This is a genomic window from Achromobacter sp. K91 (assembly GCF_003576205.1).
GTDB lineage: Bacteria > Pseudomonadota > Gammaproteobacteria > Burkholderiales > Burkholderiaceae_B > Achromobacter > Achromobacter aegrifaciens.
In genome coordinates this window covers 1-56,734 of sequence record NZ_QWFB01000022.1, presented here as the reverse complement: position 1 = coordinate 56,734, position 56,734 = coordinate 1, and the positions used below count along the sequence as shown (strand labels likewise).

Below are 56,734 nucleotides of genomic sequence, written 5' to 3'. Positions count from 1 at the left end.
GCGCAGTGGCATTGAATTTCATGGAAAACTCCAAAAACAATAAATGGCGAAGAGACTTCGCCGATTAGTGCACGGCACGCGAAATGCGCGCCGTGTTTGTTGCGCCTTGCCGCGACCAGCAAGGCGCAAAACTCTGTATCCGGACTACCCGTCCGAGGGCCGCTACGTCTTAATCGACGAACAGCGAGCTGACCGATTCCGCGTTCGAGATACGCAGGATGGTCTCGCCCAGCAGCGCGGCGCACGACAGCTGGCGGATCTTGCCGCTGGCCTGGCCTTGCTCGGAGAGCGGAATGGTGTCGGTGACGACCAGTTCGTCCAGTTCCGACGCTTCGATGCGGTCGATGGCGCCGCCCGACAGCACGGGGTGCGTGCAATAGGCGTAAACGGCGCCGGCGCCGCGGTCCTTCAGGGCCTGGGCCGCCTTGCACAGCGTGCCGGCGGTGTCGACCATGTCGTCCATGATGATGCAGGTGCGGCCGTCGACTTCACCGATGATGTTCATCACTTCCGACACGTTGGCGCGCGGACGGCGCTTGTCGATGATGGCCAGATCGGCTTCCAGCTGTTTGGCCAGCGCGCGGGCCCGCACCACGCCGCCGATGTCCGGGGACACGACGACCAGGTTCGAGAAATTGCGGCGCCAGATGTCGCCCAGCAGGATCGGACCCGCGTAGATGTTGTCCACGGGGATATCGAAGAAACCCTGGATCTGGTCGGCGTGCAGGTCCATCGTCAGGACGCGGTCGACGCCAGCCACTTGCAGCATGTTGGCCACGACCTTCGCCGAGATGGCCACGCGCGCCGAGCGCGGGCGGCGGTCCTGGCGGGCATAGCCGAAATAGGGAATGGCGGCGGTGATGCGGCCAGCGGAAGCGCGGCGCAAGGCATCGACCATCACCATGATTTCCATCAGGTTGTCGTTGGTGGGGGCACAGGTGGGCTGCAGGACGAAGACGTCCTTGCCGCGCACATTCTCGTTGATCTCGACCATCACTTCGCCGTCCGAGAAGCGACCGACGGTCATCTTGCCCAGGGACATATCGAGGTGGTTGACTACGTCCACGGCCAGCCGAGTATTGGCGGTGCCCGTGAAAATCATGAAGCTATCGTTTGCCATGATGGATGATGCGATGGTCGTTTTAAGACACTAACGAGATGATGCGAGGTAATGCACCAGCGGACCCGGAAAATAAAAAAGCTGCTGAACCCGGGCCAGTGTCTTACAGGCGTGTTCAACAGCTTTTTTATGTATTCGGTTGGCTGGGGAGGAAGGATTCGAACCTTCGCATGCCGGAATCAAAATCCGGTGCCTTAACCAGCTTGGCGACTCCCCAACTATCTTGCAATCCAATTCCGCAACGGATGTTCAGCTAACCCAGTACATGCCTGCACTAACCGAAACCGTGGATGCGTTTGGCTGAATGTTTTATCAGCGCCGCGCATTATAGCGGATATTTCTGCTTCTGCCAAAACGGCTTCGGAGAGTTCGGAAAATTCGGCGAATAAACACGCGCCAGATCCCGACATGCGAACTGGAGTTCCACGAAGGACCTCCTGCTCAGCAAGCCACCGCGATGCCCCAAGCACTTCTGGGTAAAGGCGGTAGACCACCGGCTCCAAATCATTCCTGCCGAAGCGGGAAGTAGGCGAAGCAAGAAAGACCGCTATTGTGATGGAAGAAGAATCTCTTGTCAAATCAGGTGCGGAAAATATTTGTGGCGTGGGCACGCTGGCGTCCGGCTGCGCCACCAGATATGCACGATCCGGCAGCGTCACCGCCGTCAGGTCTTCGCCTACACCCTGGGCGAATGCGGATTGACCGAAGACAAACACGGGCACATCGGCGCCCAGAGGCAAGGCCAGCTCCATGAGTTCGCGCCGCGACAGCCCGGTATTCCACAACTTGTTCAGCGCGATCAGCACGGATGCCGCATCGCTGGAGCCGCCGCCCAGGCCGCCGCCTTGCGGGATGCGCTTTTCCAGGCCGATCTGCACGCCCTGCTTCGTACCCGTGGCCCGCTGCAGCGCATGCGCCGCGCGCAGGGTCAGATCCTGCTCTTCGGGCACGCCAGGCAGCTCCGTGGCGCGGCTGATGACGCCGTCGGCGCGCACATCGAAATGCAAGGTGTCGCACAGGTCGATAAAGCGGAAGGCGGTTTGCAGCAGGTGATAGCCGTCGGCGCGCCGGCCTACGACGTGCAGGAACAGATTGAGCTTGGCGGGAGCGGGTACGTCGTAGAGAGTCACGGCTGAACAAACAAAAAAAAAGCGGTCGCCCGATTTTACCGGGCGACCGCTGATTCCGGGCCAAGACGGCCCGCCATTCAAGGCTGATTGACGACCAGACGCAGCATAATGCGCCGGCCCGGCTCCTGGCGTTCCAACACCAGCAATTGGGGACCTAGCGTGTCGTAACGTGAGAGCCGCGCGCGCCAGCCGCCCTGCTCAAAAGCCGCCAGGCGACCCAGTTCGTCGCGCGACACTTCGGTCGCTTCGGGCGTGGCCGCCAGCTTGCCCCGCAGCCAGTCACGCAGCCCGGACACGGGCATGCTGCTGCCCAGCGCTTCCGCGGCCAGGGCATCGGGATTGTCGGCGACCAGGCGGGTGCCGTCGGCCTTGGTCAGGCTGGCCGCGCCGGGCCGTCCTTCCACCCGAGCCTCGGTCGAACCCAGCGGGTTGGTCAGGTCCAGCACATACTGGCGGCCATCGTCCGACCACGAGAAGCCGCCCTGCACGGCGTTCTGCTTGCCGCTTTCCTCGTTGACGGTAATGGCGAAGCGGCCGATGCGCGAAAACGCGTCGGCGCTGGCGCCTTCGATCGGTTTGGGCGTGGTGCAGGCCGCCAGCGTCGCCGCCAGCATTGCCATCAGGAACCAGCGCAGCGGCGCGGCGGCGCCGAGCGCACGTTGAAACACTGCGGTCACAGGCTGATCCCCAGGCGCTTGGCCACGTCCTGAACAGTCTTGTTCTTGGGATCCTTGGCCACCGCGGCGCGCAGCAACTCGACGGCCTGGTCGCGCTTGCCCTGGGTCCAGAGAACCTCGGCCAGGTGGGCTGCGATATCTGCTTCCGGACGCACGCTGTAGGCGCGCCGCAGGTAGTCGGCGGCAGCTGCGGAATCGCCCATGCGGTACTTGACCCAGCCCATGCTGTCGAGGATGAACGGATCGTTGGGCGCGAGCTCCAGCGCTTGCGTGATCAGATCCAGGGCCTCGGGCAGGCGCTGGTTGTGATCGGCCAGCGTGTAGCCCAGCGCGTTGTAGGCATGCGCATGATCAGGGTCCAGCGCGATGACCTGGCGCAGCATGCGTTCGAGGTCGGCCAGACGGTTCTGGCGTTCGTACAGCATGGCCAGTTCGTACTTGATCTCGACCGTGTCGGGCAGCGCCTGATCGGCCGCTTCCAATACCGACACCGCCTGCTGCACGCGGTCGGCGTCGCGCAGGATCTGGGCCTTGGTCAATACGCCGAGCGTACGCTCTTCCTCGTCCTGCGGGCCGGCGGCGTCGATCATGGCCAGCGCGTCGTCAATGCGACCGCTCTTGGCGCGCAAGGCGGCCTGGCGCATGCGCACCGAGTAGCGCAGCGTCGGATCGTCGATACGGCCCAGTTCAGCAATGGCGTCGTCGTAATGGCCCTGGTCTTCGGCGATGCGGGCCAGCAAGACATGGGCGTCGGCCGCGGCGGCGCCGGCATCGGTTGCGCCCGGGACGGTCGCGCGCTGGCGTTGCTGCTGCACGTCCAGATACTGTTGCAACAGGCTCTTGGCCTGCGGCAATTGCCCGGCCTTGTAGGCCAGTTGCGCCTGCATGAACAGGAGGTCGAAATCTTCCGGCGAACGGCGCGACATGGCCTGCAATTCAGCCAGCGCGCCGTTGTAGTCGCCGCTGTCGGCCAACTGGCCGGCCAGCATCAGGCGCACCTTGCGGGCGTTGGGATTGCGGGCGATATAGGCGCGCGCCTCGGCCTGCGCGCGCTGCGGGTCCACTTTGTAGCCGTATTCCAGCACGCGCAGGGCCGCGGGTTCCGACTTGGGATCCGCCGCCAGGGCCGCGCGCGACTCCTGCGCGGCACGGGTGTAGTCGCCCGAGGCGGAAGCCACGTCAGCCAGCGCCAGGTGCGCTGCCGGCAGCTTGCGCACGCTGTCGCTCAGGGATTCGTCGAGGATGCGCAGGGCGAGGCGGCGGTCGTTCAGGCGGCTCAGCACGGCCAGGGCCTGGCCGATGGCGGCCGGCTTGTCGCGCGAGGAATCGATGCGGTTGCGCAGGGCCTGCGACAGGCCCTTGGTCTGGCCGTTGGCGGCGGCCAGCGCCAGCTCGGTGGAACTGGCCTCCACGTCGTTGGGAGACAGGCGCGCCCAGACCCGCGCGGCGTCCAGGGCGCCGGGCAGGTTGCCGCCGGCCAGTTGGAATTCGAGGGCGCGGCGAGCCAGGCGTGGATCGCCGGTATCCCGCGCCAGGCCCAGCATGGTGGTAGCCGCGGAACCGTACATGCCGCGCTGCGCGGCGATCTCGGAGGCGAGCACGCGATAAAAAATGTCCGCGGTCAGCGAGACATAGGGCAACTGCCCGGGGCGCAGCCGTATGACTTCGGTTTCAGGGTGGCGGCTCTGGGGCGCCATCCTGGGCCCGGTCGCATCGCGCGTCCGGCTGTCGGCGGCCTGGGCCGGCGGGGTCAGTATTGCTGCCAGCGCAAGCGCTAGCGCGGCGATCCCGATGTTTATAGGTTTGAAAGACGACTTCACGCGGCCCGTCCGGTTGATGGCACAATCTTCGTACACGCAATTAATGATCTTACACTGGCTCATGCCGGAACTGCCTGAAGTCGAAACCACGCGTCGGGGAATCGACGCCGTCATCACCGGCCGGACGCTCACGCGCCTGGTCATCCACGAATCCCGCATGCGCTGGCCGATCCCGCAGGATCTGCCGTCGCTGGTCGCTGGCCGCGCCGTGCTGGAATGCGCGCGCCGCGGCAAGTACCTGCTGCTGCGATTCGAACACGGCACCCAGATCGTGCATCTGGGCATGTCGGGGTCGCTGCGCAGCGTCGCGCCTGGTGAATTCCTGCGCAAGCACGACCATGTCGAATGGATCTTCGAACAGGCCGTGCTGCGCCTGCATGACCCGCGGCGCTTTGGCGCGGTGCTGTGGCACCCCGAATCCGACGGCCCCATCGAAGCCCACCCCCTGCTGGCCAAGCTGGGCATCGAACCCTTCGATCCACGGTTCGACGGCGCCTGGCTGCACCGCCATTTCAAGAACCACAGCGCCGCCATCAAGCAGGTGCTGCTGGCCGGCATGGCGGTGGTGGGCGTGGGCAATATCTATGCGTCGGAAAGCCTGTTCCGCGCCCGAATCAATCCCAAGACGCCAGCCAACAAACTGTCGCCCGCCCGCTGCGAGCGCCTGGCCGACATGGTGCGCGCCACCCTGGCCGATGCCCTGACCTCCGGCGGCAGCACACTGCGGGACTACGTCGGAGCCACCGGCGAACCAGGCGCCTACTTCGAGATCCACGCCGCCGTCTACGAACGCGAGGGTCTGCCCTGCCGCGTCTGCGCCACCCCGATACGGCGCATCGTCCAAGGCCAGCGCGCCACCTACTATTGCCCGAAATGCCAAAGGAATTGACCGCTGCCGCCCCGGAAATCCACGGGAAATCCCTGTAAAAACAAGACCATTTGTTTATAGCAAACGTATTGCACGAAAACTAACGTCAAGCTATATTCCTTCCACACACCGTATTCCTATAAAAGTGGAAGGAGCCTCCATGAGCAAGCAATTCGCCTCGCACGCCGACCTGGACGACAAGGTCGTCTCGTTCGAAAAACTGTCCGACAACGCCTATGCCTACACGGCCGAAGGCGATCCCAACACGGGCGTGATCATCGGCGACGAGGCCGTCATGGTGGTCGACACCCAGGCCACCCCTGTCATGGCACAGGACGTGATCCGCCGCATCCGCGAAGTCACTGACAAGCCCATCAAGTACATCCTGCTGTCGCATTACCACGCCGTGCGCGTGTTCGGCGCGTCGGCCTACAACGCCCAGGAAATCCTGGCCAGCCGCGACACCTACGACCTGATCGCCGAACGCGGCGAACAGGACAAGGCCAGCGAAATCGGCCGCTTCCCCCGCCTGTTCCGCAATGCCGAATCGATTCCGCCGGGCCTGGTCTGGCCGACGATGACGTTCAAGGGCGAAATGACGGTCAACCTGGGCAACCTGGAAGTCAAGCTGCTGCAAGTGGGCCGCGGCCACACCAAGGGCGACACCATCGCCTGGTTGCCCGAGCAGAAGATCCTGTTCGCTGGCGACCTGGTCGAATACCAGTCCACCCCCTACTGCGGCGACGCCTACTTCCGCGACTGGCCCAGCACGCTGGACGCGCTGTCTGGCTTCGAAGCCGAGAAAATGGTCCCGGGCCGCGGCCCCGCGCTGAAGAACGCCACCGAAGTCCGCCAGGGCCTGGCCGGCACGCGCGCCTTCCTGACCGACCTGTACGGCGCGGTGAACCGCGGCGTGGCCGAGGGCAAGGACCTGAAGACCATCTACCGCGAGGTCTACGACTTCATGAAGCCGCGCTACAGCGACTGGGTGATCTTCGACCACTGCATGCCGTTCGACGTGTCGCGCGCCTATGACGAGGCCACCGGCTACACCCACCCGCGCATCTGGACCGACAAGCGCGATCTGGAGATGTGGGCGCAGCTGGAAGGCTGATCCCGGCGGGCCGCCAACGGCCCATCCGAGCACCAACCGGAATCGCGCGCCGCAAGGCGGCGCGCGGCTTCGTGACATAAAAACAATATGACCCACACAGGAGACAACCGTGGGAGACATCGACTTTCAGGCGATGGAATTCGCCTATGAAAAACACGCCGACCAGGCCGCCAGCGAGCTGGCGCGCCATCAGGTGGTGGTGGTGGGAGCCGGCCCGGTCGGTCTGACCACGGCGCTGGACCTGGCGCGCCAGGGCGTGCGCGTGGTGGTGCTGGACGACGACTTCCGCCTGTCGACCGGCTCCCGCGCCATCTGTTTCTCCAAGCGCACGCTGGAGATCTGGGACCGCCTGGGCGTGGGTCAACGCATGATCGACAAGGGCGTGTCCTGGAACGTGGGCAAGGTCTTCTTCCGTGAGCAGGAAGTCTGGCGCTTCGACCTGCTGCCCGAACCCGGCCATCGCCGCCCGGCCTTCATCAACCTGCAGCAGTACTACGCCGAAGGCTATCTGTACGAGCAGGCGCGCCAGGAGCCCAACATCGATCTGCGCTGGAAGAACAAAGTTGTCGGCCTGGAGCAGCGCGATGACGGCGTGGTCCTGAACGTGGAAACCCCGGACGGCGCGTATGCCTTGCATGCCGACTGGCTGATCGCCTGCGACGGCGCGCGTTCGCCGGTGCGCAAGCTGATTGGCCAGGAAAGCCACGGCCGCATCTTCCGCGACCGCTTCCTCATCGCCGACGTCAAGATGCAGGCGGACTTCCCGACCGAGCGCTGGTTCTGGTTCGACCCGCCCTTCCATCCCAACCAGTCCGTGCTCTTGCACCGCCAGCCCGACAATGTCTGGCGCATCGACTTCCAGCTGGGCTGGAACGCCGACCCGGTCGAGGCCGTCAAGCCTGAAAACGTGCTGCCGCGCATCCGCGCACTGCTGGGCCCCGACGCGCGCTTCGAGCTGGAATGGGTCAGCGTCTATACCTTCGCGTGCGAACGCATGGACAAGTTCCGCCACGGCCGTGTCGTCTTCGCCGGCGACTCCGCGCACCGCGTATCGCCGTTCGGCGCCCGCGGCGCCAACAGCGGCGTGCAGGACGCGGAGAACCTGGCCTGGAAACTGAAGCTGGTGCTGGCCGGCCAGGCGCCCGAGACACTGATCGACAGCTACGCCGTCGAACGCGAATACGCCGCCGACGAGAACATCCTGAATTCATCGCGCGCCACCGACTTCATCACGCCCAAGAGCGACATCAGCCGCAATTTCCGCAACGCGGTGCTGAACCTGGCCAAGACCCATCCGTTTGCGCGCTCGCTGGTCAACAGCGGCCGCCTGTCGCTGCCCGCGACCTACGCCGGTTCGCCGCTGAACACGCCGGACACCGACGCCTTCAGCGGCCGCATGGTGCCGGGCGCGGTGGCGCTGGACGCGCCCGTGAACGCGCAAGATTGGTGGCTGGCGCAATTGGACGGTGAATTCGTGCTGGCGTTCTTCTGTGGCGACGCCCTGCCCGACCGCAACACGCTGCTTGCCCTCCAGGCGCTGCGCATGGCGCCTGTGCCGGTCAAGGCCGTGCTGGTCGCCAGCCCGCAATGCGATCTGTCCGCGCTGCCCAAGGAGCTGGCGTCCGTCACGGACCGCGAAGGCTGCCTGGGCAAGCGCTATGACGCGCAAGCCGGCACGGCCTACCTGATCCGCCCCGACCAGCACATCACCGCCCGCTGGCGCGCCTTCGACGCCGACGCCGTCACCGCGGCCGTCAGCCGCGCCACGGGCCGGGCCTGAACTTCGAGATCACTCCATCATGCTGATTACCGAAACCAACCTGGTCTCGCCTGACGACTTCTACGAAGCGCTGATCGAGACCCACCGCGACCTCACCAACGAGCAAAGCCAGGAGCTCAACGCGGCGCTGATCCTGTTGCTGGCCAACCACTTGGGCGACATGGAAGTGCTGCGCGAGGCGCTGCGGCAAGCGCGGGCGTCCGTGGCGCCGTAGTTCCCTTCACGCCCCGACCGCGAACGCATTGACGATCAACGCGCGCAGCCATTGGTTGCCGCTGTCGCGGTCCACCCGGCGCTGCCAGTACATGTTGGTCTGCAGCGCCGGCACTCTTATCGGCGGCGTCATGTAGCGCAGGCCGAATGGCGGCGCGGCGCTGGCGGCAAGTTTTTCGGGCACGGTGGCCAGCAGGTCGGTCGCGCTGACGATGTAGGGCACGGCCGAAAAATGCGGCACGCTGAAATGCTCGGCCAGATCGACGCCGGCGCGTTCCATGGACTGGTTGACCTGCCCATAGGGCGCCGCGCGCGACACGATGAGGTGGCGCTCGGCCCGGAAGGCCTTGAGGCTCATGCCGGCGTGCGCCGTCGGATGCGCCTGCCGGAACAGGGTCGCATAGCCCTGGCGGAACAGCATGCGCTGTAGCGTACCCGCCCCCATTTCATCGAATGCGCCGATCGCCAGATCCACCCGCCCGGCCTCCATTTCCCGAGGCAGATCCGGTCCCTGCACCCGCACCGAATCGATGCGCACCTGCGGCGCCACCTGCACGCAGACTTCCATCAGGCGCGGCATGAAGTGGATCTCGCCCACGTCCGTCATCGCCACCCGGAAGCGGCGGGTGCTGGTGGCGGCATCGAAGACGTCCTGGTCTTTTAGGGCCTGCGACAACATGGTCAACGCCTCGCTGACTGGGCCCGCCAGGCGCTGCGCGCGCGGCGTGGGCAGCATGCCCTGCGCCGTGCGCACGAACAGATCGTCGCCGAATGCTTCGCGCAGGCGGCGCAGCGCGTTGCTGACCGCGGGTTGCGACAGGTCCATGCGCCGCGCCACGGCCGACAGATTGCGGTCCTCCAGCAGATGCTGGAACAACAGCAGCAGATTCAGATCGACATCGCGCAGCTCGGCCATACGCCCCCCTACTATTCACAAAATTTATAGTCTCTATTTTTGCATTCCCATAGCCGTAGCGGGGATTTTTTCCGACAATGCCATATGGGCTCCGGAAACCTTCCGCACGAGCCACCCGCACCAGGCCGCGCGGCCAAGCACCGCGCCGCCGCTCAGGAGGAATCCATGGAACTGCAATACCAGACCGGCTTCGGCAACAGTTGCGCTACCGAAGCCCTGCCCGGCGCGCTGCCGCTGGGCCGCAACTCGCCGCAGCAATGCCCCTACGGCCTGTACGCCGAGCAGTTGTCCGGCACCGCCTTCACCGCGCCGCGCAGCGAAAACCGCCGCTCCTGGCTCTACCGCATCCGTCCCGGCGCGCAGCACAAGCCGTTCGAGGCCTTTGACGGCGCCGCCGGCTGGCAAAGCACCTTCGGCCAAGGTCCCGTCACGCCCAATCAGTTGCGCTGGAGCCCGTTGCCCATCCCCGCCGCCCCCACCGACTTCCTGGAAGGCGTGAAGACCTGGGGCGGCAACGGCGGCCCCGACGAACTCAGCGGCGTAGGCATCCACCTGTATGCGGCCAACCGTTCGATGCAAGGGCGCTACTTCTACAACGCCGACGGCGAACTGCTGCTGGTGCCGCAGGAAGGCCGCCTGCGCCTGGCCACGGAGCTGGGCCTGATCGACCTGGAACCGCTGGAAATCGCCGTCATCCCGCGCGGTGTGCGCTTCCGCGTTGAACTGCTGGACGGCAACGCGCGCGGCTACATGCTGGAAAACTTCGGCGCGGCCATGCGCCTGCCGGAGCTGGGCCCCATCGGCTCGAACTGCCTGGCCAATGCCCGCGACTTCAAGACCCCGGTGGCCTGGTACGAAGACCTCGAAGGCGACTTCGAACTCATCGCCAAGTTCACGGGCGGCTTCTGGCGCGCTTCCATCGACCATTCGCCGTTGAACGTGGTGGCCTGGCACGGCACGCACGCGCCGTACAAGTACGACCTGCGCAACTTCAACACCGTCGGCTCCATCAGCTACGACCATCCGGATCCCTCGATCTTCACGGTGCTGACCGCGCCGTCGGACACCCCGGGAACGGCCAACATGGATTTTGCGATCTTCCCGCCGCGCATCCTGGCCATGGAGAACACCTTCCGTCCGCCCTGGTTCCACCGCAACATCGCCAGCGAATTCATGGGGCTGATCCAGGGCGTCTACGACGCCAAGGCCGACGGTTTCGCGCCGGGCGGCGCCAGCCTGCACAACTGCATGAGCGGCCACGGCCCCGACGCCGAGACTTTCGAAAAGGCCTCGCACGCCGATACCAGCAAGGCCCACTACATCCGCGACACGATGGCCTTCATGTTCGAGACGCGGCGCGTCATCCGCCCCACGGAGCAGGCGCTGGCCTCGGTAGAATTGCAAGGCGACTACTACCGGTGCTGGCAGGGCATCGCCAAGCATTTCGACCCCAGCAAGGCGTGACGCGCAGGCCTTCTGCCATCCACGCCCGCGGCGATGAGCGCAAGCTCATCGCCGCTTGGCATTTGTAATTCCCGGCGCCTGACGCCCGGCCACCGCATAACCACACTGAAAGAGACACGCAGCCATGACCACCATCAACGAAACCCACGACCCGTCCCTGAAGAGCTGGATCGCCAGCGCCAACACCGGCGAGTCGGATTTCCCGGTGCAGAACCTGCCCTATGCCACCTTCCGCCGCAAGGGTTCGACGGAGTCGTTCCGCCCCGGCGTGGCCATCGGCGACCAGATCCTGGACCTGGCCGCGCTGGCCGCCAAACAGCCCTTCGAGGGCCTGGCAGCAGAAGCCCTGGCCGCGTGCGCCACGGACAGCCTGAACGCCCTGATGGCCCTGGGCCAGGCCCACTGGAGCGCCCTGCGCCTGGCGCTGTCGCGCGCATTGCGCGAAGGCGCTGCCCTGCGCGGCACGGTCGAGCCCCTGCTCGTCGCGCAAGCCGACGCCGAATACACCACGCCCGCCCGCATCGGCGACTACACCGACTTCTACATCTCGGTGCACCACGCCACCGCCGTGGGCAAGCAATTCCGCCCCGACAATCCCCTGTTGCCGAACTACAAGTGGGTGCCCATCGGCTACCACGGCCGCGCCTCCAGCATCGGCGTGGACCAGAAGTTCCCCCGCCCCGTCGGCCAGACCCGTCCCGCCAATGAAGGCGAAGCGCCGCAGTTCGGCCCCTGCGCCCGCCTGGATTACGAATTGGAGCTGGGCATCTTCGTCGGCACCGGCAACGCCCAGGGCGACCGCATCCCCCTGGCCGACGCCGAATCGCACGTGTTCGGCCTGTGCATCCTGAACGACTGGTCGGCGCGCGACATCCAGGCCTGGGAATACCAGCCCCTGGGCCCCTTCCTGGCCAAGAACTTCGCCTCCACGATCTCGCCCTGGGTCGTCACCATGGAAGCGCTGGAACCGTTCCGCACGCAGTGGATGCGCGGCCCGTCCGAACCGCAGCCCCTGCCCTACCTGGCATCCGATGCGAACCGCGCCAAGGGCGCCTTCGACGTGCAGATGGAAGTCCTGCTGACCACCGAAAAATCGCGCGCCGACAAGCAGCCGCCGGCCTTCCTGTCGCGCAGCAACTTCCGCGATGCCTACTGGAACGTGGCGCAGCTGATCGCCCACCACACCGTCAACGGCTGCAACCTGCAACCCGGCGACATGCTGGGCACCGGCACCCTGTCCGGCCCGCAACCTTCGGAAGCCGGCTCGCTGCTGGAACTGTGCAACGGCGGCAAGAATCCCATCGACCTGCCTTGGGGCGAAAAGCGCACCTTCCTGCAGGATGGCGACCAGGTCATCATCCGCGCCGAATGCGTGAAGGCAGGCTATCCGCGCATCGGCTTCGGCGCCTGCTCCGGCACCGTGCTGCCCGCCCGCGCCTGATCCGCGCCTAGTCCGCGCCGGCGCCCGCCCTGGCGGGCGCCGTCAACGCCTCGATCTCATCGTCCTTGGCCTGCCACTGCTGGCCCAGCCAGTGGTGAAAGGTCGTACGGAACGTCTTGTCGCCGGAATAGTTGCCTTCGCAAAACTCCGGCGGCACCGGCAACTGCCGCATGCGCACCAGCACCTGCCCCGCACGACCGCAGGCCAGATCCCAGAAGCTGGGCGCACCATCCGGATAGACGATCGTCACGTCTATCATCGAACGAAACCGCTTGCCCATCGCATTCAACGCCACCGCCAGTCCGCCCGCCTTGGGCTTGAGCAGATGCCGATACGGCGATCCTTGCGCAGCGCGCTTGGCAGGACTGAAACGCGTCCCTTCAGCAAATACCATCACGCTGGTCGGCACCAGCGAGAACTTCGCGCAGGCCCGCCGCGCAGTCTCCTGGTCCTGCCGCCCCAAATCCGGATTGCGGCGCAACGCCGCCTTGCCGTGGCGCTTCATGAACGGAAAATCCAGCGCCCACCACGCCAGCCCGATCACCGGCACATAGATCAGCTGCTGCTTCAGGAAGAACTTCAGCAACGGAATACGCCGGTTCAGCGACTGTTGCAACACGAAGATATCCACCCAGGACTGGTGATTGCAGTTCACCAGATACCAGTCCGCATAGCGCAGGCCGTCATTGCCCTGCACATCCCAGGGCACATCCTGGATCCGCGCCAGCCATCCGGCGTTGCAGGACACCCAGGCCGTGGCAATGCCGTTGAGCACGGGATCGACACCCCGCCTGACCGCCGCGAATGGCAGCAGCAGCTTCAACAAGGCCAGCGGGAACAGCAGCAGGCACCAGAACACCGTGTTGAGCGCCAGCCAGACGGTGCTGATAACGCCCGTCACCCAGGCGAAACGTCCACGCGGCAATGGCAACACGCGACGGCGCGCAGGCGCGCGAGCACTGGATTTGTTTGATTGGGCAGGCGCAGCGCGGCCAGCCCCGGAAGACGATTCAGGAAAAGTCATGCGCCAGTTTCCTACCTTCAGCAAAAACTCGACTTGCGCAGAATCAAGCCACGATCAGCGCACAGCGCACAGCGCCACCACCCACGGCAACACAGCGCAAGACACCGCGTATGCTCGATCAGGCCGCCCGGGCGGCCTGATCGAGCATACGCGGTGTCTTGCGCTGTGTTGCCGTGGGTGGTGGCGCTGTGCGCTGTGCGCTGATCGTGGCTTGATTCTGCGCAAGTCGAGTTTTTGCTGAAGGTAGGAAACTGGCGCATGACTTTTCCTGAATCGTCTTCCGGGGCTGGCCGCGCTGCGCCTGCCCAATCAAACAAATCCAGTGCTCGCGCGCCTGCGCGCCGTCGCGTGTTGCCATTGCCGCGTGGACGTTTCGCCTGGGTGACGGGCGTTATCAGCACCGTCTGGCTGGCGCTCAACACGGTGTTCTGGTGCCTGCTGCTGTTCCCGCTGGCCTTGTTGAAGCTGCTGCTGCCATTCGCGGCGGTCAGGCGGGGTGTCGATCCCGTGCTCAACGGCATTGCCACGGCCTGGGTGTCCTGCAACGCCGGATGGCTGGCGCGGATCCAGGATGTGCCCTGGGATGTGCAGGGCAATGACGGCCTGCGCTATGCGGACTGGTATCTGGTGAACTGCAATCACCAGTCCTGGGTGGATATCTTCGTGTTGCAACAGTCGCTGAACCGGCGTATTCCGTTGCTGAAGTTCTTCCTGAAGCAGCAGCTGATCTATGTGCCGGTGATCGGGCTGGCGTGGTGGGCGCTGGATTTTCCGTTCATGAAGCGCCACGGCAAGGCGGCGTTGCGCCGCAATCCGGATTTGGGGCGGCAGGACCAGGAGACTGCGCGGCGGGCCTGCGCGAAGTTCTCGCTGGTGCCGACCAGCGTGATGGTATTTGCTGAAGGGACGCGTTTCAGTCCTGCCAAGCGCGCTGCGCAAGGATCGCCGTATCGGCATCTGCTCAAGCCCAAGGCGGGCGGACTGGCGGTGGCGTTGAATGCGATGGGCAAGCGGTTTCGTTCGATGATAGACGTGACGATCGTCTATCCGGATGGTGCGCCCAGCTTCTGGGATCTGGCCTGCGGTCGTGCGGGGCAGGTGCTGGTGCGCATGCGGCAGTTGCCGGTGCCGCCGGAGTTTTGCGAAGGCAACTATTCCGGCGACAAGACGTTCCGTACGACCTTTCACCACTGGCTGGGCCAGCAGTGGCAGGCCAAGGACGATGAGATCGAGGCGTTGACGGCGCCCGCCAGGGCGGGCGCCGGCGCGGACTAGGCGCGGATCAGGCGCGGGCGGGCAGCACGGTGCCGGAGCAGGCGCCGAAGCCGATGCGCGGATAGCCTGCCTTCACGCATTCGGCGCGGATGATGACCTGGTCGCCATCCTGCAGGAAGGTGCGCTTTTCGCCCCAAGGCAGGTCGATGGGATTCTTGCCGCCGTTGCACAGTTCCAGCAGCGAGCCGGCTTCCGAAGGTTGCGGGCCGGACAGGGTGCCGGTGCCCAGCATGTCGCCGGGTTGCAGGTTGCAGCCGTTGACGGTGTGGTGGGCGATCAGCTGCGCCACGTTCCAGTAGGCATCGCGGAAGTTGCTGCGCGACAGGAAGGCCGGCGGCTGCTTGTCGGCGCGCGATTTTTCGGTGGTCAGCAGGACTTCCATCTGCACGTCGAAGGCGCCCTTGGCGCGGTTCGCATCGGATGCCAGGTAGGGCAGGGGCTGCGGTTCGGACGGGCCGCGCATCCACTGCGTGCGGAACGGTTCCAGCGCTTCCATGGTGACGACCCAGGGCGAGATCGTGGAGGCGAAGTTCTTGGCCAGGAAGGGGCCCAGGGGCTGGTATTCCCAGGCCTGGATGTCGCGCGCCGACCAGTCGTTCAGGATGCACAGGCCGAACACGTGCGATTCGGCGTCGGCCAGGGGGATGCGGTCGCCCTGGGCGTTGCCGGTGCCGACGAAGATGCCCAGCTCCAATTCGTAATCCAGGCGGGCGCAGGGGCCGAACTGCGGCGCTTCGCCTTCATTGGCGGGACGGGTCTGGCCGACGGGGCGGGGGAACTTCTGGTCCACGCCGATGCTGGAGGCGCGGCCGTGGTAGCCGATGGGCACCCACTTGTAGTTCGGCAACAGGGGATTGTCGGGGCGGAATTGCTTGCCCACGGCGGTGGCGTGGTGCACCGAGATGTAGAAGTCGGTGTAGTCGCCGATGCGGGCGGGCGTGGTGTATTCGGCGTCGGCTTGCGCGACGAGCAGGGGCTCGACCGTGCCGCGCAGGGCAGCGCCTTCGCGCAATGCGCGCGACAGCGCCAGGCGCAGGGCGCTCCAGTGGGCCTGGCCCAGGGCCATCAGGGCGTTCAGGCTGTCCGTGGCGCACGCGGCCAGGGCTTCTGCTGCCAGGCCCTCGAAGGGCTGTTTGGCGGCCAGCGCGGCCAGGTCCAGGATCTGGTCGCCGATGGCCACGCCGGGGCGGAACGACTCCGTCGAACCCTTGCGGCGGAAGGTGGCATAGGGCAGGTTCTGCACCGGGAAATCCGACTCGCCGGTGTTGGCGCTGGCGATCCAGCTCTTCAGGGACGGGTCGTGGGTTTCGTTGATGGTGGTCATGGCTGCGTGTCTCTTTCAGTGTGGTTATGCGGTGGCCGGGCGTCAGGCGCCGGGAATTACAAATGCCAAGCGGCGATGAGCTTGCGCTCATCGCCGCGGGCGTGGATGGCAGAAGGCCTGCGCGTCACGCCTTGCTGGGGTCGAAATGCTTGGCGATGCCCTGCCAGCACCGGTAGTAGTCGCCTTGCAATTCTACCGAGGCCAGCGCCTGCTCCGTGGGGCGGATGACGCGCCGCGTCTCGAACATGAAGGCCATCGTGTCGCGGATGTAGTGGGCCTTGCTGGTATCGGCGTGCGAGGCCTTTTCGAAAGTCTCGGCGTCGGGGCCGTGGCCGCTCATGCAGTTGTGCAGGCTGGCGCCGCCCGGCGCGAAACCGTCGGCCTTGGCGTCGTAGACGCCCTGGATCAGCCCCATGAATTCGCTGGCGATGTTGCGGTGGAACCAGGGCGGACGGAAGGTGTTCTCCATGGCCAGGATGCGCGGCGGGAAGATCGCAAAATCCATGTTGGCCGTTCCCGGGGTGTCCGACGGCGCGGTCAGCACCGTGAAGATCGAGGGATCCGGATGGTCGTAGCTGATGGAGCCGACGGTGTTGAAGTTGCGCAGGTCGTACTTGTACGGCGCGTGCGTGCCGTGCCAGGCCACCACGTTCAACGGCGAATGGTCGATGGAAGCGCGCCAGAAGCCGCCCGTGAACTTGGCGATGAGTTCGAAGTCGCCTTCGAGGTCTTCGTACCAGGCCACCGGGGTCTTGAAGTCGCGGGCATTGGCCAGGCAGTTCGAGCCGATGGGGCCCAGCTCCGGCAGGCGCATGGCCGCGCCGAAGTTTTCCAGCATGTAGCCGCGCGCGTTGCCGTCCAGCAGTTCAACGCGGAAGCGCACACCGCGCGGGATGACGGCGATTTCCAGCGGTTCCAGGTCGATCAGGCCCAGCTCCGTGGCCAGGCGCAGGCGGCCTTCCTGCGGCACCAGCAGCAGTTCGCCGTCGGCGTTGTAGAAGTAGCGCCCTTGCATCGAACGGTTGGCCGCATACAGGTGGATGCCTACGCCGCTGAGTTCGTCGGGGCCGCCGTTGCCGCCCCAGGTCTTCACGCCTTCCAGGAAGTCGGTGGGGGCGGCGGGGATGGGCAACGGGCTCCAGCGCAACTGATTGGGCGTGACGGGACCTTGGCCGAAGGTGCTTTGCCAGCCGGCGGCGCCGTCAAAGGCCTCGAACGGCTTGTGCTGCGCGCCGGGACGGATGCGGTAGAGCCAGGAGCGGCGGTTTTCGCTGCGCGGCGCGGTGAAGGCGGTGCCGGACAACTGCTCGGCGTACAGGCCGTAGGGGCATTGCTGCGGCGAGTTGCGGCCCAGCGGCAGCGCGCCGGGCAGGGCTTCGGTAGCGCAACTGTTGCCGAAGCCGGTCTGGTATTGCAGTTCCATGGATTCCTCCTGAGCGGCGGCGCGGTGCTTGGCCGCGCGGCCTGGTGCGGGTGGCTCGTGCGGAAGGTTTCCGGAGCCCATATGGCATTGTCGGAAAAAATCCCCGCTACGGCTATGGGAATGCAAAAATAGAGACTATAAATTTTGTGAATAGTAGGGGGGCGTATGGCCGAGCTGCGCGATGTCGATCTGAATCTGCTGCTGTTGTTCCAGCATCTGCTGGAGGACCGCAATCTGTCGGCCGTGGCGCGGCGCATGGACCTGTCGCAACCCGCGGTCAGCAACGCGCTGCGCCGCCTGCGCGAAGCATTCGGCGACGATCTGTTCGTGCGCACGGCGCAGGGCATGCTGCCCACGCCGCGCGCGCAGCGCCTGGCGGGCCCAGTCAGCGAGGCGTTGACCATGTTGTCGCAGGCCCTAAAAGACCAGGACGTCTTCGATGCCGCCACCAGCACCCGCCGCTTCCGGGTGGCGATGACGGACGTGGGCGAGATCCACTTCATGCCGCGCCTGATGGAAGTCTGCGTGCAGGTGGCGCCGCAGGTGCGCATCGATTCGGTGCGGGTGCAGGGACCGGATCTGCCTCGGGAAATGGAGGCCGGGCGGGTGGATCTGGCGATCGGCGCATTCGATGAAATGGGGGCGGGTACGCTACAGCGCATGCTGTTCCGCCAGGGCTATGCGACCCTGTTCCGGCAGGCGCATCCGACGGCGCACGCCGGCATGAGCCTCAAGGCCTTCCGGGCCGAGCGCCACCTCATCGTGTCGCGCGCGGCGCCCTATGGGCAGGTCAACCAGTCCATGGAACGCGCCGGCGTCGATCTGGCCGAGCATTTCAGCGTGCCGCATTTTTCGGCCGTGCCCTACATCGTCAGCGCGACCGACCTGCTGGCCACCGTGCCCGAAAAACTTGCCGCCAGCGCCGCGCCGCCATTCGGCCTGCGCTACATGACGCCGCCGATAAGAGTGCCGGCGCTGCAGACCAACATGTACTGGCAGCGCCGGGTGGACCGCGACAGCGGCAACCAATGGCTGCGCGCGTTGATCGTCAATGCGTTCGCGGTCGGGGCGTGAAGGGAACTACGGCGCCACGGACGCCCGCGCTTGCCGCAGCGCCTCGCGCAGCACTTCCATGTCGCCCAAGTGGTTGGCCAGCAACAGGATCAGCGCCGCGTTGAGCTCCTGGCTTTGCTCGTTGGTGAGGTCGCGGTGGGTCTCGATCAGCGCTTCGTAGAAGTCGTCAGGCGAGACCAGGTTGGTTTCGGTAATCAGCATGATGGAGTGATCTCGAAGTTCAGGCCCGGCCCGTGGCGCGGCTGACGGCCGCGGTGACGGCGTCGGCGTCGAAGGCGCGCCAGCGGGCGGTGATGTGCTGGTCGGGGCGGATCAGGTAGGCCGTGCCGGCTTGCGCGTCATAGCGCTTGCCCAGGCAGCCTTCGCGGTCCGTGACGGACGCCAGCTCCTTGGGCAGCGCGGACAGATCGCATTGCGGGCTGGCGACCAGCACGGCCTTGACCGGCACAGGCGCCATGCGCAGCGCCTGGAGGGCAAGCAGCGTGTTGCGGTCGGGCAGGGCGTCGCCACAGAAGAACGCCAGCACGAATTCACCGTCCAATTGCGCCAGCCACCAATCTTGCGCGTTCACGGGCGCGTCCAGCGCCACCGCGCCCGGCACCATGCGGCCGCTGAAGGCGTCGGTGTCCGGCGTGTTCAGCGGCGAACCGGCGTAGGTCGCGGGCAGCGACAGGCGGCCGCTGTTGACCAGCGAGCGCGCAAACGGATGGGTCTTGGCCAGGTTCAGCACCGCGTTGCGGAAATTGCGGCTGATGTCGCTCTTGGGCGTGATGAAGTCGGTGGCGCGCGATGAATTCAGGATGTTCTCGTCGGCGGCGTATTCGCGTTCGACGGCGTAGCTGTCGATCAGTGTCTCGGGCGCCTGGCCGGCCAGCACCAGCTTCAGTTTCCAGGCCAGGTTCTCCGCGTCCTGCACGCCGCTGTTGGCGCCGCGGGCGCCGAACGGCGATACGCGGTGCGCGGAGTCGCCGGCGAAGACGACACGGCCGTGGCGGAACTTGTCCATGCGTTCGCACGCGAAGGTATAGACGCTGACCCATTCCAGCTCGAAGCGCGCGTCGGGGCCCAGCAGTGCGCGGATGCGCGGCAGCACGTTTTCAGGCTTGACGGCCTCGACCGGGTCGGCGTTCCAGCCCAGCTGGAAGTCGATGCGCCAGACATTGTCGGGCTGGCGGTGCAAGAGCACGGACTGGTTGGGATGGAAGGGCGGGTCGAACCAGAACCAGCGCTCGGTCGGGAAGTCCGCCTGCATCTTGACGTCGGCGATGAGGAAGCGGTCGCGGAAGATGCGGCCGTGGCTTTCCTGGCCAATCAGCTTGCGCACCGGCGAACGCGCGCCGTCGCAGGCGATCAGCCAGTCGGCATGCAAGGCATACGCGCCGTCCGGGGTTTCCACGTTCAGGACCACGCCGTCATCGCGCTGCTCCAGGCCGACAACTTTGTTCTTCCAGCGCAGATCGATGTTGGGCTCCTGGCGCGCCTGCTCGTACAGATAGCCTTCGGCGTAGTACTGCTGCAGGTTGATGAAGGCCGGGCGGCGATGGCCGGGTTCGGGCAGCAGGTCGAAGCGCCAGACTTCCTGCTCACGGAAGAAGACCTTGCCCACGTTCCAGGACACGCCCTTGTCGATCATGCGTTGACCCACGCCCAGGCGGTCCCAGATCTCCAGCGTGCGCTTGGAGAAACAGATGGCGCGGGAGCCGGTCGACAGGCGGAAGTCGTCGTCCAGCACCACCACGCGCACGCCCTGGCGCGCCAGGTCCAGCGCCGTGGTCAGACCGACCGGGCCGGCTCCCACCACCACCACCTGATGGCGCGCCAGCTCGCTGGCGGCCTGGTCGGCGTGTTTTTCATAGGCGAATTCCATCGCCTGAAAGTCGATGTCTCCCACGGTTGTCTCCTGTGTGGGTCATATTGTTTTTATGTCACGAAGCCGCGCGCCGCCTTGCGGCGCGCGATTCCGGTTGGTGCTCGGATGGGCCGTTGGCGGCCCGCCGGGATCAGCCTTCCAGCTGCGCCCACATCTCCAGATCGCGCTTGTCGGTCCAGATGCGCGGGTGGGTGTAGCCGGTGGCCTCGTCATAGGCGCGCGACACGTCGAACGGCATGCAGTGGTCGAAGATCACCCAGTCGCTGTAGCGCGGCTTCATGAAGTCGTAGACCTCGCGGTAGATGGTCTTCAGGTCCTTGCCCTCGGCCACGCCGCGGTTCACCGCGCCGTACAGGTCGGTCAGGAAGGCGCGCGTGCCGGCCAGGCCCTGGCGGACTTCGGTGGCGTTCTTCAGCGCGGGGCCGCGGCCCGGGACCATTTTCTCGGCTTCGAAGCCAGACAGCGCGTCCAGCGTGCTGGGCCAGTCGCGGAAGTAGGCGTCGCCGCAGTAGGGGGTGGACTGGTATTCGACCAGGTCGCCAGCGAACAGGATCTTCTGCTCGGGCAACCAGGCGATGGTGTCGCCCTTGGTGTGGCCGCGGCCCACTTGCAGCAGCTTGACTTCCAGGTTGCCCAGGTTGACCGTCATTTCGCCCTTGAACGTCATCGTCGGCCAGACCAGGCCCGGCGGAATCGATTCGGCATTGCGGAACAGGCGGGGGAAGCGGCCGATTTCGCTGGCCTTGTCCTGTTCGCCGCGTTCGGCGATCAGGTCGTAGGTGTCGCGGCTGGCCAGGATTTCCTGGGCGTTGTAGGCCGACGCGCCGAACACGCGCACGGCGTGGTAATGCGACAGCAGGATGTACTTGATGGGCTTGTCAGTGACTTCGCGGATGCGGCGGATCACGTCCTGTGCCATGACAGGGGTGGCCTGGGTGTCGACCACCATGACGGCCTCGTCGCCGATGATCACGCCCGTGTTGGGATCGCCTTCGGCCGTGTAGGCATAGGCGTTGTCGGACAGTTTTTCGAACGAGACGACCTTGTCGTCCAGGTCGGCGTGCGAGGCGAATTGCTTGCTCATGGAGGCTCCTTCCACTTTTATAGGAATACGGTGTGTGGAAGGAATATAGCTTGACGTTAGTTTTCGTGCAATACGTTTGCTATAAACAAATGGTCTTGTTTTTACAGGGATTTCCCGTGGATTTCCGGGGCGGCAGCGGTCAATTCCTTTGGCATTTCGGGCAATAGTAGGTGGCGCGCTGGCCTTGGACGATGCGCCGTATCGGGGTGGCGCAGACGCGGCAGGGCAGACCCTCGCGTTCGTAGACGGCGGCGTGGATCTCGAAGTAGGCGCCTGGTTCGCCGGTGGCTCCGACGTAGTCCCGCAGTGTGCTGCCGCCGGAGGTCAGGGCATCGGCCAGGGTGGCGCGCACCATGTCGGCCAGGCGCTCGCAGCGGGCGGGCGACAGTTTGTTGGCTGGCGTCTTGGGATTGATTCGGGCGCGGAACAGGCTTTCCGACGCATAGATATTGCCCACGCCCACCACCGCCATGCCGGCCAGCAGCACCTGCTTGATGGCGGCGCTGTGGTTCTTGAAATGGCGGTGCAGCCAGGCGCCGTCGAACCGTGGATCGAAGGGTTCGATGCCCAGCTTGGCCAGCAGGGGGTGGGCTTCGATGGGGCCGTCGGATTCGGGGTGCCACAGCACCGCGCCAAAGCGCCGCGGGTCATGCAGGCGCAGCACGGCCTGTTCGAAGATCCATTCGACATGGTCGTGCTTGCGCAGGAATTCACCAGGCGCGACGCTGCGCAGCGACCCCGACATGCCCAGATGCACGATCTGGGTGCCGTGTTCGAATCGCAGCAGCAGGTACTTGCCGCGGCGCGCGCATTCCAGCACGGCGCGGCCAGCGACCAGCGACGGCAGATCCTGCGGGATCGGCCAGCGCATGCGGGATTCGTGGATGACCAGGCGCGTGAGCGTCCGGCCGGTGATGACGGCGTCGATTCCCCGACGCGTGGTTTCGACTTCAGGCAGTTCCGGCATGAGCCAGTGTAAGATCATTAATTGCGTGTACGAAGATTGTGCCATCAACCGGACGGGCCGCGTGAAGTCGTCTTTCAAACCTATAAACATCGGGATCGCCGCGCTAGCGCTTGCGCTGGCAGCAATACTGACCCCGCCGGCCCAGGCCGCCGACAGCCGGACGCGCGATGCGACCGGGCCCAGGATGGCGCCCCAGAGCCGCCACCCTGAAACCGAAGTCATACGGCTGCGCCCCGGGCAGTTGCCCTATGTCTCGCTGACCGCGGACATTTTTTATCGCGTGCTCGCCTCCGAGATCGCCGCGCAGCGCGGCATGTACGGTTCCGCGGCTACCACCATGCTGGGCCTGGCGCGGGATACCGGCGATCCACGCCTGGCTCGCCGCGCCCTCGAATTCCAACTGGCCGGCGGCAACCTGCCCGGCGCCCTGGACGCCGCGCGGGTCTGGGCGCGCCTGTCTCCCAACGACGTGGAGGCCAGTTCCACCGAGCTGGCGCTGGCCGCCGCCAACGGCCAGACCAAGGGCCTGTCGCAGGCCCTGCGCAACCGCATCGATTCCTCGCGCGACAAGCCGGCCGCCATCGGCCAGGCCCTGGCCGTGCTGAGCCGCCTGAACGACCGCCGCCTCGCCCTGCGCATCCTCGACGAATCCCTGAGCGACAGCGTGCGCAAGCTGCCGGCAGCGCACCTGGCGCTGGCTGACGTGGCTTCCGCCTCGGGCGACTACACCCGTGCCGCGCAGGAGTCGCGCGCGGCCCTGGCGGCGGATCCCAAGTCGGAACCCGCGGCCCTGCGCGTGCTGGAATACGGCTACAAAGTGGACCCGCAGCGCGCGCAGGCCGAGGCGCGCGCCTATATCGCCCGCAATCCCAACGCCCGCAAGGTGCGCCTGATGCTGGCCGGCCAGTTGGCCGACAGCGGCGACTACAACGGCGCGCTGGCTGAATTGCAGGCCATGTCGCGCCGTTCGCCGGAAGATTTCGACCTCCTGTTCATGCAGGCGCAACTGGCCTACAAGGCCGGGCAATTGCCGCAGGCCAAGAGCCTGTTGCAACAGTATCTGGACGTGCAGCAGCAACGCCAGCGCGCGACCGTCCCGGGCGCAACCGATGCCGGCGCCGCCGCGGCCGACGCCCATGTCTTGCTGGCCCGCATCGCCGAAGACCAGGGCCATTACGACGACGCCATTGCTGAACTGGGCCGTATCGACGATCCGACGCTGCGCTACTCGGTGCGCATGCGCCAGGCCGCCTTGCGCGCCAAGAGCGGTCGCATTGACGACGCGCTGGCCATGATCGACGCCGCCGGCCCGCAGGACGAGGAAGAGCGTACGCTCGGCGTATTGACCAAGGCCCAGATCCTGCGCGACGCCGACCGCGTGCAGCAGGCGGTGTCGGTATTGGAAGCGGCCGATCAGGCGCTGCCCGACACGGTCGAGATCAAGTACGAACTGGCCATGCTGTACGAACGCCAGAACCGTCTGGCCGACCTCGAACGCATGCTGCGCCAGGTCATCGCGCTGGACCCTGATCATGCGCATGCCTACAACGCGCTGGGCTACACGCTGGCCGATCACAACCAGCGCCTGCCCGAGGCCCTGGATCTGATCACGCAAGCGCTGGAGCTCGCGCCCAACGATCCGTTCATCCTCGACAGCATGGGCTGGGTCAAGTACCGCATGGGCGATTCCGCAGCTGCCGCCGACTACCTGCGGCGCGCCTACAGCGTGCGTCCGGAAGCAGATATCGCAGCCCACCTGGCCGAGGTTCTCTGGACCCAGGGCAAGCGCGACCAGGCCGTCGAGTTGCTGCGCGCCGCGGTGGCCAAGGATCCCAAGAACAAGACTGTTCAGGACGTGGCCAAGCGCCTGGGGATCAGCCTGTGACCGCAGTGTTTCAACGTGCGCTCGGCGCCGCCGCGCCGCTGCGCTGGTTCCTGATGGCAATGCTGGCGGCGACGCTGGCGGCCTGCACCACGCCCAAACCGATCGAAGGCGCCAGCGCCGACGCGTTTTCGCGCATCGGCCGCTTCGCCATTACCGTCAACGAGGAAAGCGGCAAGCAGAACGCCGTGCAGGGCGGCTTCTCGTGGTCGGACGATGGCCGCCAGTATGTGCTGGACCTGACCAACCCGCTGGGTTCGACCGAGGCTCGGGTGGAAGGACGGCCCGGCGCGGCCAGCCTGACCAAGGCCGACGGCACCCGCCTGGTCGCCGACAATCCCGATGCCCTGGCCGCGGAAGCGCTGGGCAGCAGCATGCCCGTGTCCGGGCTGCGTGACTGGCTGCGGGGCAAGCTGGCGGCCACGCCCGAAGCGACCGAAGTGTCGCGCGACGAACTGGGTCGCCTGGCGGCTTTTGAGCAGGGCGGCTGGCGCGCGCGGCTCTCACGTTACGACACGCTAGGTCCCCAATTGCTGGTGTTGGAACGCCAGGAGCCGGGCCGGCGCATTATGCTGCGTCTGGTCGTCAATCAGCCTTGAATGGCGGGCCGTCTTGGCCCGGAATCAGCGGTCGCCCGGTAAAATCGGGCGACCGCTTTTTTTTTGTTTGTTCAGCCGTGACTCTCTACGACGTACCCGCTCCCGCCAAGCTCAATCTGTTCCTGCACGTCGTAGGCCGGCGCGCCGACGGCTATCACCTGCTGCAAACCGCCTTCCGCTTTATCGACCTGTGCGACACCTTGCATTTCGATGTGCGCGCCGACGGCGTCATCAGCCGCGCCACGGAGCTGCCTGGCGTGCCCGAAGAGCAGGATCTGACCCTGCGCGCGGCGCATGCGCTGCAGCGGGCCACGGGTACGAAGCAGGGCGTGCAGATCGGCCTGGAAAAGCGCATCCCGCAAGGCGGCGGCCTGGGCGGCGGCTCCAGCGATGCGGCATCCGTGCTGATCGCGCTGAACAAGTTGTGGAATACCGGGCTGTCGCGGCGCGAACTCATGGAGCTGGCCTTGCCTCTGGGCGCCGATGTGCCCGTGTTTGTCTTCGGTCAATCCGCATTCGCCCAGGGTGTAGGCGAAGACCTGACGGCGGTGACGCTGCCGGATCGTGCATATCTGGTGGCGCAGCCGGACGCCAGCGTGCCCACGCCACAAATATTTTCCGCACCTGATTTGACAAGAGATTCTTCTTCCATCACAATAGCGGTCTTTCTTGCTTCGCCTACTTCCCGCTTCGGCAGGAATGATTTGGAGCCGGTGGTCTACCGCCTTTACCCAGAAGTGCTTGGGGCATCGCGGTGGCTTGCTGAGCAGGAGGTCCTTCGTGGAACTCCAGTTCGCATGTCGGGATCTGGCGCGTGTTTATTCGCCGAATTTTCCGAACTCTCCGAAGCCGTTTTGGCAGAAGCAGAAATATCCGCTATAATGCGCGGCGCTGATAAAACATTCAGCCAAACGCATCCACGGTTTCGGTTAGTGCAGGCATGTACTGGGTTAGCTGAACATCCGTTGCGGAATTGGATTGCAAGATAGTTGGGGAGTCGCCAAGCTGGTTAAGGCACCGGATTTTGATTCCGGCATGCGAAGGTTCGAATCCTTCCTCCCCAGCCAACCGAATACATAAAAAAGCTGTTGAACACGCCTGTAAGACACTGGCCCGGGTTCAGCAGCTTTTTTATTTTCCGGGTCCGCTGGTGCATTACCTCGCATCATCTCGTTAGTGTCTTAAAACGACCATCGCATCATCCATCATGGCAAACGATAGCTTCATGATTTTCACGGGCACCGCCAATACTCGGCTGGCCGTGGACGTAGTCAACCACCTCGATATGTCCCTGGGCAAGATGACCGTCGGTCGCTTCTCGGACGGCGAAGTGATGGTCGAGATCAACGAGAATGTGCGCGGCAAGGACGTCTTCGTCCTGCAGCCCACCTGTGCCCCCACCAACGACAACCTGATGGAAATCATGGTGATGGTCGATGCCTTGCGCCGCGCTTCCGCTGGCCGCATCACCGCCGCCATTCCCTATTTCGGCTATGCCCGCCAGGACCGCCGCCCGCGCTCGGCGCGCGTGGCCATCTCGGCGAAGGTCGTGGCCAACATGCTGCAAGTGGCTGGCGTCGACCGCGTCCTGACGATGGACCTGCACGCCGACCAGATCCAGGGTTTCTTCGATATCCCCGTGGACAACATCTACGCGGGTCCGATCCTGCTGGGCGACATCTGGCGCCGCAATTTCTCGAACCTGGTCGTCGTGTCCCCGGACATCGGCGGCGTGGTGCGGGCCCGCGCGCTGGCCAAACAGCTGGAAGCCGATCTGGCCATCATCGACAAGCGCCGTCCGCGCGCCAACGTGTCGGAAGTGATGAACATCATCGGTGAAGTCGACGGCCGCACCTGCATCATCATGGACGACATGGTCGACACCGCCGGCACGCTGTGCAAGGCGGCCCAGGCCCTGAAGGACCGCGGCGCCGGCGCCGTTTACGCCTATTGCACGCACCCCGTGCTGTCGGGCGGCGCCATCGACCGCATCGAAGCGTCGGAACTGGACGAACTGGTCGTCACCGACACCATTCCGCTCTCCGAGCAAGGCCAGGCCAGCGGCAAGATCCGCCAGCTGTCGTGCGCCGCGCTGCTGGGCGAGACCATCCTGCGTATCTCGAACGCGGAATCGGTCAGCTCGCTGTTCGTCGATTAAGACGTAGCGGCCCTCGGACGGGTAGTCCGGATACAGAGTTTTGCGCCTTGCTGGTCGCGGCAAGGCGCAACAAACACGGCGCGCATTTCGCGTGCCGTGCACTAATCGGCGAAGTCTCTTCGCCATTTATTGTTTTTGGAGTTTTCCATGAAATTCAATGCCACTGCGCGTAGCGTCCAGGGTTCGAGTGCGAGCCGCCGCCTGCGCCGCGCGGGCCGCGTTCCCGCCATCGTTTATGGCGGTACGGCTGCCCCCCTGAACATCGAACTCGACCACAACGAGATCTACCACGCCCTGCGCAAGGAAGAATTCCACGCGTCGATCCTGCAAATGGCGCTGGAAGGCGCAGCCAAGGAAGAGCAAGTCCTGCTGCGTTCGGTTCAATGGCACGCCTACAAGCCGCAAGTCCTGCACGTGGACTTCCAGCGCGTGGACGCCAACCAGGCCCTGCACACCAAGGTCCCGTTCCACTTCATCAACGCTGAAGTCTCGCCGGCCGTGAAGCTGGGCGGCGCCATCATCAGCCACGTCCTGACCGAACTGGAAATCACCTGCCTGCCGGCAGCGCTGCCCCAGTTCATCGAAGTGGACCTGAAGGACCTGCTGCCTGGCGCTTCGGTCCACCTGGCCGACATCAAGCTGCCCAAGGGCGTGACGTACGTGCCCCACGGCGGTGACGCCAACCCGCTGCTGGCCGCCACGGCCGTGGTCAAGGGCGGCGCTGCCGCCGACGAAGGCGCTGCCGAAGCTCCGGCCGCCTAAGTTCTGCCGGAAAGCCCTCGGGCTTTCCACGGCTGGTACCCGAAACCCTGCGTGTGCATTTGCATGCGCAGGGTTTTTTGGTTTAAACACCCCCCATCATGTCTACTCCTATACGCCTCATCGTCGGACTGGGTAATCCTGGCCCTGACTACGAAACGACCCGGCATAACGCCGGCTTCTGGCTGGCCGACCATCTGGCGGACGACTTGCGCGCTTCTTTTGCGCTGGAGAAGTCCTTTTTCGGAATGGTGGCCAAGTCCCGTCTGGGCGCCGACAACGTGCTGCTGTTGAAGCCCAATACCTACATGAATCGTTCCGGCCAGGCGGTGGGCGCGTTGGCTCGTTTCTACAAGCTTGTGCCCGAGCAGGTGCTGGTGCTGCACGACGAGTTGGACCTGATGCCCGGTCAGGTGAAACTGAAGCAGGGCGGCGGGCACGCCGGCCACAATGGCTTGAAGGACATCCAGGCGGCCTTGGGCAGCCCCAACTTCTGGCGCCTGCGCATCGGCATCGGCCATCCCCGCACGCTGGGCCTGGCCCAGCAGGTGGCGGACTTCGTGCTGCATCCGCCGCGCCGCGAGGAACAGAAAGAGATCGAAGCGGTGATCGACCGGTGTCGCGCGGTCGTGCCGGCGATGCTGGCCGGAGATTTTCCCCTGGCGACACGCCAACTCCACAGCGGCAACGAGGCCTGATGACGGACCAGCGGCAATCGGCTTCGCTATCTGGCGGAAAACTTCGCTTTCGCAGCGAAGTTGCGGATTTCTGGCGCTTCATCCGGCACCCGCATCCGGCTTCGCGCCTGCCGGGCCGCGCGTCCGCGAGCGGGCTGGTGGCCGACTGGTGGCCGGGCCTGGGGCCTGGACGCCTGCTGGCCTGGGCCGCGCTGCTGTGGGCCGTGAACCTGTTCGCACTGGGGCCGGTGGCGGTGGCCGCCGCCGGGCTCGGCGGCGTTACGCATCGGCTCGATCCCGCCAACATCCCCTGGCTGACCGCCGTCATCTGGGCGCCGCTGGTGGAAGAGATACTGTTCCGCTATGGCCTGCGCCGTCCAAGACAGGCGCTATGGCTGATCCCGGCGATGGTGCCCGTGGTGCTGTGGGGGCCCAAGGTCTGGACCGGCCTGCTGCTGGCTGCATTCGTCATCCTGGCCTGCTGGGGCGCGCGCCAGCGCCCCGAACCGCTACGAGGCTGGGACACCGCCTGGCGGCGCTATTACTTGCAGCATTTCGGCCTGGTGTTCCACCTGGTCGCGCTGACCTTTGCCGCGGTGCACCTGACCAACTTCGTCTACGGCAAGACGCCATACTGGCTGCTGCCCCTGCTGGTGCTGCCGCAATGGCTCACGGGCCTCGTGCTGGGCTGGATGCGCGTGCGCCGCGGAATCGGCGCAGCCATATTGCTGCATTCCGCTTTCAACGCCGGCCCCATTTTGATGATCTGGATCATCATGCGCTGGGTTCCCGCCGCCGCAGCCTGACCGGGGCCGCAACGGCGGCCCGGCCGGCGGGGCCTGAGCGCCCAGCCGGGGTAAACTAGAACGTTAACGATCAATACCGTACTTACACAGGATTCCCATGGCTCTGCAATGCGGCATCGTCGGCCTGCCCAACGTAGGCAAATCGACCCTCTTCAACGCTCTGACCCGCGCCGGCATCGCCGCCGAGAACTATCCGTTCTGCACCATCGAACCCAACGTCGGTGTGGTCGAAGTGCCGGATCAGCGTCTGCAGAAGCTGGCTGAAATCGTCAAGCCCGAACGCATCCTTTCCGCCACCGTCGAATTCGTCGACATCGCGGGCCTGGTCGCCGGCGCGAGCAAAGGCGAAGGCCTGGGCAACCAGTTCCTCTCGCACATCCGCGAAACCGACGCCATCGTCAACGTGGTGCGCTGCTTCGAAGATCCCAACGTGATCCACGTGGCCGGCAAGGTCGATCCCATCGCCGACATCGAAGTCATCGAAACCGAACTGGCCCTGGCCGACCTGCAGACCGCTGAAAAGGCCCTGCAACGCCACCAGAAGACCGCGCGTTCGGGCGACAAGGAATCGCAGCGCATCGTGGCCGTGCTGGAAAAGTGCGTGGCCCAGCTGAACGAAGCCAAGCCGATCCGTGCGCTGGACCTCTCCACCGAGGAAAAGGCCGACATCGCCCAGCTCTGCTTCATCACCGCCAAGCGCGCGATGTACGTGGGCAACGTGGCGGACGACGGCTTCACCAACAATCCGCTGCTCGACCGCCTGACCGAATTCGCCGCCGCGCGCAACGCGCCCGTGGTCGCCATCTGCGCCGCCATTGAATCCGAGATCGTCGACCTCGACGACGCCGACCGTCAGGCCTTCCTGTCGGACATGGGCATGGAAGAGCCCGGCCTGAACCGCCTGATCCGCGCCGCCTTCAAGCTGCTGGGCCTGCAGACCTACTTCACCGCCGGCGTGAAGGAAGTGCGCGCCTGGACCGTGCCGATCGGCGCCACCGCGCCCCAGGCCGCTGGCGTCATCCACACCGACTTCGAACGCGGCTTCATCCGCGCCCAGACCATCTCCTATGACGACTACATCACCTACAAGGGTGAGCAGGGCGCCAAGGAAGCGGGCAAGATGCGCGCGGAAGGCAAGGAATACATCGTGCAGGATGGGGACGTGATGAACTTCTTGTTCAACGTCTGATTCGAGCAAGCCATTTCAGACGATTTCACCTGCTTGCAGGTGCATCACCTGAAACGACGCAAAGCCCCGTGGATACGGGGCTTTTTCATTTCAGCTCGTTGCATGCAACGACACTTGATAGCGCTGCGCAAGTGAATACGGGCGTATATATGGATCTTGCACCAGGTCGATGAAGGTGTATGCGATGAAGCCCTGAGGACGAACAGGAGACCTTCACGATGCGTGACAGACGCCCAGTGTCGAGCCTCCAAGCCTAGAGAAGGCATCTACCGCCTCAATGACTACAAGGGGCTGTACCTAGAAATCAAACTCAACGGCATCAAGGCTTGGCGCTATCGCTTCAAGCTCAATGACAAGGCCTCTTGGCTCGCGCTTGGCGACTACCCCAGCGTGACGCTCGGCGAGGCCAGAGCGAAGTGCGAGGCGGCGCGGAAGCTGGTCAGGGAGGGCATCAATCCCGTCCAGAATCGCCAGATCGAACGCATCAAGCGCGAGCAGGACTCAGCGAACACATTCGAGACCATCGCCAAGGAGTGGCTGGCCCTGAAAGAGTGGGAGGAAGTGACCAAGAAGCGGAGACTCGACATGCTGGAGCGCGTGGTCTTGCTCGGCAAATGAACGCAGTTGGCGGTCTCGTTCGCCCGTCCCACGCTTGATCTCACGCGCCTGCTGAAGCAACGCGGCCTGCGCTGGCGGCCCGGCCCCAAACGAGCGAGTCCAGACGGGGTCCGGCAACGTGCTCCCAGAATCGGTCCTGAAAGGCGCGCATTGCCGTGTTGTAGGCAAGGCGCTGTTCCTTGGGTGTTTGAGCGTCCTTTGCCGCGCGGAAGCCGGGGTGCAAGTGCTTGACGTTGCCACCGTCAGGATTGACGACACAGAAGTGGAGGTGCGCGTGCACCTCATCGGTGTGCTCGGCCACGGACCGGAGGTGCTCACCGAATTCGGTTTGCAGCCACTCCAAGGTGCTTTGCCTCCAGTAGCTGTACTCAATGCGATTTCATGGTCTTTCGTGAAATTCGGTGAAATTGTGGAAGTACCTGAAAAGCCGCGCAAATGCGCGGCTTTTTGGTTTCAGCGAGGAGCTTGGTCGTTCAGTGCCGCCGAGCCGGATATGAGCATGTCATCGAGTACGCAACTTTGATGCGCCTCGCCGAACTTCGCCGGCCAGTTACGGCCGTTGGCATGCGGCCGCTCGCCGCCTGCCGCCTTGAAAAATAGGGACCGCATGATTCTGGACAGTGCCAACGGCGAACTCAACACCGTCATCGCCCAGCGCTTGAGGCTGACCACGGTCTCCGCGGAAAAGGGTGTGGTTCCGCGACTAGACACCTGGCGATGCCCGCCGTAGCATGCATGGAATCCAACGAACACGTACGGACCCACCCTGTGAGGTCGCTGAGATGGATACCCAAGGCACTCCCCGATCATGGCTCGACCGCATCGTTGCGGGCGTGGGTGTTTTGGGGACGCTTGTAACCATCGTACTGACGATCTGGAATGCGCAGACCAAGCAACAGATTGACCAGCGCGAGGCGGATTTGAGGATTCAGACTGCGGCGCTGGATGCCGAGCTTCGGCGACGCAGCACTAGCGTTGAAGAGTCCAAGGAACGCGTGGAGCGCTACAAGTGGGTCTACAGTCTCGTTCCCGAGCTGAGCGTTCAAGACGGGGCCAAGCGCAATGCTGCACTTGCCATGGTGCGGCTTGCACTTTCCAAAGAAGAGGCGGACGGCTTGCTCGCAGGGCTGCAGCAGTCACCCAACGAGGAGGTCCGCAAAGCCGCTGCGCAAAGTGTCGCGACCATCGCCAAGATTGAAAATGCGGAAATTGTCCGCCTTGTTTCTCAGATGAATGCGCCTGGCGTAGACGAACGCCGCCGCGCCACGGGCAGGCTGCAGAGAGACTTCAACGATTCAGCGGACGCCATTGTCGAGGCTTTGAAGTTGCTGAATAGCGACCAGATCGACAAGCTTTCTCCGAGCGGCTTGATCAATGTGCTTTATTTTCTTTCTCGCACGGACCCCCGTGCCTGGACGCAAGATGCGCGCTCTTTGGCTGGACAGGTTCTGCCGCTTGTCCGCGCGCGCAATGCCGGCCCTCAGACGCAAGCGGAACTGGCCAGAGTAGAGGAAACGCTCAAGGCTGCTGCGCGGCAGTAGCCGATTCGAGCTTCCAAGCAAAATCCGACGATTGGACGGTAGCCGGCAACGCTGGTGATGGGCGGTGCGCTCCGCCTTCACCCGTTGCAGGACCGAACCCTGTGTCCGCCATTTGACGGTCATCCCATGGCAGAACCACGCTCCGGCCAGGTGGCTTTCCTGCTCCATGGTCAAGGAAGGGCCCAATTACCTATGACAAGCTCCGCCTGTGCGCCATACCCAATAGAAGGGATATGCAGCGTGCAAGCGCATGGCTAGCATCGGACGCGAAGATCTACTGACCACCGATGCTGGCTGAGGAAGAGACGAACATGCTGACTGATGCCCAACTCGCGCAGATCATGCGCCATGCATCCCGGCTTCGCCGTGCGCAATGCCTGGAGCCTCTCAACAATGCCATGGCGGCTCACCAGATCGACGTTAATCTGCGGCGGGCGGCCGCCTTTGTGGCGCAGTTGGGCCATGAGTCGGGGGAATTGCAGTTCCTGGAGGAACTTTGGGGGCCGACGGCAGCGCAGAAGCGCTACGAGCCTCCCAGCGATCTGGCCCGCAAACTTGGCAACACGCAGCCGGGCGACGGTCGTCGCTTCAAGGGCCGTGGACCGATCCAGATCACCGGTCGTGCGAACTATGCGCGCTACGGGGAACTGCTGGGGCAGGATCTGGTTGGTCAGCCTGAACTAGCGGCCGACCCTGTGGTGGGTTTCCGGATTGCGGGGCTGTTCTGGGAACGCAATGGGCTCAATGCGCTGGCCGATGCAGGCCTGTTTGACGAGATCACGCGCCGCATCAACGGAGGCCAGAATGGTGCCGATGACCGGCGGCGCCTCTATGCCCTGGCGCTTGACGTCCTGCGTGGCAGCCTGCCCGACGTGGCTGCCGGTCCGGTGCACGCCACCCGGCGCGGCGGGAAGGCGGGCGCGCAGCGCGCGGCGCCCGCGATGGCAGCGGAGGCGTTGACACGGGGCTGGGAGTTGATCGCGGAGGCCGCTTCCTCGGAGCCGACCGATCAGAAAGCAAGCGGCAAACGCCGCCGCGGTCAGGCGAACGCCGCGACCGAAAAGAGGGGAGCAGGCGCTGTTCCTGCGCGGCGGCTCGATGCTCGGCCGGATACCCTGGATTTCCGCGATCAGATGTATACCCCCACGCTGATCGAAGTGCCCTTGCACGTATCGCTGGGTGATTATCTTGAATGCAACGTGCCTATCCTCGATCAGGGGGCCGAAGGGGCATGTACCGGCTATGGCCTGGCCACCGTGGCGCATTACCTGCTGCTGCGCCGGCGCGTGGTACCCGATGCAACGCCGGTAAGTCCACGCATGATGTATGAATTGGCTCGCCGCTATGACGAATGGCCGGGCGAAGACTATTCCGGTTCCAGCGCGCGTGGAGCCATGAAAGGATGGCACAAGCATGGCGTCTGCTCCGAATCGCTCTACCCCAGCGGCGTCGTTAAAGTGGGTAAGAAAGCACTCAAGACTGCCTCCAAGGGCTCTACTGCCGAGGGCGGCCTGAACGACGAGCGCGTGGTCGACGCGCTGCGTCGTCCGCTGGGGGCTTACTTCCGCGTTAACCACAAGGATCTGGTGGCCATGCATTCGGCCATCGCCGAAGTGGGCGTCTTGTACGCAACCTGCACCGTCCATGACGGATGGTCACATGTGGGTGCGGACGGGGTGATCCAGCAGTCGTCCGCCATCCTGGGCGGACATGCCTTTGCCATCGTCGCCTACGACGAGCGTGGTTTCTGGATTCAGAATTCCTGGGGGGGCGACTGGGGCCGTAGCGGCTTCGGTCTGCTGAGCTACGACGACTGGCTGGAGAACGGCACCGACGTCTGGGTGGCCCGCCTGGGCGCGCCAGTCACGCTGCGGCGGGCGGAATCTACCGCGACGGTGCATGCCACCACGGCAGCCCAGTCCGTCAGCTATTCCTACGCCGACCTACGGCCACACATCATCAGCGTGGGCAACAATGGCGCGCTCAAAGCCGGTGGCGATTACGGCAGCACGACTGAGGAACTCCAGCGTGTTTTCGACGAGGATATCCCCCGCGTCACCGGTGATTGGGCGGTGCCGCGGATACTGCTTTATGCCCACGGCGGTTTGGTGGGTGAGCAGGCCGCAGTGCAGCGGCTGGCCGAGTACCGTCCGTTGCTATTGGATGGCGAGGTTTATCCATTGGCCTTTATCTGGCGTTCGGACTATTGGACCACCATCACCAACATCCTGCGCGATGCCGTCAATCGCCGAAAGCCCGAGGGGGGGCTGGACGCCGCCAAGGACTTCATGCTGGACCGCCTGGACGATGCGCTGGAGCCGCTGGCGCGCACGCTCACCGGAAAATCCGCTTGGAGCGAGATGAAGCAGAACGCCCTGGCTGCCAGCGGCAAGGGGGGGGCGGCCGAACAAGTCGCCGACCTGCTGGTGGCTTTGTGTAAACGCCTGCCCGGGCTGGAGGTGCACATGGTCGGTCACAGCGCCGGCTCCATCCTGCTGGCGCCGTTGGTCAGCCTGCTGGGCGAGCGGAAAATCCCCGTAAAGAGTTGCACCCTGTGGGCGCCCGCCTGCCAGGTAGAGCTATTCAAAAAACATTACGAGTCCGCGCTGGAGAAAAAAGGGATCGAAAAGATGGCTATCTTCGCCCTCACGGACAAGGCCGAGCGAGATGACAACTGCGGCCACATCTACAATAAGTCGCTGCTTTACCTGGTTTCCAACGCCTTCGAAGACCCGGCGCGCATTCCACTGTTTCGCGATGGCTGCCCCATCCTGGGCATGGAGCGCTTCATTGACCGGAGGCTGATGCAGCGATTGGGCGTGGATCTGGTGCTGGCGCCTAACACCGAGCCGGATGACTCTCTTTCCGCCTCGGGCGCCACCCATCATGGCGACTTCGACGACGACAAACGCACGATAATGGCCACTTTCCGCCGCATTGCGCAGGCAAGTACCAAGAAGGCAACTTCAAAGGCGGCGGCTGCGGCGAGGGCAAAGACAAAACGCATCGAGGATGGCGAGCAGCCGATGGCGGCGGTGGCGCCCACCTTCAATCGTTCCGAATCCTCCATGCGCGACCAGCGTAAACTCATTGATCTCCGTACGAAGGCACTCTAGCCAGAGGGGCCAGCTGATATGTGAGCGAAGCCGATATCACTTCTCGACGATCGAATCTACGGTGGCGGTCCACTTGGATGTTCGACACGGGCCAGTGGATCTCTGTCAGCTCGCGACGGCGGTCTCATCCCTGTGCCTGAGCATCCTGGTTGCATACCCGCAAGTTTTCAAGCGGCACCCAGCCCGCCTCGCCATCCACGAGCCTGACCGCCCACACCCATCCATTCAATTCGCGTTCGCCGCGCAGCAACTCGCCTTGCGCGACATCCAGTTCCTTGTTGGTGAAATCCTCCAGCATGGTGGCGCTGCCGTCGGCGTGGCGGTCCAGGAATTGCGCCGGCACGAAGCCGGCTTGTTGGCCTGCTGGCGTGCACAGATACCAGTCGGGCCAGCCCTCGGGGCCATCGTACCGTTCGCCGACGGTGACGCGATCTCCCTTGCGCACCAGCATGGGTTCGGGGAACTCGCTGGCGTGGGCCTGGATGACGAGGTAGCGGCGGTCGGGATTCATGGGCATTGTTTGTCCGTATTGCGGTCACGGACGGAACTATGCCATGCGCTCCAGCAGCCGCGGCACCGCCGAGGCCAGCAACGCGACTCCGGAAGCCGTCAGCAGCCCCAGCACGATCTGCCGGAAGCGCGCCTCGCTGATGCCGATATAAAACCTGGCCCCCAGCAACACCGGCACCAGCATGGCGGCGGCGACAATGGCGAACATGGGCAGCATGGCGCGCGTGACGATGCCGCTGGCCAGATACGTGCCCATGGTCACCAGCAGCATGGACAGGTTGAAGTTCTGGATGATGGCGCGTTGCGCGTCCTTGTCGAATCCGCGCAGGGTGCACCACAAGGTGGGCAGCGTGCCTGTGAAGCCGCCTATGCCGCCCAGCACGCCGCCGGCCATGCCGACGGCCGCATCGGCGGCGCGCCCGCCTGCGGCGATCTTCGGCAGGTTCTTGGCCAACAACATGGCGGGACACCAGATCACAAGCAGGATGCCGAGTATGGTCTTGAACCAGTCCATGTCCAGGCGCGGCAGCAGCGCCACGCCCAGCGGAATGCCGAACAGGCCGCCGATCACGAAGGGCAGCAATCGCCGCAGATCGAAGCCGCGGCGCACGGTGATGGCGGCGAGGATCTGCCCGACCAGGGCGCCGAAGACCGCGAGCGTCGCGGCCAGGCGCGGGTCCAGCACCCAGGCCCAGAACGACATCGCCACCAGGCCGAAGGCAAAGCCTGACAGGCCCTGCACGAAGCCCGCGATGACCGCACCCAGCGTCACCACCAAATACACCGAATCCATTGCCGCCTCTTTGTTCTTATGTGGGGGAGTCGGTTTGTATTCTGGATGATCCTTATGGCTCGCGAATCGTGTTTTGCTATGGGCCGATACCGTACTTCTTATGGCGGCGGAGCCTGTGCTAGCTTGGCGCCTTGTCCGCCGCCCGCAGGAAATTCGCTTCCAGCACGCTCAGCACGCGATTCAGGGTGTCGATATCGCCGGCCGAAAGACCCTTGAGCGATTCTTCGAAGAAGGCCGCCCGCTTGGGCAGGGCTTCATCCACCACGGCCTGGCCGGCCGGCGTGAGACTGGCGTTGGTCAGGCGGTTGTCCTGCGGATCCACTGCGCGCGCGATCCAGCCCATTTTTTCCATGGCCTGCAGCTGCCGTGTGAGCGACGCGGGATCGAGCCGGCAGCGTTCGGCCAGATGCTTCTGCGAACATTGGCCGCACTCATGCAGCGCCAGCAAAATGCGCCAACGGGGCAGGGCGTGGCCGACGGTGCTGCTGAACGCGCTCTGCATGCCGCGATAGGCCTGTCCCATGTGCTGGATGACCTGCAAGCCTTGTTGTTGTTTGGGCAAAAGCTATTCTCCGACGCCGGCCGGCTCTGGTGTGGAAGGGCGGATCAACTGGACCGGCGGCACGCGCCGCACGCACCAGAGCGCGAACACCGCGACCGCCAGGGCTATGAGTTGCCCTTCGTGGATGGCGCCGACGAGCGCGACGCGCGCGATCTCGATCAGCGAGGTTCCGTCCTGGCCTTGGTGCGCCAATTGTGCCAGGAACTGCGTCTGGGCCTCGGGATTGACGAGCATCTGGGGATCATTCAGCTCTGGCAGCCAGCGGGCGGAAGCGCCGCGCAGCGTGGATTCGACGCCGCTGAAATAGCTGTGGTTGATCATGGTGCCGACGATCGCCGTGCCCAACATGCCGCCGATCATGCGCAGGGATTGCAGCAGCGCCGTGGCGATGCCCAGGTGGCTGCGGCCGGCGGTCTGCTGCGCGAAGACCGTCAGGTTGGGCATGATGAAACCCATGCCCAGCCCGGCCATCAGCATGTATGCAGCGATGAGCGCATGTGACGTATAGCTATGGGTGGTAACAATGCCCAGGCACGAGAGCGCCATCAGGATGAAGCCCGCATACAGCATGCGGTTGGGATTGCGGATGCGGGTGATGATGCGGCCGTTGACGATGCTGCCCACCGTGATGAAAACCACCATTGGCGTGATCAGCAGGCCGGCGTCCTGGGGCGACAGCCCGAAGCCGCCTTGCAGCAGCAGCGGCGCGTAGAACAGCAGCGAGTACATGGTCACGCCCACCAGCAGGGCCAGCGTGAAGAGCATGGCGAGGCCGCGGTTGCGGAACATGTCCAGCGGCAGCAGCGGGTGGGGGCAGCGCCGTTCCCACCAGAACAGCAGGGCGAAGGCTACTGCGCTGCCCGCGCCCAGCAGCAGGATGGATGCGCTAAGCCCTTCCTTGGGCAACAGCTCGACCAGCAGTTGCAGGCTGCCCAGCGCCACGGCGATGAGCAGCGCACCCTGCCAGTCCAGCCGCACGCGGCCGGTCGTGTGGTTGCGCAGATGCGGCAGATAGCGGGCGACGAACCAGAGTCCGAGGAGGCCAATGGGCAGGTTGACGTAGAACACCGAGCGCCAGCCATAGTGCTCGGTCAGCGCGCCGCCCAAGGTCGGGCCGATGGCGTTGGCGATGCCGAAGGCGGAACTGAGCATGACTTGCCACCGCAATCGCACGTGGGGATCGGGAAACAGGTCGGGGATGGACGCGAACGCCGTGCCTACCAGCATGCCGCCGCCTATGCCTTGCAGCGCCCGCGCCAGGACCAGCGTGAACATGCTGTCGGCTGCGCCGCATAGCGCCGAGGCCAGGGTGAACAATACGATGGCTGCCACTACGAACGGCTTGCGCCCGTAGTAGTCGCCCAGGCGGCCGAAGATAGGCACGGTGATGACGGAGGTAAGCAGGTAAGACGTCGCTACCCATGCATACAGTTCGAAGCCTTTGAGTTCGGCAACAATGGTCGGCAGCGCGGTGCCGACCACGGTCTGATCGATGGCGACCATCATCATGACGAAGCACATGCCCAGCATGGCAAGCAGGGTTTGGCGGAACGGAAGCACTTGGCCGGGCGAGTGCGGGGCGCCTGTAGCGGGGGCGGACATTGTTGGATCTATCAATGATTGATGTATCAATCATTCTAGCCCTACAATCCGCGAGACAGAAAGTTGTCAGGTCCGAGGCCGGATTTCGAGACGCCGCATCGATACCGATAGTGTTGATTTTGCGCGGCCGCGCCCGGCCATCCGCGCGAAGTCGGCCCGATTTGTTACGATAGCGCTATCTGTACGCTGGCTCGGCTGGCGTCTTCATCAGGCTTTCCTTGGCAGATTCCATTTTCGGCGCCGCAGCCCCAGGCTCGGCAAGAGAGCGGGCACGCCCTGAAAGGCCGTGGCTACATGGGCCTGGCGGTTTTTCCGCAGCTAAAGCACCTTCCGCGCGCCCGGCGCAGCGGACGGCATTCAAGGATTTCCAGTCGAGGTACCGACGGGGCAGCAATGAAAACGTGGTTCAAGCGCATTTTGATAGGCCTGGTTGTGTTGGTTGTCGTGGCCGTCGTTGGCCTGGCCATCTTCTTGCTGACATTCGACCCCAACGCGTACAAGTACAAGCTGGAAGAGCTTGTCCAGCAACGCTACCAACGCACGTTGACGATAGACGGCGAGATCGAGTTGTCGCTCTTCCCGCGCATCGGGCTGTCGGTGCAGGGCGTGTCGCTGTCCGAGCCGGACAGCTCCGAAACCTTCGCCTCCATCGATAGCACCCGTCTGGCGGTCGCGGTGTGGCCGCTGCTGTCCAACAGCTTTGTGGTGGACCACGTCGCGATCACCGGTTTCAAGGCCCGTGTGGTGCGGGACAAGCAGGGCCATTTCAATTTCAGCAATCTCGTGGGCGGCACCGCGCCGATCACGGCGGCGCCGGCCAATCCGGCTGAAGCCTTGGCGGGCGCGGCGCAGAGCGCGGTGCAGGCCATCGCCAACGGCAACCTGCCGCAGCCGCGCAACAACATGCAGATCGACATCGCCGGGCTGGACCTGAAGGACGGCCAGGTGCAGCTGCAGGACGAGATCACGGGCATGGCGGTGGCGGTCACCAAGATCAACGCCAACACCGGCCGCGTCACCTTCAATCAACCGTTCGATGTGCGCATGACCGCACGCGTCGAGGGTGGCGATCCGCGCGTGGACGCCAATTTGACCGGCCAGGCCCTGCTTACGCTGGATCCGTCGGCCAAGCGCTACGCCGCGCAGAAGCTGGACCTGCGCATGGACGGCAAGCTGCCGGGGGCCGAAGCCAAGAGCCTGGCCATGCGCGGCAATCTGGCCTTCAACGGCCAGAAGTCGGCGTTGGACATCGCCGGCCTGGAAGTCGTGTTCCAGGGCGACGTCACCGATCCCGCTGCGCGCGCGACCAATGTGGATGCCAGCGTGGCCATTCCCAAGCTGGCGATCGACCCGCATAAGAGCCAGCTGCAGATCGAGAAACTGGCGATACGCGCCAAGGGCGGCGTGGCCGATGGTCCCTTCGAATTCGCCGTGGACGCGCCCGCGCTCAATATCTCTCCGGCGTCGGCCACGGGTGAGGCGCTGACGGGCCGCGTGCGCATCAGCGGCCTGGACGCGAGTTTCGGCTTGAACGGCATCAGCGGCAACGCCGGTGAGCTGGAGATCAAGGAAGCCAAGCTGGACAGCACGTCCAAGAATGGCGAACGGATCGTCAAGCTGAACTTCGCCTCGCCGCTGTCCTTGAACCTGTTGCAGCGCAGCGGCGGCCTGTCCGGTTTGCGTGGCGACGTCAACATCACCGATCCCGGACTGCCCAAGGGCAGCCTGCAGATCCCCGTGATCGGCAGCGTGACCGCGGATCTGCTGAAGGATCAGGCCACGAGCAAGATCAACGCCGTGCTGGAAGGCGGCAAGTTCGATCTGAGCGCGGACATTACCAAGCTGAGCGATGCGCCCAAGGTGAATTTCGCGCTGGTGGTGGATACGCTGGACCTGGACAAGCTGGTGCCGCCGGTTGCGGCAACGCCCGCGCAGCCGGCGCCCAAGCAGCCGGCCGAAGCCAAGAAGGAAGACGGCAAGCCCGCGCAGCCTGCAGCCCCTGCGGCGCCTGCCAAACCTGCCGACGACACGATCGACCTGTCTGCGCTGATCGGTCCCAGCGTCAATGGCACGATCAAGGTTGGCAAGCTGGTCGTGCGCGGTTTGAAGGCCGACGACGTCGGCGCCGCGGTCAAGCTGGACAAGGGCAAGCTGGATATCTCCAGCCTGACTGCCGGCCTGTACGGCGGCAAGCTGGCGGGCACTTTGTCGGTGGACGCCGCGCAGGGTAACCAGCTGGCCACCAAGATGTCGCTGGCCGGTATCGCCATCGAACCGTTCCTGATGGACCTGGCGCGCCAGAACGTGCTGAGCGGTACGGGCAGCCTTGCGCTGGACCTGAAGACAGCCGGCGCGAATGCCTACGCCATGAAGAGCGGCCTGGGCGGCACCATGCAATTGCGCCTGCGGGATGGCGCGGTCAAGGGCATCAACCTGACGCAGACGCTGCGCGAACTGAAGGCTGCCTTCAAACCGGAATCGCAGAATGAAACCGTCGCGTCCGACACCAGCAAGCAGACGGAATTCTCCGAGATGGACGCCGACCTGGCCTTCACCAAGGGCGTGGCCGCGGTCAAGCGCCTGAACGTGGTGTCGCCCCTGTTGCGCGTGACGCAGGGCGATCCGGCCACCATTGACTTCGTCAAGAGCGAATTGGACCTGGTGGCGCGAGCCCGCGTCGTCAATCCGGCAGCCGATCCGGAAGGCAAGGAACTGCTAGACCTGAAGGACGTGACCATCCCCGTGCACGTCAAGGGACCGTTCGACAAGCCGACCTATACCGTGCTCTGGAAGGACGCCATCGGCGGCATTCTCCAGCGCAGCCTGGAAAACAAGCTGCGCGAAGCGGTGACGGGCAAGGGCAAGAGCGGCGCTGCCGTCGACAAGGCTTTAAAGGGACTGCTGGGCAAATGAACGCCGAGAACTTCCAACCCGTGGCCGAGTGCGGCGTCACCACGCAGGCCGAGGCCGCGGGCTATCACCGGCAATGGCTGGTCGCCAACGATTCCGGGCAGTGGCTGAACCGCGCCCTGTGTCCGCGGCTGGCCGACGTTTCGGTCGAGCTGCGGCTGGGCTACCTGGTGCTGAAGGCGCCTGGCATGCTGCGCATGGACATTCCGCTGGACGTCATCGAAGACGACGACAGCGTGCGCTACAGCATGAAGGTGGGCGAGCAGGTGGTGGACGTGATCGACGAAGGGGAACTGGCCGCGGCCTGGATTTCCAACTTCGTCCAGGTGCCTTGCCGCATCATGAAGGTGCATCCCGATACGCCCGTGGCCGCCTGGCCGGCCTGAGCGGGCCGGGCGCAAGGGCCGTTCAAGCCTGAGCGCCAGAGCGCTTGAATTCGAAAGCCGCGTGGGCCAGCAGGCCTGCCAGAAGGCCCCAGAAGGCTGATCCGATACCCCAGAAACTGAAGCCAGATGCCGTGGCCAGCAGCGTGATGAGCGCGGCTTCGCGGCGTTGCGGGTTGGCCATGGCCGCGGCCATGCCGCCCATGATGGTGCCCAGCAGCGCCAGCCCGGCCAGCGCGGCCAGCAGGGCGGCGGGCAAGGCCTGGAAGAACACGGCCACGGCGCCGGCTACGACGCTCAGCACGACGTAGCCCAGGCCGTAGGTGGCCGCGGCGATGTAGCGCTTGGACGGGTCCGGATGCGCTTCGGGACCGGTGCAGATGGCCGCGCTGATGGCGCCCATCGTGACGCTGTGCGCGCCGAAGGGCGCGGCCAGCAGGCCCAGCAGGCCGGTGGCCGCCACCAGGCGCGAGGCGGGCGGCTGGTAGCCCGCCGCTTGCAGGATGGCCAGGCCGGGAAGGTTCTGCGAGGCCATCGCGACCACGAAAAGCGGAATGCCCAGGCTGACCGCGGCCTGCGCGCTGAAGGCGGGCGTGGTCCAGACGAATTCGGTGAGGCGCCAGTCCAGCAGGTCCAGCTGGATCAGGTTCAGGCCGAAGGCGATGGCGATGGCCACCAGCATGACGACCAGCACCGCGTAGCGCGGCGCCCAGCGCCGGCACAGCAGATAGGCGACGCACATCGCCAGCACCAGCGCGGGCTGCTGCTTGATGTTGCTGAAGACGCCCATGCCGAAGTTGAGCAGCACGCCCGCCAGCATGGCCGCGGCGATTTCGCCGGGGATGCGGCGCAGGATGGGATCGATCCAGCCGAACAGGCCGCAGGCCAACGTCAGCGCGGCGGCCAGGATGAAGGCGCCGATTGCCTCATTGAAGGGAACGCCGGCCAGCGCGGTGACCAGCAGCGCCGCGCCAGGCGTGGACCAGGCCATGACGATGGGCAGGCCCGTGCGCAGGCTGTACAAGGCGCCGCCCAGGCCGAACGCCAGGCTGAGCGAGCCGATCCAGGAGCCGATGTGCGCCGAATCCAGGCCCGCGGTATGGCCTGCCTGCACCATCAGCACGGCGGTGCCGCCGAAGCTGACCAGCACGGCGACGAGGCCGGCGGCGATGGCCGATGCGGACAGGTCGCGGCGGGCGTGGTGGCGGGAAGGAGGGAGGTTGATGCTGGACTGCGCGGCGTCGCTCATGCGGCACCGGTCAGGCGACGGTATTTGGCCATGAGCTGTTCCTGGCCTTCATTCCATTGCGGGTGCAGCTCGATGCACTCCACGGGGCACACGACCTTGCATTGCGGCTCGTCGTGATGGCCCACGCATTCGGTGCACCGGTCAGGGTCGATGACGTAATAGTCCTCGCCCATGGAGATTGCTTCGTTCGGGCACTGGGGCTCGCAAACGTCGCAATTGATGCATTCTTCGGTGATGGTCAGGGCCATGGCGGGCTGCGGTATGGGGCGGGTAGGGCTAAGCGCATTGTACCGCCGCCGCGCGCCCGGGCCGCGCAGCGCAAGAAGGGCGCTTTGCGCGCCCTTCGAGGGTGGAGCAATACCTGCGGCGGGGCTCAGCCCGGCCAGGACTGTTCGCGGCGTTCCTTGGCTTTTTCCTGGAGCCAGCGCTCGACGGACGGGAACACGAACTTGCTCACGTCGCCGCCCAACTGCGCGATCTCGCGCACGATGGTGCCGGAGATGAATTGGTACTGGTCCGAGGGCGTCATGAACAGCGTTTCGACATCGGGCAGCAGATGGCGGTTCATGCCGGCCATCTGGAATTCGTACTCGAAGTCGGACACGGCGCGCAGGCCGCGCACGATCACGCGCCCGCCCTGGTCGCGCACAAAGTCCTTGAGCAGGCCGCCGAAGCTTTGCACTTCCACGTTGGGATAGTGTCCCAGCACTTCGCGCGCGATTTCCACGCGCTCGTCGATGCTGAAGAAGGGCTTCTTGTTGCGGCTAATGGCGATCCCGACCACGACTTTGTCGAAAAGCGTGGCGGCACGGCGGACCAGATCCTCGTGGCCTCTGGTCAGCGGGTCGAAAGTGCCGGGATATACAGCGGTGATCATACGAGCTCCGTACCGTTATTTGTGGTTTACACCATCCTCCGAAGCTCGGATTATTGACCTATTTGCGCAATGCAGCAAATTCCAGCAGGTGGTAGTGGACCGCGCCTGCCTTGTCCTGCCGCAAGATCGTGAATCCTTCGGGGGCTTCGATGGGGCTTTCCGCCTCTACGTAGACTAGCCCATGCTCGGTCAGAATGCCCGGCAGAATCGGCCACAGGCGCGGCAGCCAGCCCTGGCCGAAAGGCGGATCCAGCAGGATCAGGTCAAATCGGGACGCATCCATGCGCTCGGCGACCTGCATGGCGTCGCCCACGTGGATGCGTATCATGTCGGCTTTGAGCTTGTCGCGCAGTGTCCGCAGCGCGGACGCGGCGGTCTTGTCCCGCTCGACCATCTGTACATGCGCCACGCCGCGCGAGGCCGCCTCGAAGCCCAAGGCGCCGCTGCCGGCGAATAGATCCAGCACCTGCTTGTCGGCGAACTCGCCGCCCCACAGGTGATTGAGCCAGTTGAACAGCGTCTCGCGCACGCGGTCGGGCGTGGGGCGCAGCGTCTCCACGTCGGGCACGGCAATGGGGGTGCGTCTGTATTGGCCCCCGACGATACGAATATACTTGTTACCCATGTTTAGCCGCTTCTTCAAGAAAAAATCCCCTCCGCCCGCCGCGCCGGTTCAACCCGCGCCGCCGCCGGAGGCTGCAGACGCCGTAGCCGCGCCTGCCGAGCCCGCCGCCGTCCCGGTCACTCCCGCGCCGCCGGCGCCTGTGGCCGCCGAACCGCGCCGCGAACCGAGCATTGACCCGGGCGTCGCCGCACCGGCGGCACCGCCCGTTGTGGCGCCTGTTGCTGCGCCGCATGAGGCGCCGGCCGTGACGCCCGCGCCGGTTGCGCCGGCACCCGCTACGGTATCGGCGCCAGCGCCTGTTCCGGCGCCAGCGCCGGCCCCGGCATTGGCCCCCGCTCCTGTCGCGGCGCCCGCGCCGGTGGTGGCAACGCAAGCTCCGATCGCCGCTCCCGCGCCGGTTGCGGCTCCGGTGGCTCCGGCTGCGGCGCCAGCCCCAGCCCCCGAGTCCGCCGCTGAAGCCCCCAAGAAGGCTTCCTGGCTGTCCCGCTTGAAGCAAGGCCTGTCGCGTACGGGCCAGAGCATCGGCGGGATCTTCATCGGCGTGAAGGTCGACGAGAACCTGTTCGAGGAACTCGAATCGGCGCTCATTATGGCCGATGCGGGCCTGGAGGCCACGGAAAAGCTCCTGACGGCGCTGCGCGCGCGGGTCAAGAAGGAACGCATCGAGGACCCCGCCAAGGTCAAGGCGGCCTTGCGCCAACTGCTGGCCGACCACCTGCGCCCGCTGGAGCGCGCCTTCGACCTGAAGCGCACGCAACCCCTGGTCGTCATGATCGCCGGCGTCAACGGCGCCGGCAAGACCACTTCCATCGGCAAGCTGGCCCACACCTTCCAGCGCCAGGGCGCCAGCGTGCTGCTGGCCGCGGGCGACACGTTCCGCGCCGCTGCGCGCGAGCAGCTCATCGAATGGGGCAGCCGCAACAACGTGACGGTGATCTCGCAGGACGGCGGCGATCCGGCGGCTGTGGCGTTCGATGCGGTCAACGCCGGCCGCGCGCGCGGCATGGGCGTGGTGATGGTGGATACCGCGGGCCGCCTGCCCACGCAGTTGCACCTGATGGAAGAGCTGAAGAAGATCCGCCGCGTCATCGGCAAGGCGGATGCCGCCGCGCCGCACGAAGTGCTGCTGGTGGTGGACGGCAATACCGGCCAGAACGCCCTGGCGCAGATCCGCGCCTTCGATGCCGCCATCAATCTGACGGGCCTGGTCGTGACCAAGCTGGACGGCACCGCCAAGGGCGGCACGCTGGCCGCCGTGGCCGCGGGCAGCCAGGGCGTGCGCCCGATCCCGGTGTACTGGATCGGCGTGGGCGAAAGCCTGGAAGACCTGCAGCCCTTCGTGGCCGACGAGTTCGCCGGGGCTTTGCTGGCGGATTGAGGTCCGTGGGTCCGGCGCGCCTGCGCCGGAAAAAACAAAGGGACGGCGCATGCCGTCCCTTTTGCATTCAAGCCCGCGTCACTTCCAGAATGGCTTGCTGGCGGCCAGATCGTCGAACGCTTGCTGCGCGTCGTCCGCCAGTTCTTCCAGGCGCGCGCTGATCCAGCCCAGGGCGAACCAGGCTTGCGGATGGGTGGCGGTACACGACTCGTAGTAGTCCTTGGCCACTGCCAGGTCGTTGATTTCGCCCAGCACGTCCTGCACGCGCGACAGCAGCTTGCGATAGCCGCGCAGTTTGCCCGCGGGCAGCAGCGATTCGGCGAATGCCAGGCTGTACCGCAGCCGTTTGCCGCGCTTGCGCAGTTCGTGGCGCGTGGGAATGTCGAGCGTCGCGAATTGCGTGCCCTGGTCAGCCACCTTGCTATGCCAGCGGTGCAGGCGCCGCGCAAGCTGCTTGTGCAGGCGCTGCGGATCGGGTTCGGGCGCCAGCATCGGAATGATGGTGGGTTTGACGCTGGGCGCCGCCACGCCGCCTTCCAGCCGGATGGCGGGCTCGGGCGCGGCGTCGCTGGGGGTGCCGTTGGCTATCGTCTGGCCTTCCGCGGACGGCAGGGCCGGCGGCACGTCCAGGCTCCATTCCAGCAGCTCCAGCATCCAGGCCTGGAAGGCCTTGCCGCCGGCGATGCTGCGCGCGTCCTGTTCCGGGGGCGCGGCTTCCATAGGGATGACCGGCATGCCTGCGCGCATCAGCGCGGGCGCCACGGTTTCGTTCAGCACGTCCTGGTCGCGGTTGGCGCCGAAGGCGGCGAAGTGCGTGCGCACGCCTTGCAGCAGAGTGTCTGGAATCGGCGCGATCCAGCCGTCGAACAGCTTCCAGGCCGAACGCAGCCGGCGCACGCCCACGCGCAGCTGATGCACGTGTTCGGAGTTGCCGGCGCGGTAGACGCCCTCGGTGTCGACCTCGGCCAGCACCGAGGCGTTGCGCGCGATCTGGTCCAGGCATTCCGCCGCGATGCGCGCCATGGCCTGGGGCGCCGTCATGTCTTCGCGCAGCTTGACCGATGCGGCGCCGCGCGGCGCCCAGAACTGGGCGATGGCTTGGGCGCGGCGGGCTTCGAGGTCATCGCCCGGAATGGCGTCTGCATCTGCCAGGCGCTGAGCCAACTGGGCCAGCGCATCGCCGCGTTCGGACTTGCTGCGCGGGTCCAGCACCAGGCTGTGGCGCTGCTGCCAGCCGCGAGCCGCCGCGAAGATAGCGGCGGGGCGGCCCGACACCAGTTCGAATTCCAGTTCGGAGATGGGCAGCTCCAGCGCGCCGGCGCGCAGGATGCCGGTGTCATAGGCCAGTTCCACCGTGCCGTAGCGCGTGCGGACCTTGCGCAGGAGCCGCTGCACATCGGTTTCATAACGCAGGCCCAGTTCGCCCTTGATGGCTGCCAGCGCGGCTTCGACCTCGGTGCCGGCATACACCGACAGGTCCAGCACCGGGCCCGGCCGCGGGTGATTGAGTTCGATGCGCGTGATGGCATTGATGCCAGGCATCTTCAGCGTCTGCACCCAGTCGCGGCCTTCCTGGCGCAGCCGGATGGCGATGCGCGCCCGCGCAAGTTCGCGTTCCGGCGTATCGAAATACATGGCGTGCAGGCGGATGCGGGTCGCCTCGCGCTGCTTGACCTCTCGGAGCACCGCCTGGCGCGAGGCCGCAGGCACGTGCAGTTTCAATTCCTGTTCCGACATGGCGGCGGGCGTCCAACGGCAAAAGCCGAGATCTTAATCAAACGGGGCGGGCGATTTGATGACCGGTCATATTTATTTCACATGGAGCATAAACGTGTTTGCGGCGCATCAACAACCGGGTGAGCAGCCTTGCCCGCAAGCCAGGGGGAGACGCTGGCAGCCGCATGCCGAAGCGTTGGCCGGCTTCGTTCAATTACCAAGTTTCAGTGATATGCAATGTTACGAATCGCTTTTCTAATTGTAATTGGCGGGTAACGCGCTTCGCGGCCCCGGCTTCTACCCGCGTCTGCCCGGCAACTGTTCGTGCGGGCCCCGATTACATAAGAGCCCAATGAATCATACGTATCGCATCGTCTTCAACCGCAGCGCAGGCTTGTGGAAAGTGGTAAGTGAAAATGCTCGCGGGCAGGGCAAGGGCGGTTGCCGCAGGGGGCGATCCGCGCGCGGAAGCCTGCCGTTGATGGCGATGTTGCTGGTTGCCCTGGGCACGGCCAGCGAAACGCAAGCGGGGCCGCTGGTCTCCTTCACGGGCGATACCACGGTCGGATCCATGTCAAGCCCGAAGATTACGGTCTTCGTCCCGCTCTCCGTGGGTATATTCGGCGTGGGAACAGTGACTATCGCCGATGGCGGCGAGCTGTTGATGTCGCTCGGCAACACAGTGTCTCTGGCCGACTCGGCCTCGGCGGACGGCACGATCAACATCGGCGCGGCTCCCGGCGCCGCGCCCGCGGGCGCTGGTTTCCTGGTAACGCAGCGACTCGCGTTCGGCGCGGGTACCGGCACGCTGAATTTCAACACCAACAACCTCTACGACTTCGGCGCGGCGCTGGTCAGCAGCGCGGCGGGCACGCACCAGCTCAATCACTATGCCGGCTCCACGCGGCTGTCCGGTAATAGTTCAGGCTTCGTCGGCAACACCACCGTCACGGGCGGGAACCTGCAGATCCTCAACGTTCTGGGTACCGCGGAAGGACGTATCGATGCCGGGCAAGCTCCCGGCGCCACGGCCCGGGTCAGCGTGTTCAGCCCCGGCTCGACCTGGGCACTGACGGACAACCTTTTTGTCGGCGGCGCCGGACCCGGAGAGCTGAGCATCTTCAGTAGCGGCACGGTCTCGAACCAGTTTGCGACGGTGGATGCCCGGCAGAACGACGCGGCGAAAGTGACGGTTTCCGATGTCGGGTCGCTCTGGAGCAATCGCGCGGTGCTGCTGGTTGGTTCGGAAGGCGGGAGGGGCAGCGTGTCGATCCTGGCGGGGGGATATGCGACCAGCGTCGATGGCGTTGTCGGGCGCATCCAGAACGGCAATGGCGCCTTCCTGGTGTCGGGGCGCGGTTCAACCTGGATCAATAACGGCGAGCTCAGGGTGGGCGATGTGTCCGGTCAGGGCACACTGACCATCGAATCGGGGGGCTTCGTCTCGAACAAAGACAGCTATGTGGGCAGCATGAGCGGTAGCGGCAACGTTGTTGTCCGCGGCGCCGGCTCCATCTGGGACAACAGCGGCGCGATGACCCTGGGATTTGGCGTGGGAACGGGGGCGGGCAGCCTGACGATCGCGCAAGGCGGCACAGTGAGCGTTGGCGCGAGCGGCGGAGGGGCCGTGTCCCTGGCGCAGGACCGGTTTCTTTTCTTTCCCACCACCGGCACGATCAATATCGGCGCGGCGGCGGGGCAGCCGGCCGTGGGCGCCGGCACGCTCAACGCCAGCGCGATCCAGTTCGGCGCCGGCATTGCCACCGTGAACTTCAACCATACCGAGTCCGCCTACACGTTTTCGACGCCGCTGTTGAGCACAGGCGCCGGTTCACATAGTCTGAACCAGATCGCCGGCACCACCTTGCTGACGGGCGCGAATAGCGCATTCAAGGGCAGGACCACGGTGTCGGGCGGCAAGCTGGTGGTGCTGGGCCAGTTGGGAGGTTCGGCCGCCGTCACGGGCGGGGTCTTGCAGTACGGAGACGGCGCCACGGGCGCGGCCAACACCCTGAGCGGCAACCTGAATGTCTCAGGCACCGGCAGCACGCTGGCGGTGCATCGGGGCGCCACGCTGGCGGTCACGGGCGACATGGAAATGGCCGATGACACCGTGCTGGACTTGATGGCCGGCACGGGCAGCCCGCTGTTGCAGGCAAACAAGGTCACGCTGGGCGATGGCGTGGTGTTCAGGCTGAGCGGCATCGGCGACAAGAACGCGCTCGATACCGTGTTGATCGAGGCGCCCACAGGCGGCATCGACGGTGATTTCGGCGCCGTCAACGTGGGCGGCTTTACCGGAGAGGTCGACTATCTAACCGTCAACACACGCAAGTCCGCGGACAACAAGCAGTACCTCGCCACCTACGGCCTGAGCTGGACCGCCAACAACAACCTGGCCCATGGCACTTTCACGCTGGCCGATGCGTCGAACCGGTTCACGCTGGGGGTGCCGCTTTCCGACCAGGCCGCCAATGCCGCCGCCGGTTGGGACGGCAAGAGCTTGACCAAGGCCGGCGCGGGCACGCTGGTGCTGCAAGGCGCCAACACGTACAGCGGCGGCACGGCCATCCTGGGCGGCACGTTGCAGGTCGATAGCGATGCCAACCTGGGCGCTGCCGCCGGGGGACTGCGGTTTGGCGACGGTACGCTGGCGACCACCGCCAGCTTCGACACCGCGCGCGCCGTCACGCTGGCGCAGAGCGGACGTTTCGACGTGGCGGCAGACACCACGCTGGGCCTGACCGGCGCGGTGGCGGGCGCGGGAGCCCTGGTCAAGAGCGGCGCGGGCACGATGGTGTTGAGCGGCAGCAATAGCCACGGCGGGGGGACGATGATCGCCAGCGGCACGCTGCAGATCGACCGCGATGCCAACCTGGGGGCGACGGCTGGCGGCCTGGCCTTCGGTGACGGCACGCTTGCGGTGACGACCACCTTCGACATCGCGCGCGGGGTCGCCCTGGCGCAGTCGGGGCGATTCGAGGTGACCACGGGCGCCACGCTGGGCCTGGCCGGCTCGGTGTCGGGCGCAGGCGCGCTGGCCAAGAGCGGCGGCGGCACGCTGGTCTTGAGCGGCAACAACAGCTATGGCGGCGGCACGCAGATTTCGGGCGGCCGCTTGCAGGTGTCGAGCGATGCGAATCTCGGCGCCGCGTCCGGCGGCCTGAGTTTGAACGGCGGCGCCTTGGCGACCATGGGCAGCTTCGATACCGCGCGGGCGGTCGCGCTGACGCAGGCAAACAGTTTTGACGTGGCCGCCGGCACGACGCTGGGGCTGGTCGGCGCCGTCACGGGCAGCGGCGATCTGTTCATGTCCGGCGCCGGTACGCTGCGTCTGGACAACGGGGCCAACGCCTACGGCAATACCTGGGTGCGCGCTGGCACGCTGGTCGGCCATGCCGGTTCGATCTCGGGCAACGTCGACATCGGCAGCATTGGCACGCTGGCGTTCGAGCAGGCCGCCGATGCGCGCTTTGCCGGCGCCATCTCGGGCGACGGCGCGCTCGTAAAGAACGGCGCGGGCACGCTGAGCCTGGCTGGCAACAGTTCCTCCTACTTCGGCAAGACCACGGTGTCCGGCGGCCGGCTCGTGGTGCAAGGTTCGCTGGGCGGCTCGGCCGAAGTCACGGGCGGCGTCCTGCAGTATGGCGACGGCGTAGCCGGCGCAGCCAATAGTCTGACAGGGGACTTGAACGTCGGCGCAGCGGGCAGCGCCTTGTCGGTGCAGGGGCCGGCGTCGCTGGCGGTGGCGCGCAATGTCAATCTGGCGGATGGCACAGCCCTGGATATCGCAGCCGGCGCGGGCGGCCCGTCCTTGCAGGCGGGCGGGCTGACGCTGGGCGAGGGTGTCGCCTTCACCCTCAGCGGCATAGGCAGCGCCAGCCAGCTCGACAAGGTGCTGATCGACACCCGCGGCGGCATTCGCGGCGACTTCGGGTCGGTGCGCGTGGGCGGCTTCAGCGGCGCGGTGGATTACCTCACGGTCAACACGCGCAAGTCGGCCGATGGCCTGCAATACCTCGCCAGCTACGACCTGAGCTGGACCGCGGGCAACAATCTGGCGCATGGCACGTTCACGCTGAGCGATGCCGCCAACCGGTTCGTAGTCGGCGCGGATCTGGCAGACCAGGCGGCCAACGCCGCGACGGGCTGGAGCGGACGATCGCTGCTCAAGGCCGGCGCCGGCACGTTGGTCCTGAGCGGCAACAACACCTATAGCGGCGGCACCACGATAGCCGGGGGCAAGTTGCAGGTTGCAAGCGATGCGAACCTGGGCGCGACGTCTGGCGGCGTGGCATTCAACGGCGGCACGCTGGCGGCATCGGCGTCCTTCGATACCGCGCGTGCCATGACGCTGACCCAGGCCGGGCGCTTCGAGGTGGCTGGCGGCGCAACGCTGGGGCTGGTCGGCACAGTCTTGGGCAACGCCGACCTGATCAAGACCGGAGCCGGCACGCTGCGACTGGACAACGCGGGCAACGCCTACGGCAATACCGTCATCCGGGAAGGCACGCTAATCGGCGATGTCGGGTCGATCCGGGGCAATGTCGACAACAATGGCTCCTTGGTGTTCGAACAAGGCGCGAACGCAACGTTCGGCGGCGCCATCTCCGGTGGCGGCGCGCTGGTCAAGAGCGGCGCGGGGACGCTGGCGCTGAGCGGCGACAGCTCGGGCTTTACCGGCAGCACCACGATTCAGGGCGGCCGGCTGGCCTTGAACGGCAAACTTGGCGGCGCGCTCAATATCGGCCAGGGCGGCGTGCTCGGAGGCCGCGGCACAGTGGGCTCGGGCGCTGGCTCGGTGGTGACCGTGGCGGCCGGCGGCACGCTGGCGCCAGGGAATTCCATTGGCACGCTGACCGTCGACGGCGATCTCGTCATCGAGAGCGGCGCGCGCTACGCCGTGGAAACCAATCCGCAGGGCGCCGATGCCGACCTTATCCATGTCACGGGCAATGCCACGATCAATGGTGGCTCGGTCGCGCATATCGGTATCGGCGGCGACTACGGGCTACGTTCCGTCTACACGATACTGGCGGCCGACGGCGCCTTGTCCGGCCGGTTCGATACGGTGACGTCCGACTATGCCTTCCTGACGCCGAAACTCGGCTACGACTACGGCGCGGGCCGAGTGTCGTTGGAATTGGCGCGCAACGGCACCGCGATGGCCACGGCCGCCGACACGCGCAACCAGCGCGCGGCGGCGGGCGCCATCGACAGCATCGGCATGGCGGCGGGCAATGGGCTTTACGACGCGTTCGCCGTGCTGCCGGACGACAAGGGCTTGCTGCGTTCCAGCTTCGACCAGCTATCCGGCGAAATCCACGCGTCGGCCAAGACCGTGCTGCTCGAAGACAGCCGCTATGTGCGCGACGCCGCCAGCGAGCGCCTGCGCTCGGCCGCGGGCGCGGTCGGCGCGTCGGCGACGCCGGTGCTGGCGTCCGCAGGGGGCGGCGCCCGCCTGGCTCCGGCAACGGCGACGGGGCCCGCCAGCTGGATACAGGGCCTGGGTTCCTGGCGCCAGACCGACGGCGACGGCAATGCTGCCCAGGTCAAGAGTTCGACCGGCGGCTTTCTGCTGGGCGTGGATGCGCCGGTGTCCGATGCCTGGCGGCTGGGCCTGATGGCGGGCTACACCCGCACGGATTTCGACGTGCGCGATCGCGCGTCATCGGGCGACAGCGACAACTACCATCTCGGGGCCTACGGCGGCGGCCAGTGGGGCGCGGTGGGCCTGCGCGGCGGGCTGGCCTACAGCTGGCACGACATCGCGACTCGGCGCTCGGTATCCATGCCCGGCTACTCCGACAGCCTCAAGGCCAACTACGACGGCCGCACCGTCCAGGCGTTTGCCGACCTCAGCTATCGCATCGACACGCGCGTTGCTGCGCTGGAGCCGTTCGCCAACCTGGCCTACGTCAACCTCAAGACCGACGGCTACAGCGAGAGCGGCGGCGCAGCCGCCCTGCGTGCAAACAGCCAGACCACCGAGACCACGTACACGACACTGGGTTCGCGGCTCATGTCCAGCTTCGAACTGGGCGGCGCGCAAGCCACGGCTCGCGGATCGCTGGGCTGGCGCTACGCCTTCGGCGACTTGAAGCCCGCCGCCACCCAGGCTTTCGCGGCGGGCGATGCCTTTACCGTGGCCGGCGTTCCCATCGCGAAGAACAGCGCGGTGCTGGAAGCGGGGCTGGACGTGCAGATGTCGCGCAAGGTGTCGTTCGATCTGTCCTACCAAGGACAGCTCGCCAGCGGGGCGCAAGATCACGGCGTCAGGGCAGGGGTGAGCGTGCGGTTCTGATATGTGGGCGAAAAAAAAACCGCCCGTTTCCGGGCGGAGCAAAGGAACGCTGTAGGGATCCGCGGACGCGTCAGAGGATGCGTTTGCGGACCTGGGTGATGATGATTTCGGCCACCACGACCACGGCGAAGATGGCAGCCAGTACCAACGCCACGCGGTCCCACTGGAACAGGTTCAGAGCCGTGTCCAGCGCCATGCCGATGCCGCCGGCGCCCACCAGGCCAAGTACCGCCGATTCGCGCACGTTGATGTCCCAGCGCAGCAGCACGATGGACCAGAAGGCGGGGCGGATCTGCGGCCAGTAGGCGTACCAGATCACGGATGCCTTGCTGGCGCCGGTGGCGGTGACGGCCTCGATCGGGCCGCGCTGCGCTTCCTCGATGGCTTCGCCCACCAGCTTGCCGACGAAGCCGATGGAGCGGAACGCAATGGCCAGCGTGCCGGCCAGCGCGCCGGGCCCGAAGATGGCGATGAACAGCAGCGCCCACACCAGCGAATTGACCGAACGGCTGGACACCAGGATCAGCCTGGCCAGCATGTTGACGGTCTTGCTGGGCGTGAGGTTGTTGGCCGCCAGCAGGCCCACCGGCACCGCCATCACCACGGACAGGATGGTGCCCAGCGTGGCGATGTGCAGCGTTTCGATCAGCGCGCCGTGCACGCCTTCCGGGTAGTAGGCCCAGTCTATCGGCCACATGCGCTGGAACAGATCGGCCATCTGCTCGGGCGCGTCGTACAGGAACTCCGGAATGATCTCGACGCCGCGGATCGCCTGCACGATGGCCGCGACCACCAGCAGGTAGAGCGCGAAGCGCAGCAGGCGCTGGCCCATGCTGTAGCGTTGCCAGACGCGCGGCGAACCCGGTGGATTGAAGGTGGATGCGTGGGCGTTCATTCGTCCACCTCCGCACGGCGCTTGACCGGAGTTGCGCCGCTGCCGATGCCGCGCGCTCCCGCGAAGCGGCCTTGCAGGATGCGTTCGAATCCCAGGTTGTCCAGGAACACGGCGCGCACGAAGCCGGCCAGGATTTCACCCAGCATGATGATGGCGATCAGGGTCAGCAGGATGGCGCTGACGAAATCGTAGTCAAAGCGCTGGAACGCCGAGAACAGCGTGCCGCCCACGCCGCCCGCGCCCACGATCCCCACCATGGTGGAGTTGCGCAGGTTGGAGTCGAACTGGTAGGTGGCAAAGCCGATGAAGCGGGCGAATACCTGCGGCAGCACGCCGAAGATGATGACGTTGGCGAACGAGGCGCCCGTGGCGCGCACGGCTTCCACCTGCTTTAACGAAATCTCTTCGATGGCCTCGGTGAACAGCTTGCCGATGAAGCCGACCGAGGCGACCGTCAGCGCCAGGATGCCGGCCAGCGCGCCAAAGCCCACGGCCTTGACGAACAGGATGGCGACGATGACGGGATGCAGCGCGCGGCACAGGGCCACGATGGCGCGGGCGGGCCACGATACCCAGGTGGGCATCATGTTGCGCGCGCCCAGCAAACCGATGGGCAGCGCGATGATGATGCCAAGCACCGAGGCCAGCACCGCGATCTCCAGGCTTTCCGCGATGCCCTTCCACAAGGTGGCGGGCTTTTCGAAGTTGGGCGGAAACATGCGCGCCAGAAACGTCGACGCGTGCCCCATGCCGGTTTCGAAGCGCGCCCAGCTGAAGTCCAGCTGCGCGCCGGCATACAGCGTGTAGGCCAGCAGCAGCAGCACGCCGGCCTTGGCGCGCCCGGACATGGCGAAGGGGCGGGCGCCCTTGGGTGGGATCATTCCAGCCAAGACTCGCCTCCATAGATGGTCTTGAGCATGGCGGCGTCCAGCCCCTGGCCGTCGCCGTCATAGACCACGTGGCCGCCGGACATGCCGGCGAGGCGGGTTGCGTAGCGGGGG

Annotated in this window: 49 protein-coding genes, 2 tRNA genes and 2 pseudogenes (1 of these 53 cut by a window edge); 25 read left to right on the top strand and 28 right to left on the bottom strand. The window is 65.5% G+C overall.

What is annotated here, in order from left to right:
• The 6 genes from DXK93_RS06045 to DXK93_RS06020 all read right to left on the bottom strand — a co-directional run.
• Positions 1 to 22, bottom strand: partial view of a 50S ribosomal protein L25/general stress protein Ctc gene (locus DXK93_RS06045; protein ID WP_042797362.1) — the 5' end (the start) only. It extends 593 nt beyond the left edge of the window; the window shows 22 of its 615 coding nt (coding positions 1-22); its start codon is at positions 20 to 22; its stop codon lies beyond the left edge, outside the window.
• Between the two features lie 147 nt (positions 23 to 169).
• On the bottom strand, positions 170 to 1,120 hold the full coding sequence (locus tag DXK93_RS06040) for a ribose-phosphate pyrophosphokinase (protein ID WP_006227587.1): 951 nt from the start codon (positions 1,118 to 1,120) through the stop codon (positions 170 to 172).
• A gap of 140 nt (positions 1,121 to 1,260) precedes the next feature.
• Positions 1,261 to 1,337 (bottom strand) — tRNA-Gln (locus DXK93_RS06035).
• A gap of 1 nt (position 1,338) precedes the next feature.
• Complete coding sequence (ispE, locus tag DXK93_RS06030; RefSeq protein WP_082400801.1) at positions 1,339 to 2,250, bottom strand: 4-(cytidine 5'-diphospho)-2-C-methyl-D-erythritol kinase; 912 nt, start codon at positions 2,248 to 2,250, stop codon at positions 1,339 to 1,341.
• Positions 2,251 to 2,327: 77 nt separating this feature from the next.
• Positions 2,328 to 2,870, bottom strand: coding sequence for a lipoprotein insertase outer membrane protein LolB (lolB, locus tag DXK93_RS06025; RefSeq protein WP_119449635.1), 543 nt, complete (start codon positions 2,868 to 2,870; stop codon positions 2,328 to 2,330).
• Positions 2,871 to 2,923: 53 nt separating this feature from the next.
• Positions 2,924 to 4,810 carry a lipopolysaccharide assembly protein LapB gene (locus tag DXK93_RS06020; RefSeq protein ID WP_119449626.1) on the bottom strand — a complete coding sequence of 629 codons (1,887 nt, stop codon included), beginning with the start codon at positions 4,808 to 4,810 and terminating at the stop codon, positions 2,924 to 2,926.
• Here DXK93_RS06020 and mutM (DXK93_RS06015) point away from each other — a divergent pair.
• The 4 genes from mutM (DXK93_RS06015) to DXK93_RS06000 all read left to right on the top strand — a co-directional run bounded on the left by mutM (DXK93_RS06015) (position 4,809) and on the right by DXK93_RS06000 (position 8,723).
• Positions 4,809 to 5,636 carry a bifunctional DNA-formamidopyrimidine glycosylase/DNA-(apurinic or apyrimidinic site) lyase gene (gene mutM, locus DXK93_RS06015; RefSeq protein WP_054451953.1) on the top strand — a complete coding sequence of 276 codons (828 nt, stop codon included), beginning with the start codon at positions 4,809 to 4,811 and terminating at the stop codon, positions 5,634 to 5,636. The genes DXK93_RS06020 and mutM (DXK93_RS06015) overlap by 2 nt on opposite strands.
• A 139-nt stretch (positions 5,637 to 5,775) precedes the next feature.
• Positions 5,776 to 6,729, top strand: coding sequence for an MBL fold metallo-hydrolase (locus DXK93_RS06010; protein WP_119449627.1), 954 nt, complete (start codon positions 5,776 to 5,778; stop codon positions 6,727 to 6,729).
• 109 nt (positions 6,730 to 6,838) lie between these two features.
• Positions 6,839 to 8,509, top strand: coding sequence for an FAD-dependent oxidoreductase (locus DXK93_RS06005; protein WP_119449628.1), 1,671 nt, complete (start codon positions 6,839 to 6,841; stop codon positions 8,507 to 8,509).
• Positions 8,510 to 8,528: 19 nt separating this feature from the next.
• Positions 8,529 to 8,723, top strand: coding sequence for a DUF2783 domain-containing protein (locus tag DXK93_RS06000; protein WP_054451956.1), 195 nt, complete (start codon positions 8,529 to 8,531; stop codon positions 8,721 to 8,723).
• A 6-nt stretch (positions 8,724 to 8,729) separates the two neighbouring features.
• Here the strand turns inward: DXK93_RS06000 and DXK93_RS05995 are convergent, their stop codons facing one another.
• Positions 8,730 to 9,638: a LysR family transcriptional regulator gene (locus DXK93_RS05995; RefSeq protein ID WP_054451957.1), complete on the bottom strand. Its 909-nt coding sequence runs from the start codon at positions 9,636 to 9,638 to the stop codon at positions 8,730 to 8,732.
• Between the two features lie 165 nt (positions 9,639 to 9,803).
• Here DXK93_RS05995 and hmgA (DXK93_RS05990) point away from each other — a divergent pair, with 165 nt between their 5' ends.
• Positions 9,804 to 11,102, top strand: a complete 1,299-nt coding sequence (hmgA, locus tag DXK93_RS05990) for a homogentisate 1,2-dioxygenase (protein ID WP_054451958.1) — start codon at positions 9,804 to 9,806, stop codon at positions 11,100 to 11,102.
• 124 nt (positions 11,103 to 11,226) lie between these two features.
• Positions 11,227 to 12,543, top strand: coding sequence for a fumarylacetoacetase (gene fahA, locus DXK93_RS05985; protein WP_119449630.1), 1,317 nt, complete (start codon positions 11,227 to 11,229; stop codon positions 12,541 to 12,543).
• Between the two features lie 7 nt (positions 12,544 to 12,550).
• Here the strand turns inward: fahA (DXK93_RS05985) and DXK93_RS05980 are convergent, their stop codons facing one another.
• The gene (locus DXK93_RS05980) at positions 12,551 to 13,567 is read right to left on the bottom strand and encodes an acyltransferase (RefSeq protein WP_199728280.1); all 1,017 of its coding nucleotides are present in this window, start codon (positions 13,565 to 13,567) and stop codon (positions 12,551 to 12,553) included.
• 258 nt (positions 13,568 to 13,825) lie between these two features.
• On the opposite strand from DXK93_RS05980, the gene DXK93_RS05975 reads away from it, so the two are divergent.
• The gene (locus DXK93_RS05975) at positions 13,826 to 14,842 is read left to right on the top strand and encodes an acyltransferase (RefSeq protein WP_199728280.1); all 1,017 of its coding nucleotides are present in this window, start codon (positions 13,826 to 13,828) and stop codon (positions 14,840 to 14,842) included.
• A 7-nt stretch (positions 14,843 to 14,849) separates the two neighbouring features.
• Here DXK93_RS05975 and fahA (DXK93_RS05970) read toward each other — a convergent pair whose 3' ends face one another.
• Together fahA (DXK93_RS05970) and hmgA (DXK93_RS05965) are read right to left on the bottom strand one after the other, a co-directional pair.
• Positions 14,850 to 16,166, bottom strand: coding sequence for a fumarylacetoacetase (gene fahA, locus DXK93_RS05970; RefSeq protein ID WP_119449630.1), 1,317 nt, complete (start codon positions 16,164 to 16,166; stop codon positions 14,850 to 14,852).
• Positions 16,167 to 16,290: 124 nt separating this feature from the next.
• A complete protein-coding gene (gene hmgA, locus DXK93_RS05965; RefSeq protein ID WP_054451958.1) occupies positions 16,291 to 17,589 on the bottom strand; it encodes a homogentisate 1,2-dioxygenase in 1,299 nt (432 codons plus the stop codon).
• Between the two features lie 165 nt (positions 17,590 to 17,754).
• On the opposite strand from hmgA (DXK93_RS05965), the gene DXK93_RS05960 reads away from it, so the two are divergent.
• Positions 17,755 to 18,663 (top strand): LysR family transcriptional regulator, encoded by a 909-nt coding sequence (locus DXK93_RS05960; RefSeq protein ID WP_054451957.1) that lies wholly within the window; start codon positions 17,755 to 17,757, stop codon positions 18,661 to 18,663.
• A gap of 6 nt (positions 18,664 to 18,669) precedes the next feature.
• Here DXK93_RS05960 and DXK93_RS05955 read toward each other — a convergent pair whose 3' ends face one another.
• From DXK93_RS05955 to mutM (DXK93_RS05940), 4 genes are all read right to left on the bottom strand, one after another.
• Positions 18,670 to 18,864, bottom strand: coding sequence for a DUF2783 domain-containing protein (locus DXK93_RS05955; RefSeq protein ID WP_054451956.1), 195 nt, complete (start codon positions 18,862 to 18,864; stop codon positions 18,670 to 18,672).
• A 19-nt stretch (positions 18,865 to 18,883) separates the two neighbouring features.
• Positions 18,884 to 20,554 carry an FAD-dependent oxidoreductase gene (locus DXK93_RS05950; protein ID WP_119449628.1) on the bottom strand — a complete coding sequence of 557 codons (1,671 nt, stop codon included), beginning with the start codon at positions 20,552 to 20,554 and terminating at the stop codon, positions 18,884 to 18,886.
• Between the two features lie 109 nt (positions 20,555 to 20,663).
• A complete protein-coding gene (locus DXK93_RS05945) occupies positions 20,664 to 21,617 on the bottom strand; it encodes an MBL fold metallo-hydrolase (RefSeq protein WP_119449627.1) in 954 nt (317 codons plus the stop codon).
• A 139-nt stretch (positions 21,618 to 21,756) separates the two neighbouring features.
• A complete protein-coding gene (gene mutM / locus DXK93_RS05940; RefSeq protein WP_054451953.1) occupies positions 21,757 to 22,584 on the bottom strand; it encodes a bifunctional DNA-formamidopyrimidine glycosylase/DNA-(apurinic or apyrimidinic site) lyase in 828 nt (275 codons plus the stop codon).
• On the opposite strand from mutM (DXK93_RS05940), the gene DXK93_RS05935 reads away from it, so the two are divergent.
• The 10 genes from DXK93_RS05935 (at position 22,583) to DXK93_RS05890 (ending at position 31,272) form a co-directional block, all read left to right on the top strand.
• Positions 22,583 to 24,469, top strand: coding sequence for a lipopolysaccharide assembly protein LapB (locus tag DXK93_RS05935; RefSeq protein ID WP_119449626.1), 1,887 nt, complete (start codon positions 22,583 to 22,585; stop codon positions 24,467 to 24,469). The genes mutM (DXK93_RS05940) and DXK93_RS05935 overlap by 2 nt on opposite strands.
• A 53-nt stretch (positions 24,470 to 24,522) precedes the next feature.
• Positions 24,523 to 25,065: a lipoprotein insertase outer membrane protein LolB gene (gene lolB, locus DXK93_RS05930; protein ID WP_119449635.1), complete on the top strand. Its 543-nt coding sequence runs from the start codon at positions 24,523 to 24,525 to the stop codon at positions 25,063 to 25,065.
• A 77-nt stretch (positions 25,066 to 25,142) separates the two neighbouring features.
• A complete protein-coding gene (gene ispE, locus DXK93_RS05925; protein WP_082400801.1) occupies positions 25,143 to 26,054 on the top strand; it encodes a 4-(cytidine 5'-diphospho)-2-C-methyl-D-erythritol kinase in 912 nt (303 codons plus the stop codon).
• A 1-nt stretch (position 26,055) separates the two neighbouring features.
• Positions 26,056 to 26,132 (top strand) — tRNA-Gln (locus DXK93_RS05920).
• 140 nt (positions 26,133 to 26,272) lie between these two features.
• Complete coding sequence (locus DXK93_RS05915; protein ID WP_006227587.1) at positions 26,273 to 27,223, top strand: ribose-phosphate pyrophosphokinase; 951 nt, start codon at positions 26,273 to 26,275, stop codon at positions 27,221 to 27,223.
• Positions 27,224 to 27,370: 147 nt separating this feature from the next.
• The gene (locus tag DXK93_RS05910) at positions 27,371 to 27,985 is read left to right on the top strand and encodes a 50S ribosomal protein L25/general stress protein Ctc (protein ID WP_042797362.1); all 615 of its coding nucleotides are present in this window, start codon (positions 27,371 to 27,373) and stop codon (positions 27,983 to 27,985) included.
• Between the two features lie 98 nt (positions 27,986 to 28,083).
• Entirely contained in the window at positions 28,084 to 28,680 is a 597-nt protein-coding gene (gene pth / locus DXK93_RS05905; RefSeq protein WP_054451950.1) for an aminoacyl-tRNA hydrolase, read from the top strand.
• Positions 28,680 to 29,465, top strand: coding sequence for a type II CAAX prenyl endopeptidase Rce1 family protein (locus tag DXK93_RS05900; protein ID WP_119449625.1), 786 nt, complete (start codon positions 28,680 to 28,682; stop codon positions 29,463 to 29,465). Before pth ends, DXK93_RS05900 begins: the two co-directional genes overlap by 1 nt.
• 97 nt (positions 29,466 to 29,562) lie before the next feature.
• On the top strand, positions 29,563 to 30,654 hold the full coding sequence (ychF, locus tag DXK93_RS05895) for a redox-regulated ATPase YchF (protein ID WP_054451948.1): 1,092 nt from the start codon (positions 29,563 to 29,565) through the stop codon (positions 30,652 to 30,654).
• 222 nt (positions 30,655 to 30,876) lie between these two features.
• Positions 30,877 to 31,272, top strand: coding sequence for an Arm DNA-binding domain-containing protein (locus DXK93_RS05890; protein ID WP_233564516.1), 396 nt, complete (start codon positions 30,877 to 30,879; stop codon positions 31,270 to 31,272).
• Between the two features lie 40 nt (positions 31,273 to 31,312).
• Here DXK93_RS05890 and DXK93_RS05885 read toward each other — a convergent pair whose 3' ends face one another.
• Complete coding sequence (locus tag DXK93_RS05885; RefSeq protein ID WP_119449624.1) at positions 31,313 to 31,615, bottom strand: hypothetical protein; 303 nt, start codon at positions 31,613 to 31,615, stop codon at positions 31,313 to 31,315.
• 110 nt (positions 31,616 to 31,725) lie between these two features.
• Positions 31,726 to 31,944, bottom strand: coding sequence for a hypothetical protein (locus DXK93_RS31800; protein ID WP_147400223.1), 219 nt, complete (start codon positions 31,942 to 31,944; stop codon positions 31,726 to 31,728).
• A gap of 110 nt (positions 31,945 to 32,054) precedes the next feature.
• On the opposite strand from DXK93_RS31800, the gene DXK93_RS05880 reads away from it, so the two are divergent.
• Together DXK93_RS05880 and DXK93_RS05870 are read left to right on the top strand one after the other, a co-directional pair.
• Entirely contained in the window at positions 32,055 to 32,813 is a 759-nt protein-coding gene (locus tag DXK93_RS05880; RefSeq protein WP_054451946.1) for a hypothetical protein, read from the top strand.
• Between the two features lie 311 nt (positions 32,814 to 33,124).
• Positions 33,125 to 35,929 (top strand): glycoside hydrolase family 19 protein, encoded by a 2,805-nt coding sequence (locus tag DXK93_RS05870; protein ID WP_199728279.1) that lies wholly within the window; start codon positions 33,125 to 33,127, stop codon positions 35,927 to 35,929.
• Positions 35,930 to 36,053: 124 nt separating this feature from the next.
• Here DXK93_RS05870 and DXK93_RS05865 read toward each other — a convergent pair whose 3' ends face one another.
• The 4 genes from DXK93_RS05865 to DXK93_RS05850 all read right to left on the bottom strand — a co-directional run bounded on the left by DXK93_RS05865 (position 36,054) and on the right by DXK93_RS05850 (position 39,396).
• Complete coding sequence (locus DXK93_RS05865) at positions 36,054 to 36,446, bottom strand: ligand-binding protein SH3 (RefSeq protein WP_233564515.1); 393 nt, start codon at positions 36,444 to 36,446, stop codon at positions 36,054 to 36,056.
• A gap of 30 nt (positions 36,447 to 36,476) precedes the next feature.
• Positions 36,477 to 37,232, bottom strand: a complete 756-nt coding sequence (locus DXK93_RS05860; protein WP_054451944.1) for a sulfite exporter TauE/SafE family protein — start codon at positions 37,230 to 37,232, stop codon at positions 36,477 to 36,479.
• 118 nt (positions 37,233 to 37,350) lie between these two features.
• Positions 37,351 to 37,794: a MarR family winged helix-turn-helix transcriptional regulator gene (locus tag DXK93_RS05855; RefSeq protein WP_119449623.1), complete on the bottom strand. Its 444-nt coding sequence runs from the start codon at positions 37,792 to 37,794 to the stop codon at positions 37,351 to 37,353.
• Positions 37,795 to 37,797: 3 nt separating this feature from the next.
• Positions 37,798 to 39,396: an MDR family MFS transporter gene (locus DXK93_RS05850; RefSeq protein WP_119449622.1), complete on the bottom strand. Its 1,599-nt coding sequence runs from the start codon at positions 39,394 to 39,396 to the stop codon at positions 37,798 to 37,800.
• 393 nt (positions 39,397 to 39,789) lie between these two features.
• Between DXK93_RS05850 and DXK93_RS05845 the strand changes: the two genes are divergently transcribed.
• Together DXK93_RS05845 and DXK93_RS05840 are read left to right on the top strand one after the other, a co-directional pair.
• The gene (locus DXK93_RS05845; RefSeq protein WP_119449621.1) at positions 39,790 to 42,309 is read left to right on the top strand and encodes an AsmA family protein; all 2,520 of its coding nucleotides are present in this window, start codon (positions 39,790 to 39,792) and stop codon (positions 42,307 to 42,309) included.
• Positions 42,306 to 42,692, top strand: coding sequence for an MOSC N-terminal beta barrel domain-containing protein (locus tag DXK93_RS05840; RefSeq protein ID WP_119449620.1), 387 nt, complete (start codon positions 42,306 to 42,308; stop codon positions 42,690 to 42,692). The genes DXK93_RS05845 and DXK93_RS05840 overlap by 4 nt, the downstream gene beginning before the upstream one ends.
• Before the next feature lie 22 nt (positions 42,693 to 42,714).
• Here DXK93_RS05840 and DXK93_RS05835 read toward each other — a convergent pair whose 3' ends face one another.
• The 4 genes from DXK93_RS05835 to rsmD form a co-directional block, all read right to left on the bottom strand.
• Positions 42,715 to 43,938, bottom strand: coding sequence for a benzoate/H(+) symporter BenE family transporter (locus tag DXK93_RS05835; protein ID WP_175161370.1), 1,224 nt, complete (start codon positions 43,936 to 43,938; stop codon positions 42,715 to 42,717).
• On the bottom strand, positions 43,935 to 44,186 hold the full coding sequence (locus tag DXK93_RS05830; protein ID WP_042795127.1) for a YfhL family 4Fe-4S dicluster ferredoxin: 252 nt from the start codon (positions 44,184 to 44,186) through the stop codon (positions 43,935 to 43,937). The genes DXK93_RS05835 and DXK93_RS05830 overlap by 4 nt, the downstream gene beginning before the upstream one ends.
• 125 nt (positions 44,187 to 44,311) lie before the next feature.
• Positions 44,312 to 44,815, bottom strand: a complete 504-nt coding sequence (gene coaD, locus DXK93_RS05825; RefSeq protein WP_013396175.1) for a pantetheine-phosphate adenylyltransferase — start codon at positions 44,813 to 44,815, stop codon at positions 44,312 to 44,314.
• A 58-nt stretch (positions 44,816 to 44,873) separates the two neighbouring features.
• On the bottom strand, positions 44,874 to 45,440 hold the full coding sequence (rsmD, locus tag DXK93_RS05820; RefSeq protein WP_054451938.1) for a 16S rRNA (guanine(966)-N(2))-methyltransferase RsmD: 567 nt from the start codon (positions 45,438 to 45,440) through the stop codon (positions 44,874 to 44,876).
• Here rsmD and ftsY point away from each other — a divergent pair.
• Entirely contained in the window at positions 45,439 to 46,818 is a 1,380-nt protein-coding gene (gene ftsY, locus DXK93_RS05815) for a signal recognition particle-docking protein FtsY (protein WP_199728278.1), read from the top strand. The genes rsmD and ftsY overlap by 2 nt on opposite strands.
• Before the next feature lie 78 nt (positions 46,819 to 46,896).
• On the opposite strand, the gene DXK93_RS05810 is transcribed toward ftsY, so the two are convergent.
• Complete coding sequence (locus DXK93_RS05810) at positions 46,897 to 48,555, bottom strand: CYTH and CHAD domain-containing protein (protein ID WP_119449619.1); 1,659 nt, start codon at positions 48,553 to 48,555, stop codon at positions 46,897 to 46,899.
• Positions 48,556 to 48,886: 331 nt separating this feature from the next.
• Between DXK93_RS05810 and DXK93_RS32595 the strand changes: the two are divergent.
• Positions 48,887 to 49,015, top strand: a pseudogene (locus DXK93_RS32595) (ESPR domain-containing protein); the annotation flags it as partial.
• A complete protein-coding gene (locus DXK93_RS32275; protein WP_233564514.1) occupies positions 49,016 to 54,838 on the top strand; it encodes an autotransporter domain-containing protein in 5,823 nt (1,940 codons plus the stop codon). It begins immediately after the preceding pseudogene.
• Positions 54,839 to 54,908: 70 nt separating this feature from the next.
• Here DXK93_RS32275 and phnE (DXK93_RS05775) read toward each other — a convergent pair whose 3' ends face one another.
• The 3 genes and pseudogenes from phnE (DXK93_RS05775) to DXK93_RS05765 all read right to left on the bottom strand — a co-directional run.
• Entirely contained in the window at positions 54,909 to 55,733 is an 825-nt protein-coding gene (gene phnE, locus DXK93_RS05775) for a phosphonate ABC transporter, permease protein PhnE (RefSeq protein WP_119449618.1), read from the bottom strand.
• Positions 55,730 to 56,614, bottom strand: coding sequence for a phosphonate ABC transporter, permease protein PhnE (phnE, locus tag DXK93_RS05770; protein ID WP_054451934.1), 885 nt, complete (start codon positions 56,612 to 56,614; stop codon positions 55,730 to 55,732). Before phnE (DXK93_RS05770) ends, phnE (DXK93_RS05775) begins: the two co-directional genes overlap by 4 nt.
• Positions 56,611 to 56,734 (bottom strand): annotated as a pseudogene (locus DXK93_RS05765) (phosphonate ABC transporter ATP-binding protein); the annotation flags it as partial. The pseudogene DXK93_RS05765 and the gene phnE (DXK93_RS05770), both read right to left, overlap by 4 nt.

Excerpts from the sequence above, each read along its gene's own strand:
- DXK93_RS06040 (WP_006227587.1), bottom strand. The coding sequence starts at position 1,120 with ATGGCAAACGATAGCTTCATGATTTTCACGGGCACCGCCAATACTCGG.
- lolB (WP_119449635.1), bottom strand. The coding sequence starts at position 2,870 with ATGGCAATGCTGGCGGCGACGCTGGCGGCCTGCACCACGCCCAAACCG.
- mutM (WP_054451953.1), top strand. The coding sequence starts at position 4,809 with ATGCCGGAACTGCCTGAAGTCGAAACCACGCGTCGGGGAATCGACGCC.
- DXK93_RS06020 (WP_119449626.1), bottom strand. The coding sequence starts at position 4,810 with ATGAGCCAGTGTAAGATCATTAATTGCGTGTACGAAGATTGTGCCATC.
- DXK93_RS06010 (WP_119449627.1), top strand. The coding sequence starts at position 5,776 with ATGAGCAAGCAATTCGCCTCGCACGCCGACCTGGACGACAAGGTCGTC.
- DXK93_RS06000 (WP_054451956.1), top strand. The coding sequence starts at position 8,529 with ATGCTGATTACCGAAACCAACCTGGTCTCGCCTGACGACTTCTACGAA.
- DXK93_RS05995 (WP_054451957.1), bottom strand. The coding sequence starts at position 9,638 with ATGGCCGAGCTGCGCGATGTCGATCTGAATCTGCTGCTGTTGTTCCAG.
- hmgA (WP_054451958.1), top strand. The coding sequence starts at position 9,804 with ATGGAACTGCAATACCAGACCGGCTTCGGCAACAGTTGCGCTACCGAA.
- fahA (WP_119449630.1), top strand. The coding sequence starts at position 11,227 with ATGACCACCATCAACGAAACCCACGACCCGTCCCTGAAGAGCTGGATC.
- DXK93_RS05980 (WP_199728280.1), bottom strand. The coding sequence starts at position 13,567 with ATGACTTTTCCTGAATCGTCTTCCGGGGCTGGCCGCGCTGCGCCTGCC.
- DXK93_RS05975 (WP_199728280.1), top strand. The coding sequence starts at position 13,826 with ATGACTTTTCCTGAATCGTCTTCCGGGGCTGGCCGCGCTGCGCCTGCC.
- fahA (WP_119449630.1), bottom strand. The coding sequence starts at position 16,166 with ATGACCACCATCAACGAAACCCACGACCCGTCCCTGAAGAGCTGGATC.
- hmgA (WP_054451958.1), bottom strand. The coding sequence starts at position 17,589 with ATGGAACTGCAATACCAGACCGGCTTCGGCAACAGTTGCGCTACCGAA.
- DXK93_RS05960 (WP_054451957.1), top strand. The coding sequence starts at position 17,755 with ATGGCCGAGCTGCGCGATGTCGATCTGAATCTGCTGCTGTTGTTCCAG.
- DXK93_RS05955 (WP_054451956.1), bottom strand. The coding sequence starts at position 18,864 with ATGCTGATTACCGAAACCAACCTGGTCTCGCCTGACGACTTCTACGAA.
- DXK93_RS05945 (WP_119449627.1), bottom strand. The coding sequence starts at position 21,617 with ATGAGCAAGCAATTCGCCTCGCACGCCGACCTGGACGACAAGGTCGTC.
- DXK93_RS05935 (WP_119449626.1), top strand. The coding sequence starts at position 22,583 with ATGAGCCAGTGTAAGATCATTAATTGCGTGTACGAAGATTGTGCCATC.
- mutM (WP_054451953.1), bottom strand. The coding sequence starts at position 22,584 with ATGCCGGAACTGCCTGAAGTCGAAACCACGCGTCGGGGAATCGACGCC.
- lolB (WP_119449635.1), top strand. The coding sequence starts at position 24,523 with ATGGCAATGCTGGCGGCGACGCTGGCGGCCTGCACCACGCCCAAACCG.
- DXK93_RS05915 (WP_006227587.1), top strand. The coding sequence starts at position 26,273 with ATGGCAAACGATAGCTTCATGATTTTCACGGGCACCGCCAATACTCGG.
- DXK93_RS05910 (WP_042797362.1), top strand. The coding sequence starts at position 27,371 with ATGAAATTCAATGCCACTGCGCGTAGCGTCCAGGGTTCGAGTGCGAGC.
- pth (WP_054451950.1), top strand. The coding sequence starts at position 28,084 with ATGTCTACTCCTATACGCCTCATCGTCGGACTGGGTAATCCTGGCCCT.
- DXK93_RS05900 (WP_119449625.1), top strand. The coding sequence starts at position 28,680 with ATGACGGACCAGCGGCAATCGGCTTCGCTATCTGGCGGAAAACTTCGC.
- ychF (WP_054451948.1), top strand. The coding sequence starts at position 29,563 with ATGGCTCTGCAATGCGGCATCGTCGGCCTGCCCAACGTAGGCAAATCG.
- DXK93_RS05880 (WP_054451946.1), top strand. The coding sequence starts at position 32,055 with ATGGATACCCAAGGCACTCCCCGATCATGGCTCGACCGCATCGTTGCG.
- DXK93_RS05870 (WP_199728279.1), top strand. The coding sequence starts at position 33,125 with ATGCTGACTGATGCCCAACTCGCGCAGATCATGCGCCATGCATCCCGG.
- DXK93_RS05865 (WP_233564515.1), bottom strand. The coding sequence starts at position 36,446 with ATGCCCATGAATCCCGACCGCCGCTACCTCGTCATCCAGGCCCACGCC.
- DXK93_RS05860 (WP_054451944.1), bottom strand. The coding sequence starts at position 37,232 with ATGGATTCGGTGTATTTGGTGGTGACGCTGGGTGCGGTCATCGCGGGC.
- DXK93_RS05850 (WP_119449622.1), bottom strand. The coding sequence starts at position 39,396 with ATGTCCGCCCCCGCTACAGGCGCCCCGCACTCGCCCGGCCAAGTGCTT.
- DXK93_RS05845 (WP_119449621.1), top strand. The coding sequence starts at position 39,790 with ATGAAAACGTGGTTCAAGCGCATTTTGATAGGCCTGGTTGTGTTGGTT.
- DXK93_RS05840 (WP_119449620.1), top strand. The coding sequence starts at position 42,306 with ATGAACGCCGAGAACTTCCAACCCGTGGCCGAGTGCGGCGTCACCACG.
- DXK93_RS05835 (WP_175161370.1), bottom strand. The coding sequence starts at position 43,938 with ATGAGCGACGCCGCGCAGTCCAGCATCAACCTCCCTCCTTCCCGCCAC.
- DXK93_RS05830 (WP_042795127.1), bottom strand. The coding sequence starts at position 44,186 with ATGGCCCTGACCATCACCGAAGAATGCATCAATTGCGACGTTTGCGAG.
- coaD (WP_013396175.1), bottom strand. The coding sequence starts at position 44,815 with ATGATCACCGCTGTATATCCCGGCACTTTCGACCCGCTGACCAGAGGC.
- ftsY (WP_199728278.1), top strand. The coding sequence starts at position 45,439 with ATGTTTAGCCGCTTCTTCAAGAAAAAATCCCCTCCGCCCGCCGCGCCG.
- rsmD (WP_054451938.1), bottom strand. The coding sequence starts at position 45,440 with ATGGGTAACAAGTATATTCGTATCGTCGGGGGCCAATACAGACGCACC.
- DXK93_RS05810 (WP_119449619.1), bottom strand. The coding sequence starts at position 48,555 with ATGTCGGAACAGGAATTGAAACTGCACGTGCCTGCGGCCTCGCGCCAG.
- DXK93_RS32275 (WP_233564514.1), top strand. The coding sequence starts at position 49,016 with ATGGCGATGTTGCTGGTTGCCCTGGGCACGGCCAGCGAAACGCAAGCG.
- phnE (WP_119449618.1), bottom strand. The coding sequence starts at position 55,733 with ATGAACGCCCACGCATCCACCTTCAATCCACCGGGTTCGCCGCGCGTC.
- phnE (WP_054451934.1), bottom strand. The coding sequence starts at position 56,614 with ATGATCCCACCCAAGGGCGCCCGCCCCTTCGCCATGTCCGGGCGCGCC.